Origin of the sequence: Arthrobacter sp. cf158, assembly GCF_900106835.1 — a bacterium.
Classification (GTDB): Bacteria; Actinomycetota; Actinomycetes; order Actinomycetales; family Micrococcaceae; genus Arthrobacter.
In genome coordinates this window covers 1-57671 of record NZ_FNNR01000004.1, presented here as the reverse complement: position 1 = coordinate 57671, position 57671 = coordinate 1, and the positions used below count along the sequence as shown (strand labels likewise).

General features: G+C 63.3%; 51 protein-coding genes (1 of these 51 running past the window's edge). 29 read left to right on the top strand and 22 right to left on the bottom strand.

The window, feature by feature from the left end; translation table 11 throughout:
* The 3 genes from BLW08_RS09070 to BLW08_RS23815 form a co-directional block, all read left to right on the top strand.
* Positions 1-9: the final stretch of a dihydrodipicolinate synthase family protein gene (locus BLW08_RS09070; protein WP_091324596.1), read on the top strand. Its footprint begins 1206 nt before the window's first position; the window shows 9 of its 1215 coding nt (coding positions 1207-1215); its start codon lies beyond the left edge, outside the window; its stop codon occupies positions 7-9.
* Complete coding sequence (locus BLW08_RS09065) at positions 6-848, top strand: sugar phosphate isomerase/epimerase family protein (RefSeq protein ID WP_091324594.1); 843 nt, start codon at positions 6-8, stop codon at positions 846-848. The genes BLW08_RS09070 and BLW08_RS09065 overlap by 4 nt, the downstream gene beginning before the upstream one ends.
* A gap of 522 nt (positions 849-1370) precedes the next feature.
* The gene (locus tag BLW08_RS23815) at positions 1371-1541 is read left to right on the top strand and encodes a hypothetical protein (protein WP_175538635.1); all 171 of its coding nucleotides are present in this window, start codon (positions 1371-1373) and stop codon (positions 1539-1541) included.
* Positions 1542-1545: 4 nt separating this feature from the next.
* Here BLW08_RS23815 and BLW08_RS09060 read toward each other — a convergent pair whose 3' ends face one another.
* The 4 genes from BLW08_RS09060 to BLW08_RS09045 all read right to left on the bottom strand — a co-directional run bounded on the left by BLW08_RS09060 (position 1546) and on the right by BLW08_RS09045 (position 4699).
* Positions 1546-1995, bottom strand: a complete 450-nt coding sequence (locus tag BLW08_RS09060) for a group II truncated hemoglobin (RefSeq protein WP_091324593.1) — start codon at positions 1993-1995, stop codon at positions 1546-1548.
* A gap of 57 nt (positions 1996-2052) precedes the next feature.
* Positions 2053-2265, bottom strand: a complete 213-nt coding sequence (locus BLW08_RS09055) for a hypothetical protein (RefSeq protein WP_091324591.1) — start codon at positions 2263-2265, stop codon at positions 2053-2055.
* A 5-nt stretch (positions 2266-2270) separates the two neighbouring features.
* Positions 2271-3350 carry a YihY/virulence factor BrkB family protein gene (locus tag BLW08_RS09050; protein ID WP_091324589.1) on the bottom strand — a complete coding sequence of 360 codons (1080 nt, stop codon included), beginning with the start codon at positions 3348-3350 and terminating at the stop codon, positions 2271-2273.
* A 143-nt stretch (positions 3351-3493) separates the two neighbouring features.
* Positions 3494-4699, bottom strand: a complete 1206-nt coding sequence (locus tag BLW08_RS09045; protein WP_254779796.1) for an ROK family transcriptional regulator — start codon at positions 4697-4699, stop codon at positions 3494-3496.
* A 143-nt stretch (positions 4700-4842) separates the two neighbouring features.
* Here BLW08_RS09045 and xylA point away from each other — a divergent pair, with 143 nt between their 5' ends.
* The 7 genes from xylA to BLW08_RS09010 all read left to right on the top strand — a co-directional run bounded on the left by xylA (position 4843) and on the right by BLW08_RS09010 (position 13685).
* Entirely contained in the window at positions 4843-6030 is a 1188-nt protein-coding gene (gene xylA / locus BLW08_RS09040; protein ID WP_091324588.1) for a xylose isomerase, read from the top strand.
* Positions 6031-6117: 87 nt separating this feature from the next.
* A complete protein-coding gene (locus BLW08_RS09035) occupies positions 6118-7548 on the top strand; it encodes a xylulokinase (RefSeq protein ID WP_090822761.1) in 1431 nt (476 codons plus the stop codon).
* A gap of 68 nt (positions 7549-7616) precedes the next feature.
* Positions 7617-8600, top strand: a complete 984-nt coding sequence (locus BLW08_RS09030) for a LacI family DNA-binding transcriptional regulator (RefSeq protein WP_090823468.1) — start codon at positions 7617-7619, stop codon at positions 8598-8600.
* A gap of 153 nt (positions 8601-8753) precedes the next feature.
* On the top strand, positions 8754-10475 hold the full coding sequence (araB, locus tag BLW08_RS09025; protein ID WP_091324585.1) for a ribulokinase: 1722 nt from the start codon (positions 8754-8756) through the stop codon (positions 10473-10475).
* Positions 10472-11179, top strand: coding sequence for an L-ribulose-5-phosphate 4-epimerase (locus BLW08_RS09020; RefSeq protein ID WP_090822757.1), 708 nt, complete (start codon positions 10472-10474; stop codon positions 11177-11179). Before araB ends, BLW08_RS09020 begins: the two co-directional genes overlap by 4 nt.
* 62 nt (positions 11180-11241) lie before the next feature.
* A complete protein-coding gene (gene araA, locus BLW08_RS09015; RefSeq protein ID WP_091324583.1) occupies positions 11242-12777 on the top strand; it encodes an L-arabinose isomerase in 1536 nt (511 codons plus the stop codon).
* A complete protein-coding gene (locus tag BLW08_RS09010; RefSeq protein WP_091324581.1) occupies positions 12774-13685 on the top strand; it encodes an aldose 1-epimerase family protein in 912 nt (303 codons plus the stop codon). Before araA ends, BLW08_RS09010 begins: the two co-directional genes overlap by 4 nt.
* A 110-nt stretch (positions 13686-13795) precedes the next feature.
* Here BLW08_RS09010 and BLW08_RS09005 read toward each other — a convergent pair whose 3' ends face one another.
* Positions 13796-14806 (bottom strand): LacI family DNA-binding transcriptional regulator, encoded by a 1011-nt coding sequence (locus tag BLW08_RS09005; RefSeq protein WP_091324580.1) that lies wholly within the window; start codon positions 14804-14806, stop codon positions 13796-13798.
* A gap of 126 nt (positions 14807-14932) precedes the next feature.
* On the opposite strand from BLW08_RS09005, the gene BLW08_RS09000 reads away from it, so the two are divergent.
* The 6 genes from BLW08_RS09000 to BLW08_RS08975 all read left to right on the top strand — a co-directional run bounded on the left by BLW08_RS09000 (position 14933) and on the right by BLW08_RS08975 (position 21666).
* Positions 14933-15337: an L-rhamnose mutarotase gene (locus tag BLW08_RS09000; protein ID WP_091324579.1), complete on the top strand. Its 405-nt coding sequence runs from the start codon at positions 14933-14935 to the stop codon at positions 15335-15337.
* The gene (rhaI, locus tag BLW08_RS08995; protein WP_091324577.1) at positions 15334-16500 is read left to right on the top strand and encodes an L-rhamnose isomerase; all 1167 of its coding nucleotides are present in this window, start codon (positions 15334-15336) and stop codon (positions 16498-16500) included. The genes BLW08_RS09000 and rhaI overlap by 4 nt, the downstream gene beginning before the upstream one ends.
* Positions 16501-16511: 11 nt before the next feature.
* Entirely contained in the window at positions 16512-18554 is a 2043-nt protein-coding gene (locus tag BLW08_RS08990) for a bifunctional aldolase/short-chain dehydrogenase (protein ID WP_091324575.1), read from the top strand.
* Positions 18555-18562: 8 nt separating this feature from the next.
* A complete protein-coding gene (locus tag BLW08_RS08985) occupies positions 18563-20071 on the top strand; it encodes a rhamnulokinase (protein ID WP_091324574.1) in 1509 nt (502 codons plus the stop codon).
* Between the two features lie 75 nt (positions 20072-20146).
* Positions 20147-20578 (top strand): aspartate 1-decarboxylase, encoded by a 432-nt coding sequence (gene panD, locus BLW08_RS08980; RefSeq protein ID WP_175538633.1) that lies wholly within the window; start codon positions 20147-20149, stop codon positions 20576-20578.
* A 161-nt stretch (positions 20579-20739) separates the two neighbouring features.
* Complete coding sequence (locus BLW08_RS08975; protein WP_090822740.1) at positions 20740-21666, top strand: AEC family transporter; 927 nt, start codon at positions 20740-20742, stop codon at positions 21664-21666.
* 18 nt (positions 21667-21684) lie between these two features.
* On the opposite strand, the gene BLW08_RS08970 is transcribed toward BLW08_RS08975, so the two are convergent.
* Both BLW08_RS08970 and BLW08_RS08965 read right to left on the bottom strand, forming a co-directional pair.
* Positions 21685-24321: a trehalase-like domain-containing protein gene (locus BLW08_RS08970; protein ID WP_091324572.1), complete on the bottom strand. Its 2637-nt coding sequence runs from the start codon at positions 24319-24321 to the stop codon at positions 21685-21687.
* 96 nt (positions 24322-24417) lie between these two features.
* Complete coding sequence (locus BLW08_RS08965) at positions 24418-25407, bottom strand: LLM class flavin-dependent oxidoreductase (RefSeq protein WP_091324570.1); 990 nt, start codon at positions 25405-25407, stop codon at positions 24418-24420.
* Positions 25408-25692: 285 nt separating this feature from the next.
* On the opposite strand from BLW08_RS08965, the gene BLW08_RS08960 reads away from it, so the two are divergent.
* Positions 25693-26676 carry an ABC transporter substrate-binding protein gene (locus tag BLW08_RS08960; RefSeq protein WP_090822734.1) on the top strand — a complete coding sequence of 328 codons (984 nt, stop codon included), beginning with the start codon at positions 25693-25695 and terminating at the stop codon, positions 26674-26676.
* A gap of 81 nt (positions 26677-26757) precedes the next feature.
* On the opposite strand, the gene BLW08_RS08955 is transcribed toward BLW08_RS08960, so the two are convergent.
* A complete protein-coding gene (locus BLW08_RS08955; RefSeq protein WP_091325063.1) occupies positions 26758-27687 on the bottom strand; it encodes a threonine/serine dehydratase in 930 nt (309 codons plus the stop codon).
* Between the two features lie 239 nt (positions 27688-27926).
* Between BLW08_RS08955 and BLW08_RS08950 the strand changes: the two genes are divergently transcribed.
* Together BLW08_RS08950 and BLW08_RS08945 are read left to right on the top strand one after the other, a co-directional pair.
* The gene (locus BLW08_RS08950) at positions 27927-28874 is read left to right on the top strand and encodes a MauE/DoxX family redox-associated membrane protein (protein WP_368086877.1); all 948 of its coding nucleotides are present in this window, start codon (positions 27927-27929) and stop codon (positions 28872-28874) included.
* A gap of 111 nt (positions 28875-28985) precedes the next feature.
* Positions 28986-29594 carry a hypothetical protein gene (locus tag BLW08_RS08945; protein WP_091324567.1) on the top strand — a complete coding sequence of 203 codons (609 nt, stop codon included), beginning with the start codon at positions 28986-28988 and terminating at the stop codon, positions 29592-29594.
* Positions 29595-30113: 519 nt separating this feature from the next.
* On the opposite strand, the gene tatC is transcribed toward BLW08_RS08945, so the two are convergent.
* Both tatC and BLW08_RS08935 read right to left on the bottom strand, forming a co-directional pair.
* Entirely contained in the window at positions 30114-30908 is a 795-nt protein-coding gene (gene tatC / locus BLW08_RS08940; protein ID WP_175538653.1) for a twin-arginine translocase subunit TatC, read from the bottom strand.
* Between the two features lie 79 nt (positions 30909-30987).
* Complete coding sequence (locus BLW08_RS08935) at positions 30988-31242, bottom strand: twin-arginine translocase TatA/TatE family subunit (RefSeq protein WP_091324565.1); 255 nt, start codon at positions 31240-31242, stop codon at positions 30988-30990.
* 410 nt (positions 31243-31652) lie between these two features.
* Between BLW08_RS08935 and BLW08_RS08930 the strand changes: the two genes are divergently transcribed.
* From BLW08_RS08930 to BLW08_RS08920, 3 genes are all read left to right on the top strand, one after another.
* Positions 31653-32444 carry a sigma-70 family RNA polymerase sigma factor gene (locus tag BLW08_RS08930; protein WP_254779795.1) on the top strand — a complete coding sequence of 264 codons (792 nt, stop codon included), beginning with the start codon at positions 31653-31655 and terminating at the stop codon, positions 32442-32444.
* Between the two features lie 79 nt (positions 32445-32523).
* Positions 32524-32964, top strand: a complete 441-nt coding sequence (locus BLW08_RS08925) for a GNAT family N-acetyltransferase (protein ID WP_091324563.1) — start codon at positions 32524-32526, stop codon at positions 32962-32964.
* 74 nt (positions 32965-33038) lie between these two features.
* Entirely contained in the window at positions 33039-34235 is a 1197-nt protein-coding gene (locus tag BLW08_RS08920; protein ID WP_091324561.1) for an FG-GAP repeat domain-containing protein, read from the top strand.
* 189 nt (positions 34236-34424) lie between these two features.
* Here BLW08_RS08920 and BLW08_RS08915 read toward each other — a convergent pair whose 3' ends face one another.
* Genes BLW08_RS08915 through BLW08_RS08885 form a run of 7 tightly spaced genes read right to left on the bottom strand, consistent with a single transcriptional unit; the run spans position 34425 to position 41650 of the window.
* A complete protein-coding gene (locus BLW08_RS08915) occupies positions 34425-35777 on the bottom strand; it encodes an NtaA/DmoA family FMN-dependent monooxygenase (protein WP_091324559.1) in 1353 nt (450 codons plus the stop codon).
* A gap of 9 nt (positions 35778-35786) precedes the next feature.
* A complete protein-coding gene (locus BLW08_RS08910; protein ID WP_091324557.1) occupies positions 35787-36845 on the bottom strand; it encodes an LLM class flavin-dependent oxidoreductase in 1059 nt (352 codons plus the stop codon).
* Positions 36842-37669 (bottom strand): DUF1684 domain-containing protein, encoded by an 828-nt coding sequence (locus BLW08_RS08905; RefSeq protein ID WP_091324556.1) that lies wholly within the window; start codon positions 37667-37669, stop codon positions 36842-36844. The genes BLW08_RS08910 and BLW08_RS08905 overlap by 4 nt, the downstream gene beginning before the upstream one ends.
* Positions 37653-38819 carry an LLM class flavin-dependent oxidoreductase gene (locus BLW08_RS08900; RefSeq protein WP_091324554.1) on the bottom strand — a complete coding sequence of 389 codons (1167 nt, stop codon included), beginning with the start codon at positions 38817-38819 and terminating at the stop codon, positions 37653-37655. Before BLW08_RS08900 ends, BLW08_RS08905 begins: the two co-directional genes overlap by 17 nt.
* Positions 38816-39796, bottom strand: a complete 981-nt coding sequence (locus tag BLW08_RS08895) for an ABC transporter substrate-binding protein (RefSeq protein ID WP_091324553.1) — start codon at positions 39794-39796, stop codon at positions 38816-38818. The genes BLW08_RS08900 and BLW08_RS08895 overlap by 4 nt, the downstream gene beginning before the upstream one ends.
* 10 nt (positions 39797-39806) lie before the next feature.
* Positions 39807-40688, bottom strand: a complete 882-nt coding sequence (locus BLW08_RS08890; RefSeq protein ID WP_091324551.1) for an amino acid ABC transporter ATP-binding protein — start codon at positions 40686-40688, stop codon at positions 39807-39809.
* Positions 40685-41650: an amino acid ABC transporter permease gene (locus BLW08_RS08885; RefSeq protein ID WP_175538632.1), complete on the bottom strand. Its 966-nt coding sequence runs from the start codon at positions 41648-41650 to the stop codon at positions 40685-40687. The genes BLW08_RS08890 and BLW08_RS08885 overlap by 4 nt, the downstream gene beginning before the upstream one ends.
* Before the next feature lie 288 nt (positions 41651-41938).
* Between BLW08_RS08885 and BLW08_RS08880 the strand changes: the two genes are divergently transcribed.
* The 4 genes from BLW08_RS08880 to BLW08_RS08865 all read left to right on the top strand — a co-directional run bounded on the left by BLW08_RS08880 (position 41939) and on the right by BLW08_RS08865 (position 47268).
* Positions 41939-43876 carry an FAD/NAD(P)-binding protein gene (locus tag BLW08_RS08880; protein WP_091324550.1) on the top strand — a complete coding sequence of 646 codons (1938 nt, stop codon included), beginning with the start codon at positions 41939-41941 and terminating at the stop codon, positions 43874-43876.
* 1 nt (position 43877) lies between these two features.
* Positions 43878-44396: a GNAT family N-acetyltransferase gene (locus BLW08_RS08875; protein ID WP_091324547.1), complete on the top strand. Its 519-nt coding sequence runs from the start codon at positions 43878-43880 to the stop codon at positions 44394-44396.
* Between the two features lie 9 nt (positions 44397-44405).
* Entirely contained in the window at positions 44406-46124 is a 1719-nt protein-coding gene (locus BLW08_RS08870) for a helicase HerA-like domain-containing protein (RefSeq protein ID WP_175538631.1), read from the top strand.
* Positions 46125-46239: 115 nt separating this feature from the next.
* On the top strand, positions 46240-47268 hold the full coding sequence (locus tag BLW08_RS08865; protein WP_090823462.1) for a hypothetical protein: 1029 nt from the start codon (positions 46240-46242) through the stop codon (positions 47266-47268).
* Here the strand turns inward: BLW08_RS08865 and BLW08_RS08860 are convergent.
* The 5 genes from BLW08_RS08860 to BLW08_RS08840 form a co-directional block, all read right to left on the bottom strand.
* Positions 47246-48169: an endonuclease domain-containing protein gene (locus BLW08_RS08860; protein WP_254779794.1), complete on the bottom strand. Its 924-nt coding sequence runs from the start codon at positions 48167-48169 to the stop codon at positions 47246-47248. The two genes, BLW08_RS08865 and BLW08_RS08860, sit on opposite strands and share 23 nt — an antisense overlap.
* Positions 48170-48385: 216 nt before the next feature.
* Positions 48386-50359 carry an NHL domain-containing thioredoxin family protein gene (locus BLW08_RS08855; RefSeq protein ID WP_091324542.1) on the bottom strand — a complete coding sequence of 658 codons (1974 nt, stop codon included), beginning with the start codon at positions 50357-50359 and terminating at the stop codon, positions 48386-48388.
* Positions 50359-52581, bottom strand: coding sequence for a bifunctional copper resistance protein CopD/cytochrome c oxidase assembly protein (locus BLW08_RS08850; protein WP_091324540.1), 2223 nt, complete (start codon positions 52579-52581; stop codon positions 50359-50361). The genes BLW08_RS08855 and BLW08_RS08850 overlap by 1 nt, the downstream gene beginning before the upstream one ends.
* Positions 52582-52704: 123 nt before the next feature.
* Positions 52705-52992, bottom strand: a complete 288-nt coding sequence (locus BLW08_RS08845; protein WP_011776355.1) for an HU family DNA-binding protein — start codon at positions 52990-52992, stop codon at positions 52705-52707.
* A 215-nt stretch (positions 52993-53207) separates the two neighbouring features.
* Entirely contained in the window at positions 53208-53771 is a 564-nt protein-coding gene (locus tag BLW08_RS08840; RefSeq protein ID WP_091324538.1) for a GNAT family N-acetyltransferase, read from the bottom strand.
* Between the two features lie 265 nt (positions 53772-54036).
* On the opposite strand from BLW08_RS08840, the gene BLW08_RS08835 reads away from it, so the two are divergent.
* The 3 genes from BLW08_RS08835 to hxlA all read left to right on the top strand — a co-directional run.
* Positions 54037-55425, top strand: a complete 1389-nt coding sequence (locus tag BLW08_RS08835; RefSeq protein ID WP_217639222.1) for a DNA-binding protein — start codon at positions 54037-54039, stop codon at positions 55423-55425.
* Positions 55426-55550: 125 nt separating this feature from the next.
* On the top strand, positions 55551-56930 hold the full coding sequence (locus BLW08_RS08830; RefSeq protein WP_091324535.1) for a C1 family peptidase: 1380 nt from the start codon (positions 55551-55553) through the stop codon (positions 56928-56930).
* 152 nt (positions 56931-57082) lie between these two features.
* Positions 57083-57671 (top strand): 3-hexulose-6-phosphate synthase (gene hxlA, locus BLW08_RS08825; protein ID WP_091324534.1); only part of this gene is annotated, 589 nt, incomplete at its 3' end.

Here is a 57671-nt window from a genome sequence, read left to right as displayed (position 1 = left end):
GGCGCATGAGCTCCGATTTCTCGCGACTCTCCCTGAACAGCGCCACCACCAAAAAGTGGACCTTGGCTGAGGCCGTTGACGGTTGTGCCCGCGCGGGCATCCCCGCGATCGGGCCGTGGCGTGACCGTGTTGCCGAGGCTGGCTTGGACAAGGCAGCCAAGCTCATCAAGGACGCCGGGCTCCGCGTTTCCTCGTTGTGCCGCGGTGGCTTCCTCACGGCGGCCGACGCCGAAGGACAGGCCGCAGCGCTGGCCGACAACTTCGAAGCCGTCCGCGAAGCGGTTGCCTTGGACACCCAGGAGCTCTTCCTGGTGGTTGGTGGGCTTGCTCCCGGTGAGAAGGACGTCGTCGCCGCCCGCCAACGCGTGGCCGACCGGCTCGAGGAATTGGTTCCCTTCGCCTCTGAAAGCGGCGTCCGATTGGTACTGGAGCCCCTGCACCCGATGTATGCAGCGGACCGCGCGCTGATCTCTACCCTTGGCCAGGCATTGGACCTTGCCGCACCCTACGACGCAAAGGATGTCGGCGTCGCCGTCGATACCTTCCACGTCTGGTGGGATCCTGAACTGAAGGCGCAGATCGAACGCGCCGGGCATGAGAACCGCATTGCCTCCTACCAGGTATGCGACTTCAACCTGCCCATTGCCGCGGACGCGCTGTTGTCCCGCGGCATGATGGGCGACGGCGTCATCGACTTCGCCACCATCGGCACCTGGGTCAGGGACGCCGGATACAAGGGCGACGTAGAGGTTGAGATCTTCAACCAGGAAATCTGGGATGCCGATGGGGACAGCGTCCTGGAAACCATGAAGCAGCGCTACGCGGAGCTCGTCCTCCCGTTCGCCTAACAACGTGATCCTCCCGCGGATGCCCTAAGCGCCGCGGGAGGATCGCTCCAAAGCCAGCGGGCTCCTGCCAAGGTCACGGCAGGGGCCCGCTCTTGCTGTCCTGTGCCACCCATAGTCGCTGGCGACACCCGAATCCGGGCGTCGCCAGCCCCTTTGCCGGGCACAAAGGAAGCTGCGTGGCCCCTGCCGCACGGGCCACCCCAAGAAAAGGCTCGACGACGACGCTGGGTAAGTGCCGCCGTCGGGCCTTCAGCGTGACTGGCTCGTGAACGGTGCGGCCACCACCCACTTTGATTGCTGGCATCGGTGGACACGCCGAATTGTGCGCGTGTCGCGGAGCTTTGAGTTTCAAAGAAGGTGGTGACCGTACGCTGGCCTTTGTGTCAGCTGTAAGTCTTGGAAGGCGCAGGTGAGATAAATGGTACACAGCTGAAACATTGCGTCGATGGGAGGAAACAATGGCCACCTACGCTGGTTTTACCTGGACAAAGACGTCCACGAAACCCCTGAAAGGACACCACCATGATGCTCTTGAAGACCCTGAACTTTTTCCTTGACGCCGGCGGCAGCCACAGCGGCCCTTCCGGCGAATCCAACACCGAGCACTCCCCCGCTGTTTCTGTGCGGCTGACCTCCAGCGCCTGGGAGGGCTGGTGGGATGACGCCGATCAGGGTTTCCCCGCCGAAGCCTGAGCCTTTAGCCGGGTTCCAACCCGTCCCAGGACCACTTGGGAATCAGCAGCCCTGCAGGGACATCCTCTGCTGAGTGTTCGTAGCAGGCCATTGTGTTGGTAGTGGCCCAGGCAAAGTAGGCGTGCAGGACTTCCCGGAGGCGTGCCTCCCCCACCCCAACATCGGTCAGAGCCTGGTCGAAACACTCAATGGCTCGGCGGTCCATCTCCTCGTGTGGCCCATTCCCGCTGTGCATCCTCACCACGGAAGTTTCGTCACCGTAGGTGCCCGAGTACAACGGCGGGCCACCCAGGGCCTCGCTCCAGTAGGCGGCCAGCCGCTCGATGTGTTCGGGGCGCACGCCGTGACGGAACGCGTGCCCCACCACCTCGTCCGCAACCACCCGGATGTGCCAGGCCTCAGCCAACGACACAAAGAACGCGTTGCCACCCGCCGCCTCAAACACCGTCTGCATGATGAAACGATGGCACGAGGGCGGTCAGTCGGGGAAGGGCCGTCTCTTCAGGGTGGCTCAGGAAGCTCGCGCAGCGAGCTTCACCCGCGCTTTCGGCAGGCCGATCAAGGTGACCGAGCCGCCGTCGTGCGCTTGAAGTTCAAGCGTGATGCTCCGCGAGCCTTCCTGGGGCTGCACGGCGCTGACCCGGAAAACCTCACCGTTGATCTGTACGCTGTCGCCGTTTTTGATGGACTTGAGCTTGGTGTGGCCCATGACTGAAGTTTCCATTCCGGCTACTTGCCCCCTTGTGTTGTGTCGCTCTGGGTTTCGCGGATTTCCTCGCCACGACGGATATCGGCGTCTTCCTTTTCCTGTAGCTTGTCGCTCTTCTTGGTATCGCGCGGCGGGAGTTGAATGCTTTCTTCTGCTTCAATGCCGCCTTGGAGTTGGCGGCCACGTTCCATTTCTGCGTCGAACTCGGCACCAAACAGCAAGGACATGTTGAGGATCCAGAGCCACAGCAGCATGATGATGACGCCGGCCAGGGCACCGTAGGTCTTGTTGTAATTGCTGAAATTGGCTACGTAGAAGCCGAAGCCGAGCGATGCCACGGAGAAAATCACCAACGCAATCAGCGATCCCATGCTCATCCACCGGAACTTGGGCTGCTTGACGTTGGGAGTGAAGTAGTAGAGCACCGCAATGATGGCCACCACCACGATCACCAGAGCCGGCCACTTGGCAATGTTCCACACCGTCAGGAACGTTTCCGACAATCCGATGGCACCGCCGATGGCCTCCACCACCGGCCCACTCAGAACCAGCATCGCGGCTGCCAGCGCCGCCCCCACAACCGCCACAACGGTGACCGCAAGCATCGTGCCACGCAGTTTGATGAAGCCGCGCCCTTCGTCCACTTCATAGACACGGTTCATGGCGCGGCTGAACGCGGTGACGTAACCGGAGGCTGACCACAGGGCCACCACGATGCCCAGGACCAGGGCGAAACCGGCCGCATTGGACTTTGTCAGCTCCTCAATGGGCTGCCGCAGAGTGTCAACACCTGGTCCTGGAGCGAACTGCTGCACGATATCCAGCAGTGCGGACGTGGTCTTCCCTGCGTCCCCGAAGATTCCCAGCAGGGATACCAAGGCAAGGAGCGCAGGGAACAGGGCAAGGACACCGTAGTAGGTGAGGCCGGCAGCGGCGTCCGGACATTGGTCCTTGGTGAACTCCCGCAGGGTCCGCTTGGCGATGTACATCCAGGTGGGTTTGGCGAGGTCGTTGGGGCTGTCCGGCTTGCGGGGGTCCTCCGGGGAAGGAGCGGTCCTGGCCTTGGCTGCGCTGGTCTGGGCTGAGTCTTGTGTAGTCATGGGGCACTCGTCCGTGGGGTAGTTTGCGCGAGTAACTGACCCAACAATAGTAAGCATACTGATGATCCAAGGGAAGCGCCCGCCCTCCCCTGATGCAAACGCCATCGCCGGGTACCGCGCAAGGCGGCCACCGGGATTTCCGACTACGCCAGCTTGCTGGCCAACAGGAACTCGAAGGGCGACTCAATGACGGAGCGGATTACTTGTCCCGCTGCGCCCAAGAGAGTCCCGGAATGCTCCAGGCCGGACACCGTCAGGCGGCTTGGATCCAGCAACCCCGGCGCATAACGCTCCAGACTTGAAAGCAGCGAGGGCTTGAGCCAGTCCGCCAGCAAAGCGAAGTGGCCACCGAGGACCACGGCTTCAATGTCCATCAGCCGGGCAGAAGATGCGAGCGCAATGCCCAAGTACCTCCCGGCGTCGTGAACGGCTTTGGTGGCCCGGGGATCCTCCGCGGCGAGGGCGCCAAGCAGCAGGTGCGTGCGTTCGCCCAGCGAGCCTGCGGGGGTCCCGGCGGCCTCAAAAATGGCCTCCTGGCCGGCGAAGGTTTCCAGGCATCCCGACCCCCCACAGGAGCAGGCCGGACCTTCCGGGTGCACCACAATGTGGCCAAGTTCGCCCGCCGAGCCGCCGGGTCCGGTATAGAGCTCCGAAGCAATAATGACCCCGCCACCAACGCCGACCTCGCCGGACACGTAGAGGAAATCCGGCTGCCCGGCGCCATACCAAAGCTCCCCGAGAGCCGCACTGTTGGCCTCATTGGACAGCCGGACACCAAGGGGCGCGCCTTCCAGCAGCGACTGCGGGTTGAGTTGCTCGCGCTCCCAATGGAGGTTTGGGGCGGACACCACAACATTCCGCTGCTCATCCACCAGCCCCGGGACCGCCAACCCGCCACCCAGGATGGCGATGTTCTCCGCAGCGGCCGCAGCTTTGACCTCAGCCGTCAGGGCCCCCAGGCGCTCCATGACCTTGTCCGGCGCAAGCCCGCGGTTTCTCGACTCGACAGTCGAATGAAACCGGAGGTTTCCACCCAGATCCACCAGCCCCACAGCGAGGTAGTCAACGTTGATTTCCATGCCCACAACGCCACGGCGCGCACTGAGTTCAAGCCCCTGCCCGGGCCGCCCCCGCTCCCCGTCACGGTAGAGGCCAACTTCAGACACCAGCCCGGACTCCACGAGGTCTGCAACAAGACTGGAGACAGCGGCTTTGGTGAGTCCGGTTCCGGCAGCGAGCTGTGCGCGGCTGGGCTTGGCGTCCCCGGTGCGGGCAATGGAGTCCAGGACGAGCGAAAGATTTCGACGGCGGACATCACCGACGCGGCCGGGCGCGGCTGATTCGTTCACTGGCGTGGGACCTCCCTGCGGATTCGAAGAATTTATGCGGCTTCCATTGACCATGATCCATCATCCCCCATATAGTTCAGATTGAAAACTAATTGGAGGGCTTTTCTTCCAACCTCTTCCCAGTGCTTTGCAAAGGAGCAAATATGACCCCGCAGCCTACCCCGCAGGACCGCTTCACCTTTGGCCTCTGGACCGTCGGTTGGACTGGCGCCGACCCCTTCGGCGTAGCCACCCGTCCGGCGCTGGACCCTGTGGAAGCTGTGCATAAGCTCAGCGAGCTCGGCGCGTACGGCATCACGTTCCACGACAATGATCTGGTCCCCTTCGATGCCACCGCCTCAGAGCGCGACCTCATCCTGAAGAACTTCAAGGGTGCACTGGCTGAGACGGGCCTCAAGGTACCCATGGTCACCACCAACCTGTTCAGCCACCCCGTCTTCAAGGACGGCGGCTTCACGTCAAACGACCGCTCGGTCCGCCGGTTCGCCCTGAGCAAGATCCTCCGCAACATCGATCTCGCCGCAGAGCTTGGCGCTGATACGTTCGTGATGTGGGGCGGCCGTGAAGGCAGCGAATACGATGGCTCCAAGGATCTCGCCGCAGCACTGGACCGCATGAAGGAAGGCGTGGACACTGCCGCCGGCTACATCAAGGAAAAGGGCTACGGCCTGCGGATCGCCCTTGAACCCAAGCCAAACGAACCCCGCGGTGACATCTTCCTCCCCACCGTTGGCCATGGTCTTGCCTTCATCGCACAGCTGGAACACGGCGACATCGTGGGCCTCAATCCGGAGACGGGCCACGAGCAGATGGCTGGCCTGAACTTCACCCATGGCATCGCGCAGGCCCTGTGGGCAGGCAAACTCTTCCACATCGACCTCAACGGCCAGCGTGGCATTAAGTACGACCAAGACCTGGTCTTCGGCCACGGTGACCTCACCAGCGCCTTCTTCACGGTGGATCTGCTGGAGAACGGCTTCCCCAACGGCGGACCCAAGTACGACGGCCCCCGCCACTTCGACTACAAGCCGTCCCGGACTGACGGCTATGACGGAGTCTGGGAATCGGCCAAGTCCAACATGTCCATGTACCTGCTGCTCAAGGAACGTGCCCTGGCCTTCCGCGCAGACCCGGCAGTCCAGGAAGCGCTGGCTACCTCGGGCGTGTTCGAGCTGGGCGTGCCCACGCTGAACACTGGCGAGACCACGGCGGAGCTGCTGGCTGATGCCAGCGCCTTCGAAACGTTCGACGCCGATCAGGCGGCCGAGCGCTCGTTCGCCTTCGTCCGCCTCAACCAGCTGGCCATCGAGCACCTTCTCGGCGCACGCTGAATCACTCCATCACTGAATTCCCGTCGCCGGGACCTGCCAGGACCATTTCCTGGCAGGTCCGGTGGCGGTCATCCAAAGGATTAACGCATGCCTCTCGTAGCCGGGATCGACAGTTCTACCCAGTCCTGCAAAGTGATCATCCGGGACTCAGTCACCGGCGCCTTGGTTCGCCAGGGCCGGGCTTCCCACCCTGACGGCACGGAGGTACACCCGGATCACTGGTGGACGGCGCTACAGGAGGCGATGACGGACGCGGGCGGCCTGGACGACGTCGATGCCGTCTCCATTGGCGGCCAGCAGCACGGCATGGTGTGCTTGGACGAATCCGGCAACGTCGTCCGACCAGCCTTGCTGTGGAACGATACCCGCTCGGCGCCCGACGCAGAGGAGTTAATCCTTGAAGCCGGTGGCGGCGATGCCGCTGCCGGCGGCCTATATTGGGCATCCACCACGGGAACTGTTCCTGTGGCATCCTTGACCGCCACCAAGCTCCGCTGGCTGGCGCGGAACGAACCCGGCAATGCCCGGCTAACGGCCGCGGTCTGCCTCCCCCACGATTGGCTGTCATGGCGCTTGGCCGGCCATGGTCCAGGCACAGGACCGGCATCGTTGGAACTCCTCCGAACTGATCGCTCCGACGCCTCCGGCACAGGCTACTTCTCGGCTGGCACCGGCGAGTACTTGCCACAGGTCCTGGAGCGAACCCTGGGCCACGTCCCAGTGCTGCCAACCGTCGTCGGACCTTTGGAAGCGGCGGGCAAGACCCCTGCGGGCGCCTTGATCGGTCCAGGCGCGGGCGACAATGCTGCAGCGGGCCTGGGCGTCAGCGCCGCAGTGGGTGATGTAGTCATTTCCATTGGAACGTCGGGAACTGTGTTCGCGGTATCGGATGTGCCGGCGCAGGACGCCAGCGGCCTGGTGGCAGGCTTCGCCGACGCAACCGGTAACTACCTTCCGCTGGCGTGCACACTTAACGCGACACGAATTTTCGATGCCACAGCTTCCTTACTTGGCGTGAGCCTGACAGAACTCAGCGATCTGGCCTTGTCCGCCCCGGAGGGTGCCGACGGGCTAACGCTCGTCCCGTATTTTGAGGGCGAACGGACACCCAATCTGCCGGACGCCACGGGATCTCTCCACGGCATCACGGTGTCCAACTACTCACCTGCCAATCTGGCCCGGGCCGCAGTGGAGGGAGTGCTGTGCTCCCTCGCGGATGGCCTGGCGGCACTTCAAGCCCAAGGCGTCTTGGCCCAGCGCGTCATCCTGGTGGGTGGCGGCGCGCAATCGGAGGCCGTCCAACAGATTGCCGTCTCAGCATTCGGCGTGCCGGTCTTCGTGCCAAAGCCCGGAGAGTACGTGGCCGATGGCGCCGCCCGGCAGGCAGCGGGCGTGCTGACCGGGCAGCTCCCGGATTGGAAGCTTGAAGGCTTGGAGCTGACACCCCAGAGTGCTTCCGGGGTTCCCGCGTTCTTGGACCGGTACCGGCGTTACGCTGCGGGGGTCGCGAAAGGCTGATCCGCGCACCGGTGCTCTATCGTGACAGGGTGAGCATCGAACAATCTGCACATCAGCGGCCTCCTGTCATGGAGGATGTGGCCCGCGTGGCGGGCGTCTCGCATCAGACCGTTTCGCGCGTCTTGAACAACCATCCCAATGTGAGTTCCAAAACCCGCGAGCGCGTTGAACAGGCCATCACCGAGCTTGGCTACCGCCGAAACACGGCCGCACGCAGCCTGGTGACCCGACGCTCCCAAACCATTGGAGTGCTGGGCAGCGAGATGGCGCAGTACGGGCCGTCCCATACCCTCCTGGGTGTGCAGCAGGCCGCACGGGATGCCGGCTATTTCGTCAGCGTAGCCGCTTTGCGGGAGGTCACGCCGGAGACCATCAAGGACGCCATAGCGCATTTCATGGACCAAGGCGTGGACGGCATCGTGGTGACGGTCCCCCACCCCGGTACCTTCGATGTCCTTCGGGGCATCACCGCCCACGTTCCGCTGGTTGCCGTGGGATCCGTGGGCGATGAGCAACTGAGCGGTGCCACCGTGGATCAGCGTCACGGGGCCCACCTGGCAGTTCAACATCTCCTGGACCTCGGGCACACCCAGATAGGCCATCTGTCCGGGCCGGTGGATTGGATCGACGCGGCAGCACGCATCGAGGGCTGGCAGGACGCACTCACTCAGGCCGGCTTTGAGCCCGCCACGCTGATCGAGGGCGACTGGAGTGCTGAGTGCGGTTACCGCGAAGGCCTAAGAATCGCTGCGGACCGCTCTGTGACGGCCCTGTTCGTGGCCAACGACCAGATGGCCCTTGGCGTCCTCCGCGCATTCCATGAAGCAGGCGTCCACGTTCCCAACGACATCAGCGTAGTGGGCTTCGATGACCAGCCGGAGTCCGCCTACTTCATCCCCCCACTGACAACCGTGGCCCAGGATTTCGAGGAACTCGGCCAGCGCTGCATCGGGTTGTTGTTGGATCGTCTGGAAAACGGCGACACCGTCTCAGCTGCCACCGTCACGCCACGTCTGGTGGTCCGCTCCACCACGGCGCCCGCCTCAAGTTAGCACCTCCCCCAAGCAAGTAGCGTCATGAGCCCCCGATCCATGCGGACCGCTCTTGACATCAAAGTTGTGAGCGCTAACAATTGCATCAGACCTTCTTCACTTTTCCACCCCGACCCCCGGCAATGAGGCCTTGGCCAGCCGGATGGAGACCCCATGTACAGCTCTCAAGACCTCCCGCTCGATCAGCAGTTTGTCATCGGCGTGGACTACGGCACTTTGTCCGGGCGCGCCGTCGTTGTGCGTGTTTCGGATGGCGCAGAACTCGGCAGCGGGGTCTTCGAGTACCCGCACGCCGTCGTAACAGAAAACCTTCCCGGCAGCGGCCAGCGGCTCCCCGCCGATTGGGCCCTCCAGGTGCCCAACGACTACCGCGACGTCCTGCGCAATGCTGTACCGGCCGCCGTCGCTGACGCCGGTGTAAACCCGGAACATGTGGTGGGCATCGCCACCGACTTCACCGCGTGCACCATGGTTCCGACGACGGCGGAGGGCACGCCGCTGAACGAACTGGAACGCTTCGCTGACCGGCCGCACGCATTCGTGAAACTGTGGCGTCACCACGCAGCCCAGCCGCAGGCAGACCGCATCAACCAGCTCGCCGAAGAACGCGGCGAGGCTTGGCTACCGCGCTACGGTGGCCTGATTTCCTCGGAATGGGAGTTCGCCAAGGGCCTGCAACTCCTGGAGGAAGACCCTGAAGTCTACGGCGCTATGGACCGCTGGGTTGAGGCAGCCGACTGGATCGTCTGGCAACTCTGCGGCAGTTACGTCCGCAATGCCTGCACCGCCGGGTACAAAGGCATCTACCAGGACGGAAAGTACCCGTCCGAGGACTTCCTGGTTGCACTCAACCCGGACTTCAAGGACTTTGTGTCCGCAAAGCTTGAACACACCATCGGCCGCTTGGGAGATGCCGCGGGCTATCTGACCGAAGAAGCAGCAGCATGGACCGGACTTCCGGCAGGGATCGCTGTGGCCGTGGGCAACGTGGACGCCCACGTCACCGCCCCGGCCGCAAACGCGGTCCAGCCCGGACAGCTCGTCGCGATCATGGGCACGTCCACGTGCCACGTCATGAACGGCGATGTCCTGCGTGAAGTCCCGGGCATGTGCGGCGTGGTGGACGGCGGAATCGTAGACGGGCTGTGGGGCTACGAAGCAGGCCAGTCAGGAGTGGGCGACATCTTCGGCTGGTTCACCAAGAACGGTGTCCCACCCGAATACCACCAAGCCGCCAAGGATAAGGGCCTAGGCATCCACGAATACCTCACCGAACTCGCAGAGAAGCAGGCCATTGGCGAGCACGGCCTCATCGCGTTGGACTGGCACTCGGGCAACCGCTCCGTGCTGGTGGACCACGAACTCTCCGGCACCGTGGTGGGCCAAACGCTGGCCACCAAACCCGAGGACACCTACCGGGCGTTGCTTGAAGCCACAGCGTTCGGCACCCGCACCATCGTGGATGCCTTCCGCGATTCCGGCGTCCCGGTCAAGGAATTCATCGTGGCCGGCGGGCTCCTGAAGAACAAATTCCTGATGCAGGTGTACGCCGACATCACCGGCCTGCAGCTCTCCACCATCGGTTCCGAACAGGGCCCCGCGCTGGGCTCGGCCATCCATGCTGCAGTGGCTGCCGGGAAGTACAAGGACATCCGTGAAGCCGCCGCCGCCATGGCCTCGGCTCCGGGCGCTGTCTACACGCCGATCCCGGAAAACGTGGCCGCCTACGAGGTCCTCTTCCAGGAATACCGGACCTTGCACGACTACTTTGGCCGCGGCACCAATAACGTTATGCACCGCCTCAAGGCCATCCAGCGCGCAGCAATTCAGGGCTCGGCAAGCGGAGCCACCGTCCCGGAAGGAGCCTCCGCATGAGCGCCCTGCTGGAAACCATCGCCCGGGTCCGCAAAGAAGTCTGCGAACTCCACGCCGAGCTGACCCGGTACGAACTGGTGGTCTGGACAGCGGGCAACGTCTCGGGTCGCGTCCCGGGGCACGATCTCATGGTCATCAAGCCGTCCGGCGTTTCCTACGACGAGCTCACACCGGAGCTCATGGTGGTCACCGATCTTTATGGCACACCTGTGCGGGGAATGAACACCGGCAGCGCGGGAACCGTGGACTGGGGCAACCCGGACCTCTCCCCGTCCTCTGATACCGCCGCCCATGCCTACGTGTACCGGCACATGCCAGAGGTGGGCGGCGTGGTGCACACGCACTCCACCTATGCCACGGCCTGGGCCGCGCGCGGTGAGGAAATCCCCTGCGTACTGACCATGATGGGCGATGAATTCGGCGGATCCATTCCCGTGGGACCGTTCGCGCTCATAGGCGACGACTCCATCGGCCAGGGCATTGTGGAGACCCTCAAGAACTCCAACTCCCCCGCGGTGCTCATGCAAAACCATGGGCCTTTCACCATCGGCAAGGACGCCCGCAGCGCAGTCAAAGCCGCCGTGATGTGCGAGGAAGTGGCCAGGACGGTCCACATCTCCCGCCAGCTCGGCGATCCGCTGCCCATCGACCCAGCCAAGATCGAGTCGCTCTACGACCGATACCAGAACGTCTACGGCCGCTAACCCGCCTCAGCCGGCAGCCGCCAGCGCCCCAAACCCCCGGACTACACCCAGGAGCCACGAAAATGCCCAGCGCCACCACATCATCTGCGAACAACACGTCCCTCGAACAGTTCGAGGTCTGGTTCCTCACCGGCAGCCAGCACCTGTACGGTGAGGACGTCCTCAAGCAGGTCGCAGCGCAGTCGCAGGAGATTGCCAACGCCCTGAACGCCAGCAGCGACGTGCCGGTGAAGCTCGTCTGGAAGCCGGTCCTCACCGATTCTGACGCCATCCGCCGCACCGCACTCGAGGCCAACGCCGATGATTCAGTGATCGGCGTGACCGCCTGGATGCACACCTTCAGCCCCGCAAAGATGTGGATCCAGGGCCTGGACCTGCTCCGTAAGCCGTTGCTGCACCTGCACACCCAAGCCAACCGGGACCTTCCTTGGGCGGACATCGACTTCGACTTCATGAACCTCAACCAGGCGGCCCACGGTGACCGCGAGTTCGGGTACATCCAGTCGCGCCTCGGCGTGCCGCGGAAGACCGTCGTCGGGCATGTCAGTAATCCCGAGGTCGCCCGCCAAGTGGGCGCTTGGCAGCGTGCCTCGGCTGGTTGGGCCGCCGTCCGTACGCTGAAGCTCACCCGCTTCGGCGACAACATGCGCAACGTCGCCGTCACCGAGGGCGACAAGACCGAAGCCGAGCTGCGCTTCGGCGTCTCGGTGAACACGTGGTCCGTCAACGAGCTCGCCGAGGCGGTCCACGGTTCCAACGAGTCCGACGTCGATGCTTTGGTTGCCGAGTACGAGCGCCTTTACGACGTGGCTGACGAGCTGAAGGCCGGCGGTGCCCGCCACGAATCGCTGCGGTACAGCGCCAAGATCGAACTTGGCCTGCGCAGCTTCCTGGAGGCCAACGGTTCTGCGGCCTTCACCACCTCCTTCGAGGACCTCGGCGAACTGCGCCAACTCCCTGGTATGGCAGTCCAGCGCCTCATGGCTGACGGCTACGGCTTCGGCGCCGAAGGCGACTGGAAAACCGCCATCCTGGTCCGCGCGGCCAAGGTCATGGGCGGGGACCTGCCCGGCGGTGCCTCGCTGATGGAGGACTACACGTATCACTTGGAGCCAGGCAGCGAGAAAATCCTGGGTGCCCACATGTTGGAGGTCTGCCCATCGCTGACCGCCAAGAAACCGCGTGTGGAGATCCACCCGCTGGGAATCGGCGGCAAGGAAGACCCCGTCCGCATGGTGTTCGATACCGACGCCGGGCCGGGAATCGTCGTCGCACTGTCCGATATGCGCGACCGGTTCCGCTTGGTGGCGAACGTGGTGGACGTCGTCGACCTCGACCAGCCGCTGCCCAACTTGCCCGTGGCCCGCGCGCTCTGGGAACCTAAACCCAACTTCGCCACATCCGCCGCCGCGTGGCTCACTGCCGGCGCCGCGCACCACTCGGTATTGTCCACGCAGGTGGGTCTGGAGGTGTTCGAGGACTTCGCCGAAATCGCCAAGACCGAACTTCTCACCATCGACGAGGACACCACCATCAAACAGTTCAAGAGGGAACTCAACTGGAACGCCGCGTACTACAAGCTGGCCGGCGGCCTGTGAGCACTGAATTCACGCTGAGCGCGGGCGGTTACACAGCAGTTGTGACCGCCCGCGCGGCCGCGCTGCGCGTTCTGCAGTTCCAGGGCAGGGACCTGGTTGTCCCGTTCCCGGAGGGCGGTCCGATCCCGGATTACCGCGGCATCATCGCTGCACCCTGGCCCAACCGGATCGCGGACGGCAGGTACAGTTTCGACGGCGTCGATCACCAGTTGCCCGTCAACGAACCAGAGCGGCAAACGGCCCTGCACGGCCTGGCCTTCCCGCTCGATTGGACTCCAAAAGAGTCCGACGCCGGGTCACTCACGTTGACGTGCACTGTGGGTCCCACGGCGGGTTACCCGTTCGCGCTGGAGCTTTCGGCCCGGTTTGTGCTGGACGACGCCGGGCTTCACACGTCGGTCACGGCCCGGAACGCCGGCAGCATCGCGGCACCCTATGGCGTGTGCCCGCACCCGTATCTCGTGGCCGGATCCTCGCCTTTGGACGAGTGGATCCTGGAGTTCGCTGCTGACTCGTTCCTTGAGGTCACGCCCGACAGGTTGTTGCCCGTTGGTGTCGCGGGCGTGGACGGGCACGCCTACGACTTCCGTACCCCCCGGGCCATCGGCAGCACCGAGATCGACCACGCCTTCACAGGAATAGCGTTCGACGACGGGCTGGCGCGGCTTTCCGTGCGGGACCCGGCGGGCACCGGCGTCGGAGGGTCCGGCGTCGGGATGTCCTGGGACGAAAGCTGCCAGTGGCTGCAAATCCATACGGCTGACAAGCCGGCACCGGTTCCGGGCAGGATCGGCCTGGCCGTGGAGCCCATGACCTGCCCGCCGGATGCCTTCAACAGCGGCACAGACCTGATCCGCCTGGAACCCGGGGCCGAGCACACAGCATCCTGGAGCATCTACACCGTGTAGCGCGTTCCTGCCCAGTTAGCCGAGGCCGCGGGGGGCAAAAAGCCCGGCTTTCCGCGAAACTGCTCGCGGGAACCCGGGCTTTTTTGGGGACTAACTGGGCAGGAGCGCAGCTAAGCACCGGCTGTACTTTGGCGGACCACCAGCTCGGGCGTGAACACGACGGCGCGGTGCTTGGTTCCGCCGCTCTCCTGTTCTTCCGCGAGCAGCTCGATCGCGGTCCGGCCCAGCGCCTCAGTAGGCTGACGGATGGAAGACAGTGGGACCACCGCAGAAATGGCGAAATCGATGTCGTCGTAACCAATCAGCGCGATGTCCTCCGGAATCCGGACGGTCCGCAGCATGGTCAACGATTGCATGACGCCGAGCGCCAGAAGGTCGTTGGAGCAGAAAACGGCTTCGGGACGCTTTTCCGGCGAGCGCTCCACCAGCTTGTTGCCCACCTGCCGTCCGGCGAGGACGGTCTGCCCGGCGGAGTCGAGTACCTCAATGCTGGCGCCGGTAACCTCCCCCACGGCGCGCTGCGCGCCCTTGAGTCGGCTGGCCACCTGCCGGATGGACGGCGTACCAACAAAGGCCAGACGACGGCGGCCCGTGTCCAGCAGGTGCTTGGCGGCCAAGTAGCCACCTTCCTGGTCGTCCACGGAGACTGAGCTGCAGCGATCGGTGTCCGCGAGTTCGTCCACCAGAACCGTGGGCACGCCGCGTTCGCGGAGCGTATCAATGCGCCCTGAAACGTCGCCCACCGGAGAAATCAAGAGACCCTGTACCCGCTGCTCCTGGAAGAGGTCCATGTAGTGCGCTTCGCGGGAGGAGTCCTGCCCACTGTCCCCTACCAGCACCACGCTTCCCAGGGCCGCAGCGGCATCTTCCGCCGCGCGAGCCACGGAGGAGAAGAAGGGGTTTCCAACGTCCAGCACGATCAGGCCAATGGTGCGGCTTTGGCCGGCGCGGAGCTGACGGGCGGCGTCGTTGCGGACGAAGCCGAGCTCAGCGATGGATTTCAGGACGCGTTCCTTGGTCCTCTGCGAAACCCTGTCCGGATAGTTCAGCACATTGGAAACAGTTCCCACTGCTACCTGGGCGTGAGTGGCAACGTCTTTGATGCTGGCTGTCTGGGACATGCTTTCCGATCTCCGCTGGCTGACGTCAATGTGTTGGAAACGCCTTGACACCCTCCCGTTTACGAGGGTAATTTGAATCGTAACAAATGAAACGATTCAAAGACGAGTAACCCTGGAGATCCGCACATGAGGGTTTGTTTCCGCTCTTCAGTCCAGCCGGAACTGATGGCCGAGTACAAGCAGCGCCACGCCGCCGTATGGCCGGAGATGCTGTCCGCATTGAAAAACGCAGGGTGGAACAACTACTCCCTGTTCCTTGCTCCCGATGGCCAGCTGATCGGCTACCTGGAATGCGAAGACTACGCGGAAGCGCAGGCCCGCATGGCAATCACTGAGGTTAACGCCCGCTGGCAGGCCGAGATGGCATCCTTGTTCGCCAACAGTGACCTCCCTCCAGACCAGGGCTTTGAAATCGTCGAGGAAGTTTTCAACCTTGAGGATCAGCTCGCCGCAGCAGGCGTCACAGATGCCGCCTACCCCACACACATCAATAAGCACGCCGCCCACGAATACCAAAAGGAACAAGCATGAACACCACAGAATCGGCCCTGGGCCGTCTAGGGGAACTGGCCATTGAAGTGCCGTCCTGGGCCTACGGAAATTCCGGGACCCGGTTCAAGGTCTTCGGCACCCCGGGTACTCCGCGCACCGTTCAGGAAAAGATCGCCGACGCCGCCAAGGTTCACGAACTCACGGGGCTCGCTCCTACTGTGGCACTGCACATTCCCTGGGACAAGGTTGATGACTACGCCGCCCTCCGCGAATACGCCGCTGGCCTGGGCGTGGGGCTGGGCACCATCAACTCCAACACTTTCCAGGATGACGAGTACAAGTTCGGCTCCCTGACCTCGTCCAACGAGTCCGTGCGCCGCCGGGCCATCGATCACCACCTGGAGTGCATCGAGATCATGCACGCCACCGGGTCCAAGGACCTGAAGATCTGGCTTGCTGATGGCACCAACTACCCCGGCCAGGATGACATCCGCGGCCGCCAGGACCGCCTGGCAGAGTCGCTCCAGGAAATCTACGCGGGCCTCGGTGACCAGCAGCGCCTGGTCTTGGAATACAAGTTCTTCGAACCCGCTTTCTATCACACCGATGTTCCGGACTGGGGAACGTCCTACGCTCAGACCCTTGCACTGGGTGAGAAGGCCTTCGTCTGCCTGGACACCGGCCACCACGCCCCGGGCACCAACATCGAGTTCATCGTGATGCAGCTCCTGCGTCTGGGCAAGCTGGGCTCGTTCGACTTCAACTCCCGCTTCTACGCCGATGATGACCTGATTGTTGGCGCAGCTGATCCGTTCCAGCTGTTCCGCATCATGCACGAGGTCATCCGCGGTGGTGGCTTCGGCAAGGACTCCGGTGTCGCGCTGATGTTGGACCAGTGCCACAACCTCGAAGAGAAGATCCCGGGCCAGATCCGCTCGGTCCTCAACGTCCAGGAAATGACCGCCCGCGCCCTGCTGGTGGACACCGCAGCACTCTCCGAAGCACAGCGTGCCGGGGATGTCCTGGCCGCCAACGGCATCTTCAACGATGCCTTCTACACCGATGTCCGCCCGGTCCTGGCTGAGTGGCGCGAATCCCGCGGCCTGCCCGCCGACCCGATGGCCGCGTACAAGGCCAGCGGATACCAGAAGAAGATCAACGAGGACCGCGCAGGCGGCCAGCAAGCCGGATGGGGCGCATAAAAGGCATGAACATGCAGAACACAACCAAGACTGTTGAAGAGCTGATTTCCCGTTCCAACCGCCTCGGCGCGGACAAGCGGAACACCAACTTCGCCGGCGGCAACACCTCCGCCAAGGGCACCGAGAAGGATCCTGTCACTGGCCAGGACGTTGAACTCCTGTGGGTCAAAGGCTCCGGCGGAGACCTCGGCACGCTGAAGGCTGAGAACCTGGCCGTCCTCCGGCTGGACCGCTTGCAGGCACTGAAGTCCGTTTACCCCGGCGTCGAGCGTGAAGACGAAATGGTGGCCGCGTTCGATTACTGCCTGCACGGAAAGGGCGGCGCTGCGCCGTCCATCGATACCGCCATGCACGGCCTGGTGGACGCTGCGCACGTTGACCACCTGCACCCTGACTCGGGGATTGCCATCGCGACGGCGGTGGACGGCGAAGCCCTGACCTCCAAGGTCTTCGGCAGCAAGGTGGTGTGGGTTCCCTGGCGCCGTCCCGGATTCCAGCTCGGCTTGGACATCGCGGCGATCAAGGAAGCCAACCCGCAGGCCATCGGCACCATCCTGGGCGGCCACGGCATCACTGCCTGGGGCGCCACCAGTGAAGAAGCAGAGGCCAACTCGCTCTGGATCATTGACCAGGCCGAGAACTACATCAAGGACAACGGCAAGGCCGAGCCCTTTGGTGCCAAGCTCGCCGGCTACAGCGCCCTCCCGGAAACTGAAAGAAAAGCCAAAGCAGCCGCCCTCGCTCCCGTGATCCGCGGCCTGGCCTCCACCGACAAGCCGCAGCTGGGGCACTTCAGTGATGAGGCCGTCGTGCTTGAATTCCTCGAGTCCGCAGAGCACCCGCGCCTCGGCGCGCTGGGCACCTCATGCCCGGACCACTTCCTGCGCACCAAGGTCAAGCCCCTGGTCTTGGACCTGCCGGCCGACGCCACCATCGAGGAGTCAACCAACCGCCTCAAGGAACTGCACGCCGCGTACCGCGAGGACTACCAGGCGTACTACGACCGCCATGCAGACGAAAACAGCCCGGCACTGCGCGGGGCCGATCCAGCAATCGTGCTGATCCCCGGCGTGGGCATGTTCTCCTTCGGCAAGGACAAGCAGACCGCCCGCGTGGCCGGCGAGTTCTACATCAACGCCATCAACGTGATGCGCGGCGCCGAGGCCATCTCCACCTACGCCCCCATCGAGGAATCCGAGAAATTCCGCATCGAGTACTGGGCCTTGGAAGAAGCCAAGCTCGCCCGCATGCCCAAGCCCAAGTCCCACGCCACCCGCATCGCGCTGGTGACCGGAGCGGCGTCGGGCATTGGCAAGGCGATCGCCACCCGTCTGGCGTCCGACGGCGCGTGCGTCGTGATTGCCGATCTGAACCTTGAGAACGCCCAGAAGGTGGCCGAGGAGCTGGGCGGTTCCGACGTCGCCATCGGCGTCCAGGCCGACGTGACCGACGAGGCCCAGATTGCTGCCGCGATCCAGGAAGCGGTGCTCGCGTTCGGTGGCCTGGACCTGGTAGTCAACAACGCCGGCTTGTCCATCTCCAAGCCGCTGCTGGAAACCACGGAGAAGGACTGGGACCTCCAGCACAACGTCATGGCCAAGGGCTCGTTCCTGGTGTCCAAGGCCGCGGCCAAGGTGATGATCGATCAGGGCCTCGGTGGAGACATCATCTACATCTCCTCCAAGAACTCCGTGTTCGCCGGCCCCAACAACATCGCCTACTCCGCCACCAAGGCTGACCAGGCGCATCAGGTCCGCTTGCTCGCCGCCGAACTGGGCGAGTACGGTGTCCGCGTCAACGGCATCAACCCCGACGGCGTGGTCCGCGGCTCCGGCATCTTCGCCGGCGGCTGGGGCGCCAAGCGCGCCGCGGTGTACGGCGTGGACGAGCAGGAACTGGGCAAGTACTACGCCCAGCGCACGCTCCTCAAGCGCGAAGTCCTTCCGGAACACGTGGCCAACGCCGCGTCCGTGCTCACCAGCAACGAGCTCTCCCACACCACCGGCCTCCACATCCCCGTGGACGCCGGCGTGGCAGCAGCCTTCCTCCGCTAGGACCGACAGTGACCAACGGAACCACCACGGACACCGCCCCGGCACACGCTGGGGCGGTGTCCGCTCCGCAGGCAAACCAGGTATTTGCCGCCATCGACATCGGCGCCTCCTCCGGCCGCGTCATGCTGGGTCGCGTCTCCCCGTCCACAGGAGTGGCCCTCGAGACGATCCACCGCTTCCCCAACGGGGTGGTAGAGCTCGACGGCGGCCTCCGCTGGGACTTCGACGCCCTGTTCGCTGAGGTACTCAAGGGTCTGGCGGCTGCCGCTGACGTGGCGGCCACGAACGGCGAGCACATCACCAGCATCGGCATCGACACCTGGGCTGTGGACTACGGCCTGGTGAACGACGCCGGCGAACTCACCTCGGTTCCGTTCAGCTACCGGGACGAGCGCAGCCGGGCCACGGTGGAGCGGGTCCATGCAGTTATTCCCCCTGAGAAGCTGTACGCCACCACCGGCTTGCAGTATTTGCAGTTCAACACCGTGTATCAGCTCGCTTCAGAACCGAATCTGGACGGTGTGCAGGCTCTTCTGATTCCGGACCTGATCGCGTTCCTGCTCACCGGTGAGCGCCGCACCGAGGCCACCAACGCCTCCACTACCGGGCTGTTCGACGCTGTTGCGGGCGAGTGGGCCACGGGGTTCCTGGACGCCCTGGGCCTGCCCAGGAACATCTTCCCTGAGCTCATCCAGCCCGGAGAAACCGTGGGCACACTGTTGCCGGCGATCCTTGAGCAGACGGGCTTGCCAGCGGACACCGCGGTAGTGGCTGTGGGCTCACATGACACAGCCTCGGCAGTGGCAGCCGTTCCCGCGCAGGAACAGCCCTTTGCCTACATCTCTTCCGGCACGTGGTCGCTGGTGGGCGTGGAACTGAACAAGCCCGTGCTCACTGAACCGAGCCGGAAGGCCAACTTCACCAACGAACGCGGCGTGGACGGCACTATCCGGTACCTCCGCAATGTCGGTGGCCTGTGGTTGCTCAGCGAATGCCAGAGGGCCTGGGCTGCGCAGGGATTCAGCCAGTCGCTGCCCGCGTTGCTCGATTCGGCTGCGGCACTGCCAACCGGCGGTCCGCAGATCAACGCTGACGACCCCGCGTTCACGGCGCCGGACAACATGCCGGACCGCATCCGCGCTGCCGTGCGCAACACCGGTGCCGTGCTCCCGGACCGGCCCGCCGCCGTCGTGCGTTGCATCATGGACAGCCTCGCCGCCGGGTATGCCCGGACTCTGGCCGAAGCAGAGCGGCTAACGGGCCGCAGCACCGGAGTGGTGCACATTGTGGGCGGAGGTTCGCAGAACCGGCTCCTCTGCCAGCTCACTGCGGACGCCACGGGCAAAACCGTGGTTGCTGGACCTGTTGAGGCGACCGCGCAGGGCAATGTCCTGGTGCAGGCACGCGCTGCGGGCGTGGTGACGGGCGGATTGGCTGAGCTGCGGGGGCTTGTGGTCGCGGGAACCAGCTTGGAAAACTACGAGCCATCCCACGAGGTCAGCGGCGTGGCATCCTGACGCCGCTGACCTCTCGGGCGAACGTCTGGTACGTCACAGCGCCGGACGAGGGTGCCGCGCTAAACTGAACGCATTATGATCCGCACAATGTTCAAGTCCAAGATCCACCGTGCAACGGTGACCCATGCCGACCTCCACTACGTCGGTTCGGTCACTGTCGACCTGGACCTCCTGGACGCGGCCGACATCCTTCCCGGTGAGCTCGTCTCCATTGTGGACGTCACCAACGGCGCCCGGCTGGAGACGTACACCATTGCCGGCGAGCGCGGTTCCGGCGTGATCGGGATCAACGGCGCGGCCGCCCACATGGTCCACGTCGGCGACACCGTCATCCTGATCACCTACGCGGAAATGACCACGGAAGAGGCCCGGGCGTACCAACCCAAGGTGGTCCACGTGGGCAAGGACAACAAGATCCTGCAGCTCGGAAACGACCCCGCGGAGGGCCACACGCCCGGACTCATGCGTCCGCCGCACGCCCTCAGCAACGCAGCGCACCTGAGCTAAGGCTCAACAACAACGCTCGACGCCGGCACTCACTGGGGTGCCGGCGTCGAGCGCGTTGTGGCGTCCACATAACGGAACTTCCGCCTGAAAACGCTTACTCGGATGCCGTCTCTGGCTAGGCTGGGAACCGTGACCCGCCGAAACCCCACCCGTCCGCTGTCATGATCGGCGTCCTGTCCGGGTTTTTTGTTGTCTGGGCCATCATCCTGGTTGGCATGTTCGTTGGGCGTCGCGGCATTCTGGGTGAGAATGCCCGCTCGGTGCTGAGTTCGCTGACGTTCTTCGTGGCGAGTCCGGCGCTCTTGTTCGAAACCCTGAGCAAGGCCAAGCTGCACGATGTTTTTGCCGCGCCTCTCTTGGTGACCGCGGTAGGCGCCGTCATCACAGGGCTGCTGTTCTTCCTGATCGTCAAGTTCTGGCTCAAACGCAGCATGCCGGAGGCGCTCATGTCATCGATGAGTTCGTCGCTGGCCAACTCGGCCAACCTCGGCATCCCCATTGCCGTGTTCGTCCTGGGCGATGCCAGCTATGTGGCGCCCCTGCTGATTTTCCAGCTGGCGTTCTTCACACCGATGTACTTGATGGCCCTCGATGCCAGCACCAGCTCCCACCGCACCACTCCCCTGCGTTTCCTGTTGATGATCGTGAAGAACCCCATGATTGTGGGCTCAGCACTGGGCCTGCTGGTGGCAGGTACTGGTTTCCAGGTGCCCACGCTCATTCTGGAGCCCATCCACCTCATTGGCGGCGCAGCGATCCCGGCCATGCTCATGGCGTTTGGCATGAGCCTCAACGGATCCAAGCCCCTGCAGAAGTCCGCCGGACGCAGGCTGGACACCTTGTTGGCGAGCGGGTTTAAGTTGATTGTCCACCCGCTGATCGCCTACCTCTTTGCACGCTTTGCCCTGGGCATGGAGGGGCACGCCCTGTTTGCCGTGGTGGTCACCTCCGCGTTGCCCACAGCCCAGAACGTGTTCGTGGCGGCCAACCGCTACCAGGCCGGAATCACCGTGGCCAAGGACACCGTGCTCATCACCACCATCGTGGCGGTACCGGCAATGATCGCCGTGGCGTTGTTGCTCGCGTAGCGCTGTCCTTTGGCCGGGCTACTCCACGTCCGCGCTGGCCAGGTAATGGTCCAGGAGCTGTGCGCAACGGATGAAGCCCAAATGCGAGTACGCCTGGGGATGGTTGCCCAGGTGCGTCTCAGTCCCGGGGTCGTACTCCTCCGGCAGCAAACCCGTAGGCCCGAACAACGCCACCAATTGGTTGAACAACTCCAGCGCATCGTCCAAACGGCCAACCGCGAGGTAGGCCTCTATCAGCCAGGTGGTGCAGATGTGGAAGCCGCCCTCCAAACCCGGCAGGCCGTCGTCGTACCTGTACCGGAACACTGTGGGCCCCACCCGCAACTCCCGCTCAACGGCCGTCACGGTATCCAGGAACCGCTGGTCCTGGACATCCAGAAGGCCCGAGATCCCGATGTGCAGGACCGCGGCGTCCAGGTCCGGACTGTCGTAGGCCACCGTGTACGACGCAGCGGACGAGTCCCAGCCTTCACGGAGAACTTCTTCCCGGATCGTGGCGGCCGTGGGCGCCCAGTCCGCGTGAGGTGAACGGCCGTGGAGCGTGGCGGTCCGCCCAGCGCGGTCCAGCGTCACCCAGCACATGACTTTGGTGTACACATGATGCCGCGGCGGCCGGCGGGCTTCCCAAATGCCGTGGTCCGGCTCGTGCCAGCGGGCAAGTACCGCGTGCGCCATCTGCTCCATGAGGAACCAGTGCTCCTCCGGCAGGAATCCGCGCCGCTCCGCCAGATCGTGAATCAGTTCTGCGATGGGCCCAAAGACATCCAGCTGGACCTGGTGGTCAGCCGCGTTGCCGATGCGCACGGGCCGCGAACCCGCATAGCCAGGCAGGCTTTCCACGATTGCTTCCGTGGACAACGGGGAACCGGTCACGGAGTACAAGGGGTGCAACCATTCCGGGCCGGGGGCGTTGTCCAGGATGCGTCCCAGCCAGCGCAGGAACCCGTCCGCTTCATCCGTGGATCCCAGCGAAACCAACGAGTTCACCGTCATGGACCCGTCACGCAGCCAGCAATACCGGTAGTCCCAGTTTCGCGTCCCCCCGATGCCTTCCGGCAAGGACGTGGTGGGCGCTGCGAGGACGGCGCCGGTGGGCTCATGGACCAACGACTTCAACACCAGGGCCGAGCGCCGCACCAGCGAGGTTTTGATGCTGGGCAACTGCAGCGCCTTGACCCACTCACGCGCTACCTGCCCGACGGCGGCACGACGGTTGGGTTCGCCCGCCGGGTCCGCGGGTGGCGGCTCAGTATCGCCGCACCGCAGGTTCAGCACGATCGGGCCGTCCTGGAGGGAGATTTCCGCGGTTGCCGTGGCGTACTTTCCGTCGCTCGTGATGAGGAACGTGACTCCCGGCGCGGAGAGGATGATCGGATCCGAGGTGCCGATGATGTGCACTTCCTCGCCGCGGGCCTCCATGCTGAACGGCGCATTGGCATAGTCCGGTCTTGGTGCGAACACCACCCGGGCCCTTCCCGTGCCGGAAAGTACGCGGACCAGGCTGGTGATGCCCTCAGGGGCAGGCTCCAGGTAATCGGTGACAGTAACGTCCGCCCAACGTGTCTCCACAATCATGGTGTTGTCCACATAGCGCTGCGCCAATACCGGCGAGGGCTTCATGGGCTCAATGCTGAAGTGCCCCGCGGGATCCCCTCCCAGGATATGGGCAAACAACGATCCCGAATCGGGCAGCGGATGGCTCATCCAACAAACCTTGGCATCCGGTGTGAGCAATGCCGTGGAGCTTCCGTTGCCGATCATCGAATGCCGCTCCAAACCGACGGCGTCCTCGCCAAAAAGCCAGGCCCGCCGCAGTTCGAACAACAAAGCCAGCACGCGCGCAAAGGCTTCCGGGTCCGGAAGGGTGTGTGCCGCCGTCGTATCCCCCGATCCCACATGCAAACCGAGGTCCGGTCCGCGCAGGGTGGCCAGTGCTTTCTCGTCACTTTCGGCGTCCCCCGCGTACAGCGCGGCGCTGACCCCGAGCCGTGCGCGTAGCTGCTCCAGCGCCTGGCCCTTGGCGGGTTCCTCAACCGTGAGGTCAAGGACGGAACCGTCAATGATGAAGTACAGCCCGCATTCAATGGCGATCTGCTGGGCCCTGAAAATGACGCGGTCCACTACCTCGGGCGTCGCGGGCCTGGTGTGCACGGCCAGGCCCACCGGCTTGCGAACAATGCTGACGCCCTTCTCGAACCCCACGGCCTCGGTCAGCGCCGTAGCCACCTGTTGGAGGAGCTGCTCCGTAGCGAGGGAGAGCGTGTAGGCATAGCCCATGTCGAACTCCACACCGTGGGACCCCACCAGGTGAACCTCGGCCGGAAGCCTGGACACTGCAGCCAAGTCCCTCAGCGACCTGCCGGAGATGATGGCCGTATGGGTGTTCGGCAAGGCTGCGAGGGCACGGAGTGCCACTGCTGCGCTGTCCAAAGGAAGGGTCTCCGTGGACACACCCTCTGCGGAGCAGAGCGTACCGCCGTAGTTGCAGGCCACCAGCAGGCCCGGGACGCGCGCCAGCACCTTGAGCTCTGAGAAGAGCTGGGGCGTAATACCGTTCTCCGCGTCCGACTGCAGGAAGGTCCGGAGCAGGCCAAGCGGGAGCGATTTCATCAGCAGTGCAGAGTCGGCGACCGACTGGTTCAGGTGCGTAGGCATGGCGAATCCTTCCGAAGCGGATAGCTACAGTTTCCGCCCGGACGGTTTCGCTTGCATACCTCCCTGATTGCAAACGAGTAAAGCTTTTCCTTGGATTTATGCGGGAACCAGGCCCGCGACGTCCGCCACGAGCTCCACGGACCGCAAGCGCTCCCCGGTGCCGACGCTCTGGTGGGCCACAATCAGCTCATCCGCGTCAGCGTGCTTGGTGAACTCATCAAGGTAGTCCCGGACGACGTCCTTGGTGCCCACGGCAGAGAATTTCATCATTTGGGCGATGTGCTGGCCCTGCGGGGAATCGAGGACCATGTCCGCTTCGTCGTCCGTGAACTCGCGGCCGCCGCCGAAGAACAGCGAGACCCGGGCGCGCTTGACTGCGAGATGGATAGCCTGTGCCTCGGCATTGCTGTCCGCTGCGGTGACGTTCACGCCGGCAATGACGTGCGGCTCCGACAACTGCGCCGAAGGCTTGAAGTCACGACGATAAATGGCCACGGCATCCTGCAGCGCGGCAGGGGCGAAGTGGGAAGCAAAGGCATACGGAAGCCCCAGTTGGGCGGCCAGCTGCGCGCCGAACAGCGAGGATCCCAGGATGTACAGCGGAACGTTGGTGCCCTTGCCCGGCGTCGCTTCAACACCTTGGATGCGCGTGGGGCCGGTGAGGTAGCCCTGGAGCTCCAGGACGTCCTGCGGGAAAGCGTCAGAGGACATATGGTCGCGGCGCAGCGCACGCATGGTGTTCTGGTCGCTGCCAGGAGCACGGCCCAGGCCGAGGTCGATCCTGCCCGGGTGCAGCGTCTCCAATGTCCCGAACTGCTCAGCGATGGTCAAGGGCGAGTGGTTGGGCAACATGACGCCACCTGCGCCGAGCCGGATGGAATTGGTGTGCGCGGCCACATGGGCGATCAAGACGCTGGTGGCCGACGAAGCGATGGCGGACATGTTGTGGTGCTCCGCGTACCAGACCCGGCGATAGCCCAACTCTTCGGCCTTCTGCGCCATGGCCACACTGCCCGCGAGGCTTTCCGCCACCGTCTGGCCCTTCCCGATGGTCGCCAGGTCCAGGATGGAAAGAGGAACAGTCACGGGGAAATGCCTTTCAGTACGTTTCGCGGCGCCCGCACGGTTGGTTGCCGGGCACTCTAGCCACAACGACGGCGGCACCCGGCTTATTTCTGTGAGTTGCGTCGCGCGGTGGTTTCTCCAGGTTCCCGGGGTGCTTTTGTGACACCGTTCGACGCCCGATTAACCGCCGTGACCCCCTGTATCCCAGCGTTTCAGGGCGCTTTGACCACCTCCCAAGGGCTACCGGATAGTTGCAGCCACAAGCACGCATCAGACGTCCCGTTTCGGGCAACCCAAGGAGAACTCATGGCACGTTTCGCAGCCAAATCCGGCGTGACCGCGGCCCTGGCCGCCACCGCCCTGCTGGGGCTCGCGGCCTGCTCGGACCCGGGCGCAACGGCGGCGACGGCGCCGTCGGTATCCAGCTCATCCGCCAGCACCACCAAGGAATTCAACCTGACCCCGCAGCAGGACCGCGTCAAGGTGACCGTTGATTCCGCAGCCGCCGCCAAGGTTCCGGACGCCATCAAGGCGGACGGCAAGCTGACCGTCGTGACCACCGGCGGCACACCACCGTTGAGCACGTTCGCCACTGACAACAAGACGCTGATTGGCAGTGAGGTGGACATTGCCTACGCCGTGGGCGAGACGCTGGGACTGCAGGTTGAGGTTCTTCCCGTCGCATGGGCGGACTGGCCCCTTGGCGTCGAATCAGGCAAGTACGAGGCCGTCCTGTCCAATGTGACTGTTACTGAAGCCCGCAAGGAAAAGTTCGACTTCGCCACCTACCGCAACGACCTCCTGGGCTTCTACGCCAAGTCAGACTCGGACATTTCCACCATCAAGGAAGCCAAGGACGTTGCTGGTAAGCGCATCATCGTTGGCTCAGGCACCAACCAGGAAGCCATCCTGGTCCGCTGGGACGAAGAGAACAAGAAGAACGGCCTGAAGCCGGTTGAGTTCCAGTATTACGACGACGACTCCGCCTCCCAGCTCGCCCTCCAGTCAGGTCGCGCTGACCTGACGTTCGGGCCGAACGCCTCCGCAGCCTACAAGGCCGCAAAGGATGGGAAGACCAAGGAAGTTGGCACGCTGGAAGGCGGCTGGCCGCTGAAGGCCGAGATCGCCTTCACCACCAAGAAGGACAACGGCCTGGCAGTGGCCGCCCAAGCTGCGCTCAACACCCTCATCAAGGATGGCAACTACGCCAAGATCCTGGACCGCTGGGGGCTTTCCTCCGAGGCCATCCCGGCGTCCGAACTGAACCCGGCAGGCCTGCCCAAGAAGTAGGAACCGCTGCGGCAGGGCACCCTGCCGACGTCGAATCCCCGCCGGACATCAATCGGCGGGGATTCTTGCGTGGTGTGGGGCTTAGAAGTGTGCGGGGTCCGTGTTGGCGCCGCAGAGAATCACCGCAACGGTCTCGCCGTCGTGCGGTTTATACGCCCCGGACAACAGCGCCGCGTACGCTGCAGCTGCCCCGTGCTCCACCACGATGCGGTGCTTCTCCCACAGGTCGCGCCGGGCCTGGACGATGTCCTCGTCGCTGACAAGGACGCTTTGCACACCCGTACGGCGGGCCACTCCGAAGCCAATCTCGCCAATCCGGCGGGCACCCAGCGAATCGGCTGCAATGCCGGAGACTGCCACGTCCACCGGCTCGCCCTTGGCCAATGCCGTGTGCAGGGTAGGGACAGTCTCCGGTTCAACACCCACCACGTGCGCCCGGCCTTCGGCGGCTGCCGCAATGCCGCCCATCAACCCGCCGCCGCCAACAGCAACAACGATCGTGTCGACGTCGGGCAGTTCATCCAGCAGTTCCAGTCCCACACCGCCGGCTCCGGCCACGATTTCCGGCTGGTCATAGGCGTGGCAGTAGACCGCGCCCTTCTCCTCGGCGAAGCGGATGGCGGCGGCATACGCCTCGGCATATTCGCTGCCGCCCTGCACTACCTTCGCGCCAATGGCGTACAGCTTGTGCACCTTGTTCGCCGGTGCGGATTCGGGAACGAACACAGTGGCTGGCACGCCCAGTTTCGCGGCTGCGTAGGCGTTGGCCAGGCCGGCGTTGCCACCGGAAGCCACCACGATCCCAACCTCCGGATCCAGTTCGCCGTTCTCCTTCGCCGCCAGCAGCCGGTTGAACGCACCGCGGGCCTTGAATGAGCCCGTGTGCTGCATGTACTCGCATTTGAACCACAGGTGATACGGTTCCTGGTTGCCGCTCTCGGCCAAGGGTGTGTGGCGAACCCAGCCTGATGTCCGTGAATATGCGGCTTCTACTTCTTCGCGTGTAACCATGAGGGCGGCACCTTTCGTCCGCTTCATCCTACGGGTGGCGGGAACGCTTCCGCCTAGTACGTTGCGCCGTCCAGGCACACACCCCTCCCGGCACTTCTCCAGGACTTTGTTCCCGTTTGCGCTCACGGCAATTTGCCGTTGCACATGAAACCCCTGATTTCACTGGATCCACCGCATCTTTAATTCGTCGGATCCCAGCATCGATAAAACCGGGTTCTGCACGTGAGTAGACTTACCCCATGTTTATCCTTCTCAGCAGTTTGGGTGCTGCCTGCACTGTATTGGTTGCGGGAATCCTAACCTGGGCCGCAGTTTCAAAAATTAGGCGGCCATGGACCATGAATGAAGCTCTCACAGGGCTGGGCCTTTCATGGATAAGCTCTGTTCCATTTGCGGCCCGGATTATTCCGTGGGGTGAATTGATGCTCGCCGCATTCCTTCTCATTCTCCCCGGATTCTACGGTTTTCTGGCTGCGTGGCTGACCGTTTTGGTCGGCATCGTATTGCTGTGGATCGTGTATCGGGCCCATGTGCGTGTGACGGATGCTTCCTGTTCCTGCTTTGGTACCAAATCCGACGTCACGCGACGCACCATCGCCAGGAACGCGATATTCCTTGTACTTGCGTTGGCAGGTGCCACCTTGAGACCAGACTTCCTGTGGTTCCCTGAGCGGGTGGTTCCCACCCTGACAGTGGCGTTGATGATGACCGTAGTTGCAGCCCTGGGGTGGACCATGGCCTCAGCGCCGGCGCCCCCTTCCGGCAGCACGTTGATGGTTCCCCGCGTACTCCGTTCGAGCCAATTGGTTTTCCGGGCGGCGAACGGCGACGACGTTGCCCTGAGTGACCATCTGGCTGGCCGCGCCGGCGTCCTCGTCTTCCTGGGAGAGGGCGAGGAGAACGATCTGGCCCTCGCGGAGGCCATCTCCTCAGCAGGGTCACTGGAGCCAAACGCAACAGTTGTTACCGTGGCACCCGGCCTGACCCCGGGGGTCACTTTCGCGGACGTCGGTTCAATGGGATCGCGGCTTGCAGGAGTGACCTACTATCCAACCGCACTGCTCGTGGGCAGAGACGGGATCGTAGCGACGGAACCCAGTGACGGTGCCGGGATAGCCGCGGTGACAAGCCTGGTCAGTGCTGTCAGTGACGCCCTGACTGCCGATAACCTCACAACAAAGGCTTAGTACTTAAGGTGCACAAGGCTCGCTTGACGTGAGGTGGACTTCCATACTTGAAAGGCCCGGACGAGGTCCTGGTTTTCCATGCAAAAGCACCCTTCAATCGAGAGGTAGCCAGTGGCCACCATTCCCAGCAGTCCCACACGCCGTCAAGTAACCAAAGGTGCAGCCTGGGCTGCACCAGCCATCATGGCAGCAGTCGCCGCACCGGCCGCCAGCGCGTCCACCCTGCCCAGTTGCCCTACGTGCTTTTCAACAGGTTCCGTAGGCGCGTTCACTTCACAAGCCATCGTCGTAGGCGGAAAAGGGACGCTCGCATTTACCAGCGCCTTTAACATCAACGCGATGGGTTGCGACCTTTCCCTTTTTGCACCCACATACACGATTCTCACAACGAGCGCGACGCTCACTATGTCCAATGGACAAACCTACACTCAGACAATCAACCTTGGTGCCGGGCAGGGCACGCTGGGTGCTATCAGCGCCGTATGGGAAAACCTCATCTTCACCGGAATTAGCTTCCCGAATGGCGGCAGCATTCTTAGTGGATATTCCGTAGTACCAAAGAGCATCTGCATCAGCTTTATTTTCATTCTTGAAGGTCTTCCATTCCTCCTCAAGGTCGAATGCCCACAGACCCTTTGCTGGAACATCAACTCCACAGCTACGGGAGTCGTGGTAGGTGGCCTCGGTACACTCAATTTCACCGGGGCTTTCAGTGCCTGATCAAAAGAATTGGAGCTATTAGCGCGGTTACCAGCGAACACGGCAACTGGAATTCCGGTGATCCCGCTTTTTAATGAAATACGAGTATGAGTCTGAACGTCGCATCAGACTCATACTCGCAATCGCTCTGCCGCTCTCCTCGGCTGCTCATCTGTAAAGCGGTCCGCCCCAGAGATTGACAGGCCACTTGATTCGCTGAAGATACGTTCAGGGATCCCATGTAGTCCCCCCTGGTGTCCTGACGCCGATGGGCTGGCACAGTCTTCCGGTCCACGCAGACGCCGCTCGCCCTCGAGATGGTCCCGCGCTGACGTCGCAACGAGGCCGGAACAGTCCGACACTCTGCGTCTGCCGGTTCCTCAATCCACGTCAGCTCGGGAAGCCGAACAATCCCGTAGCAATCTGCATCGCCCTCCATACGCTTTGAAGCTGAAAGCCGCACCTCGGGACGTGACCGTGCGCATCTCGGTTCCGGGCCACCGCAACCACCAGCGAGGTCGGCGTCGTTGTGTCCCACGCCTAGAGACTCTCCAGATCCGGGGCTGGGGTGGCCTGGGCGGCCGAAGCGTCAATGTCGGCAGAGCGCTTGATTGAGCGACGCGCCCTGCGCCGGTCATTGAGAAGGCAAATCCCGATTGCCACAAAGAACAAGAGCAACATCGGTGCAGCAAGATAGAACATGCTCATGGCGTCGCCCCCGGGAGCAGCCATTGCAGCAAAGAGACACACCAGGAAAAGCGTGATGCGCCAGCTCTTGATGAGTTGGACTCCCTTGATGACCCCAGCCAAATTCAGCCCGACCAAGACAACTGGCACAAGGAACGAAATACCGAAGGCCAGGAGGAGTCTCAGGACGAACGCCAAATACGTGGTGGCGCTGATGAAGTTGGATCCACCGGTGGGCGTGAACTCAGTGAGTACCCGCACGGCGTTCGGCAGTACAAGCCAGGCCAGAAGGATGCCGGCGAGGAACAAGGGCACGGCCGCTGCCACGAAAGCCAGAGCCATACGCCGCTCCTTCTTGTGTAACCCGGGCACAATGTATGCCCACAACTGATAGATCCACACGGGGCTGGCAAGGATCAAACCAAGAAAGACAGATACCTGGATCATTAGATCGAAGGAACTGGCCACACCATCGAAGTTGAGAGTGGACGCCCGTCCATCTTTCTCATTGAGGACTTTGATGGGCTCGATCAAAGCGTCCAGAAGCGGCTGATAAACAATGAACGCCAACACAGTGCCGCCAATGACACCGATGCCAGCCCTGAAGAGTCGGGTCCTCAGTTCCTTGAGGTGCTCCAGAAGAGCCATCCGGGCTTCGGGGTTGCCCTTCCGTCCGCTTCCCCTGGCTCCCTGGCCGGCCATGCCGCGATTGGTTTCTGTCACTTCTCTAGACGCGGTCTGCGGTTGAACTGTGCGACGCGGAGGGCTTCGGACCCACCACCGACTCGGGCTCAGACTCAGGCTCAGGCGGGGATCCCTCGGCTGTGGTGTCAGCGACCTCACCCTTCATCGTCCGGACGTCGGACCTGAGGATCCGCATCGATTGCCCAAGGCTGCGCGCCAAGATGGGCAGCTTCGGCGCCGCAAAGAGCAACAGTGCCAGGACGATGATGATGAGGATGTGCCAGCCTTCGAGCTTCATGTGGGAGCCCTTTCTCTATGGATACATCTACAAAGTGCGCTTGAGACCTGATTCGTGTCTCATTTTTTGGCGGGCGCCTGCTGGAGACGCTCCTCCCAAGAAAAGTGGCCGACGCGTCCCTGAAGGTGCCAGGGCCGAAAGTGGCGCCGACGTCGTCGATCCACTGGGCATGTCGCGGTTGCTGGGTCAGGGCACCAAATGAGCTACGTTCCCCATCCGGCTATGGGCAGCTTGCTCTTACGCTGTGTGTGGAGCGCGAACCCTGGATATGGCGACCGCGCGGGGGCTACAGCAGCGTGGCCCCGTAAACACGGCACATTCTCAGTCCGGTTTACCCGTGGGAAGAGCCGTGTCCGAAATCGGGGGCCGATGTGGGCTCAACACCGCGTGGCACTGGATCCGGCTGGCCCGTGGCTCTGGACGACAGCGACGCGGGCCGGGTGGAGCGTGTGCGTTCAGGCGATAAAGCCGCTTTCGAGACACTCTTCGAACGTCATCGGAGCATGGCCCGTCACGTCGCTGAAGAGCAAACAGACAACTCTGCTGACGTGGACGACGTCGTCGCGGACGCCTTTGCCTCGGTGTTCGAATCGCTGGCTGCCGGCAAGGGCCCGGACACGTGCTTCCGTGCCTACTTGCTCACAACTGTCCGGCGCATCGCCCATAAGGTCAATCGTTCCGGATCGCGGACCCGGCCAACGGATGATCCCTTTGTCTTGGACTCACCGGATGTCCATCATGATCCCGTCATGACCAGGTTCGAGTCCGCTGCTGTGGCCCAGGCATTCAAAGCCCTCCCTGAACGCTGGCGGGCAGTTCTCTGGTATGTGGACATTGAAGGCATGAAACCAGCTGCCGCCTCGAAGATGCTCGGGCTTAGTGCCAACGGTGTCTCATCGCTGGCACTGCGCGCCAGAGAGCGTCTGAGGCAGGTGTACCTCCAGCAACATGTCAGCGAGTCTGTAAGCGCTGATTGCCGCGAGTATTCAAGCCAGCTGGGTGCCTACGCACGCAAAGGACTCCGCAAGCGATCCCGGGAAAGGGTCCGGCTCCACCTTGAGAAGTGCACGCGGTGCACCGCCCGGTTGCTGGATCTCATCGATGTTCAATCGCCTATGCGGCCAGCTCGCTGGTCACAGCCAAAGCCTTCGCTGCGGCCTCGCAAGAGCTCGCCACCCTCGTCATCCACTACACCATCATGACTCAGGGCCGCTTGCTGCGGCCCTGAGGGAGTACCAGCGAACCCCAGGATTCCAGCCCAGGACCCCATAGGCTGGTGGCATGCCTGATTTCGTCCTCCGCCCCTCCGTGGCTACTGACGCTGCATGGATCGCCGAATTGCGCGCCGTGGTGATGCGCCCTGACCTGGAGCGGTTGCAGCGTTACGATCCTGTTAGAGTCCGCGAGCGCTTCCTGAACGGCTTCCAGCCCGAGCACACGTACATCATCCATTCCGACGGTGTGGACGCCGGTGTGATCGCGCTCCGTCCCGAGCCGGACAGCCAGTGGATTGAACATTTCTATGTGGCTCCGGCGCACCAAGGCAAAGGGTTGGGCGGGGCGGTGCTTCGGCACATCATGGAGGCATCAGCGGACGAACGCCCGTTCCGTCTGGACGTGCTGCAAGGAAGCCCGGCCCGCGGCCTTTATGAGCGTCACGGCTTTGAGCTGGAATCCGAGGACCCGATCGATGTCTTCATGGTGGCCCCCGGACACCCCTGACCGCGCTTCCGGAAGTACGGTAATCTCAGCACAAACCTACGCACCATGAGTGCCGGCTTCCGGGGGGAAACAAAATGGGGACATTCCGAGCGCGCGCTCTAAAGCTCGCAACTATTGCAGCTGTGGCCCTGTCGGCCAGTCTGGTGGGTCCAGGGCCAGTCTCCGCGGCGTCCCAGCCGACGCCAGTCATCGACGGCGTTCCTTATGTTGGTGCCGAAATGCGTCGTCAATACAACTATGACTATTTTGGTTGCCGGAACCCTGACGGCAGCGGCGACGCCATTACCCTGGAGTGGTTGCGCGACGGTGTGCCCCTCCCGGAGGAACGGCAAGGGGATACCCTGCGGGTCCTGGCCGAGGACCAGGGCAGCCGCATCTCGATGAGGGTCCACCCGCTCACCCCCGGCGAACCAGGGTGCCCCACCGGCACCCAGTTGAGCGCTGAAACGAAGCCCATCAAAGCCTCCAGCAGGGCCATGGGCTGGACGGGCCGGGGAAACTTCGAACCGCTGGGCCGCACGGCCGATGGCCGGCTCATCCTCTACCCCCGGACTTACACCTATATCAAGGGCGGTTGTGAGGGCGCATGCCCAACGTACCGGGGCGAATGGGACGAACCCGTACAGGTTGGGCAGGGATGGAACATCTTTGACATCGTTTTCTCCCCCGGCGATTTTGACGGCGATGGCTTCAACGATCTCCTGGCCCGGGACTCCGCAGGCCGGCTCTTCCTTTACCCGGGTGACGGTGACGGCGGGTGGCTCGCCAGGGAACAGGTAGGCCAAGGCTGGAACGTCTTTGACTCCATCGTGGGCCCTGGGGACTTCAACGGTGACGGCATGAACGACGTCCTGGCGCGGAATGCAGCCGGAGATCTTTACCTTTATCCCGGCGACGGCAACGGGGGGTGGCTCTCCCCCACCAAGATCGGCCAAGGCTGGCAGGTCATGGACAAGCTCATCACCGCAGGTGACATCAATGGCGACGGACCCGTGGAGATCTACGCCCGTGACAGCAGCGGCCGCCTCTTCCTCTACCCGGCCAATGGCACAGGCGGATGGCAACCGTCTTCCATGATCAGCAGCGGCTGGGGCGTCTTTTCCGAGATCGCCGGCTTGGGAAGTTTCAGCCACTCGAGGTACAACGACCTCGCCGCGATCAACGGCAACGGTGACCTGGTCACCTACTCCTCAGGCGCGTCCACGGCTGTCCTTTGGGGTCCCTACGGACCCGTGGGCAGTGGCTGGAACGTCTTCCGCCAACTTCTCTAGCCTCCGGGGGCTAAAGCGCCTGACCCCACACCGTCAGCTGGAGATTGATGGTGCCGCGGGCAGCGTCCGTGGTGTCCGGCGTGTCATTCTGCTGGATCATTCCGCGCCGCTGGAACGTAGAACTACGGAATTCCGGGGTCCCAGCCAAGCGGCGCAGGAATGATCCAGCAAAATTAATCAGCCGAGTCATCAGACCTGTACCGGGTCTTCGGACCGCACCGGCGTCTCGAGCCCCAGGTTTTCCCGCAGGGTAGTCCCACGGTATTCCGTCGGGTAGACGCCGCGTTCCTGGAGTTCGGGCACCAGGTGGTTCACGATGTCGTCCAGACCTGTGGGGATGAGCCACGGTGAAATGTTGAACCCGTCCACGGCCCCAACCCGTGCATATTCGGCGAGGTGGTCCGCCACCGCGGTGTAGGAGCCGGTGAAGGTGGCATCGATGCGCGCAGTCTTCGAGGTGACAAACTGGCGGATGGAGAAGCCCTTGTCCTTTGCCTCAGCCCGCCACTGATCGGCAAGTTGCCTTGCCTTGGCACCATGGAAGCCGCTGCCACGGGTCTCCGAGGTTTCCTCCACCACGGGGTCGATCTCCGGCAAGGGACCATCCGGGTCATAGGAAGAAAGCTCCCGGCCCCAGAACTGCTCCAGGTACGCGATGGCCTGCTGCGGTCCGATCTGCAGGCTACGGACCCAAGCCTTCTTTTCCTGGGCTTCCTGGTCAGTGGCTGCCAGGATGAACTCGCTGGCCGGCATGATCTGGACGGCATTGGCTCCGCGGCCCGCAGCCACGGACCGTGCCACGATGTCGCGGCGGAACTCCACGGCGTTATCGAATTTGGGGTGGGCGGAGAAGATCACGTCTGCCTGCCGGGCTGCGAAGTCGCGGCCTTCCGGGGAGTCGCCGGCCTGGAAGAGCACAGGACGGTACTGGGCGCTTCGCGGCAAACGCGGAGTGACGTCCACGGTGTAGTGCTGGCCTTCGTGCACCACACGGCGGGCCGGGCCGGACGGAGTCTCCCAGGAGTCCCAGATGCGCTTGGCGGTTTCCACGAACGCCTCGGCGTGCTTGTAGCGGTCAGCGTGGTCCAGATAGCCACCACGGCGGAAGTTGGCTCCCGTCCAGGCGTTATCCGTGGTCACCACGTTCCACGCAGCGCGTCCACCAGAAATCAGGTCCAGGGAAGACAAGCGGTGCGCGAGGTCTGCGGGATCGTTGTAGGTGGTGTTCTGCGTGGCCACCAGGCCGATGTTGGTGGTCACGGCGGCGAGTGCGGCAAGCATGGTCTGAGCGTCGGGCCTACCCACAACGTCCAAGGCATGCGGGCGTCCGAGGTGTTCACGGAGGCGCAGCCCTTCGCCCAGGAAGAAGGCCGCGAACTTTCCGCGCTCGGCAGTCTGGACGATGTGCCGGAACGACTCGAAGTCCGTCTGTGAGCCTGATTCCTGGGCTTTCCAGATGGTCCCGGAGTTCACTCCTTGGAAGAAGATGCCGAACTGGATCTGGCCGCTCGGCTGGAAAATAGCACGGTTGTGCTGTGTCATGGGGTCCCCTTAATTTCCGGCAGCAGCACTGGCCGCGGCAGTCGTCGAATAGCGGCTTTCCGGGCGCTCCAGCCCGAGCACGTCGCGGAACGTGCCGTCCTGGATCGGCGCACGCAGCGAACCGCGGCGCCTCAGCTCCGGGAGGACAAGCCGTGACAGTTCGTCGAGCTCAATTTCCACAACGGCTGGGTGGAGACGGACGCCGTCGGCCTCTTGAAGGAGTGAGGCCAGAAGGTCGGTGAGACCGGCCGCCGAGCCAACATATCCCGCACGGTCGCCTTGGAAGGCCACTGAACGTGAGGCCGCAGCCTGCCCACGCGCGTCCAGGACGACGTCGAGCTCCGCAACAATCGCCACGGAGGCACCGAGTCGCGCGCGCACGTCACGAACCTCCCCGGCAAGCAGCTCCGGAGTCGGCGCGCTGACCAGGACGGCGTCCACGGCATCGGCAGGAACCAGGCCCTCGCCCACCAGCGACGCCGGGGCCAACACCGGCAGCTGGCCCTGGAGCGGCCGCGGAATGATGGACGGGCCTTTCACCGAATAGCCGGCCCCGGAAAAGTCCGCCGGGGTTTCAAAGTCTGCGTAGTGCAGCTTGTCGACGTCGATGTAGCGGCCGGTGGCGACATCGCGGATCACGGCGTCGTCCTCCCAGGAATCCCACAGCCGGCGTCCAACCTCGATGGACGCGGCAGCCTCCTGCGCCAGCGCGTCACCTTCAACGAAGGAACGTCCGACGGCGGCGGCAGCCTCGGGTGCCACCGCTGCGGTAGCGATCCACCCGGCACGCCCGCCGGACACGTAGTCCAGACTCGCCAGCTGCGTGGAGATGTGGAAGGGCTCCGTATATACGGTGTCCACCTCCGGCACGACGGCGATGGTCCGGGTTAGGGGGCCTGCGAAGGCGGCGCGCTGCAGGGCGTTGGCCCGGCCCGCTTCCGGCGCGTCCTTGAAGGTTGCCACGTGGAAACCAGCGGACTCGGCGGAGAGGACAGCGCGGGCAAGGTCCTCATACCCGGCGCCATCGAGTTCAATGGCCAGGAACCCGGCCTTGGCTACAGTGCTCACTTCTGGTCCTGACGTTCGTAGGGGGTCTTTTCGCCGGCCTCGATGGCCACCGGAAGCCGGTTTTCGGCGGGCGGCAGCGGGCAGGTCGCGAGGTCGGTGTACGCGCAGGGCAGGTTCACTGCCCGGTTGAAGTCGAGTTGCACGGAGCCATCTTCGGCGGGCACCACGGACAGCGAACGGTTGGCCGCGTAGGTGGTCTTGCCCGAGGTCTGGTCGGTGAACAGCACGGAGAGCGAGCCCGGCGCGTGCCCGTTGAACGCGGTCAGCACCAGCTCCTCGCCTGCGAGCTTGAACCGGATCTCGCCCGGGGCTTCGTAAACGTGCTGGATGCCTTCAACGGCGGCACCCACCGTGGTGGGGCGCGGCGCCTCGAAGGGGACGAACGTCCCTCCAACGGCAAAGGCAGCGTTGGGCGTGTAGGCCGGCGTACCTTGATACTCCTGCAAGAGGGCATTCGATGGGTTCCGCGGCCGCACGATGTATTCGCCGCCGCGCTTGGCAACTTCGATCACAGTGTCGCCGGACACCAGGTTGATCCCGCCGCGTTCCGCGATCGGCCCCAGCACAACCGGCACTCCGACGCTCAGTTCCACTCCGTCCTGCTGCAGGCTTTCGCCGGGCTCCAGGACAACACGTACGACGTCGTCCTCCGCGCTCCAGGTGCCCGGCGCGCCTTCCAGCCGGGTTGCTTCGCTGCTGAGCCAGTGCAGGTGGGTGACGGCGAGGAAGCCATGCGGGTGGGCACGGTGGCGCTCATGCGCGGCATGCCACTCCCGCCATTCTTCGTCAAAGGATTCGAGTGCTGTTTCAGTGTGCGTAGACATGTGCGGTGTCGCTCCTGTTCAAGGCGTGGTCTGCGGTGACTGCTGCTGCTGCGTCCGGCTCGGTGGCACCGGCGGATTCGGGGCGGCCCGCAAAAGGATCCCCGGCTTCCCACAGCGTGGTGGGCGCCGAGGCCCGTACGGCCGGGATGACCTCCAGCGCGAAGCGTTCCAGGATCTCGAGCTGCTGCTCGAAGGGCAGAGTGGTGGGCAAGGAGATCGACTGGAGATCGTGGTTGTACAGCGAGTGGTAGCTGAGGATCTTGTCGATCACCTGCTCAGGGCTGCCTACCAGGGCCGGGCCCTCGGCTACGGCGTGCTGGATGTCCCGGAATGGCGAGTTGTTGCCGGGGACGTTGCGGTTGGCCGTCAGACCTTCATAGACCGGACCGTACTGGCGGATGGCTTCCTGAGTGGTGTCCGCGATGAACACCCCACCGGCCCCGCTGCCCGAGCCCAGGTACTGGTGACGCGGATCATGCCCATGACGCTCGTATTCTTCGCGGTAGTGGTCGATCAGGACCTTGTAGTTTTCACGCGGCTGGATGGCGTTGGCCGTGAACAGCGGATCACCCCACTTGGCGGCGAGCGCAGCGGACGTCAGGGTTGTAGCCGAGCCGTGCCAAATCCGCGGCGACCCCGCGAAGGGGCGCGGCGTCGTCGTGGTCGGTTCGGTGAGCGCGGGCCGGAAGCGACCGGACCAAGTGACGCTTTCCTTGCGCCACAACGTCCGCAGCAGTGCGTACTTTTCCGCGAGCAGATCCCATTGGTCATCCAGGGACAGGCCAAAAAGCGGGTACTGCAGGACTTCGTTGCCCTTGCCGATCACCAGTTCCAAGCGGCCACGGCTCAGTTGGTCGATGGTGGCGTAATCCTCGGCCACCCGCACCGGGTCCAGGACGGAGAGCACGGTGACGCCGGTCTGCAGGCGGATGCGGTGGGTGACGGCGGCAATCGCGGCAAGGACCGTCGTGGGCGATGACGAGACGAACTCGCCTGCGTGACGCTCGCCCACGGAGAAACTGTCCAAGCCGAGTTCCTCGGACCTCTTTGCTGTCTCCACTACCTGGTTCAGCCGGTCAGCGGTGGAGACGATCTCCCCCGTGACCGGGTTCTTCAGGTGCGGGATGATATCCAGGACCTGGAACTTCATTTGCCTGCTCCGAAGGTGGCCTCGGTGACGGTCTTGGACTCCGGGATGGCTTCCTCGGAAAGACCCCAGCGTTCCAGGACCTTGCCGTAGGAGCCGTCCTTGATGGTGGAGTTCAAGGCATCGGTGATGGCCGGGGCCAGTCCGTTGCCCTTGAGGGTGGTGGCGGCCACCAGGGTCTCGGCCGGCCAGCCGGCGTTAACCTTGCCCACTACCTTCAGGTCATCGCGGGTGTTCTCCCGGTACGTGACCGATGGGTACGGTGCCAGGTTCAGGTCAGTGCGGCCTGAGGAGAGAGCCAGAATGGTATCGGCGTCCGAGGAGTAGTACTGCAGCGTGGCCGGTGCTTTGCCCTTGTCCTCAAGCTCCTTGTTCCAGGCCAGCAGGATCTTCTCCTGGTTGGTGCCGGAACCTACGGAGATCTTCAGACCGGAAATGTCGTCCGAGCCCTTGATGTCGTAACTGGCGCTCTTCTTCGCTTCGAAACCCATGTACGCAGCACGGTAGGTGGAGAAATCGAACAGCTTCACACGCGCTGCGTTGATGCCCACGTTGGAGAACACTGCCTCAAAGTCGCCGGACTGGGTCTTCAGCGGCCAGTTCTCCCAGGACGTTACCTGCAGGTCCAGTTCCAATCCGAGCTTGTCGGCCACGAGCTGGGCGATGTCCACCTCAACGCCAATTGGTGTCTTGTCATCCGTGGCGTGGAAGGACAGCGGAATGGAACCTGCAGTGGTGGCGACGGTGAGCTTGCCGTCCTTGGCAATGGCCGCAGGAACGGCCCCCGCTGCGGCAGCGTCTTTCTCCCCACGGATCCGGTTCTGGTCAACAGAGGTGTTGTAGACGACGCCGTTCTTGGCGGCCTCAGACTCCGGCTTGGCGGCCGACGCCCCGGGATCGGAGCACCCGGCCAACGCAGGAAGCACGACGGCGGGGAGTACAGCGAGTGCCAGGAACCTGGTTTTGGTCTTGCGAAGCATGGAGGGTGTCCTAGATGTTGAAAGCTGGTTCGATGACTTTGGAGAAGAAGCTGCGGGTGCGTTCCTCGCGTGGGTTGGCGAAGATGTCCTGCGGTGTGCCGGCCTCGACAATCTGGCCTTGGTCCATAAAGACCACGGTGTCCGCGACGTCCCGGGCAAAGCCCATCTCGTGGGTCACAATGATCAGCGTTGTGCCGGACTTTGCGAGTTCCCGGATGACGTCCAGTACCTCGTTGACGAGTTCCGGGTCAAGTGCGGACGTGGGCTCGTCGAAGAGCAGAATTTTGGGATCAAGCGCCAGTGCACGGGCAATCGCAACGCGCTGCTGCTGACCGCCGGAGAGCTGGCGTGGGTAGGCGTCGGCACGGTCCTTCAGGCCCACACGGTCCAGGAGCTCCAGTCCACGCTTCCGGGCTTCGGCTTTGGATCGCTTCTGCGCCACGATCGGCGCCTCGATGACATTCTCCAGGGCGGTGAGGTGCGGGAAGAGGTTGAAGCTCTGGAACACCATGCCGATGTGGGTACGCTGCTTGAGGATGTCTTTCTCGCGCAGTTCGTGGAGCTTGTTTCCGCGGACCTCGTAGCCCACCAGTTCGCCATCGATGGTGATATAACCACCGTCCACCTTTTCCAGGTGGTTAATGGTGCGCAGCAGGGTGGACTTACCAGAGCCGGAAGGGCCCACGATCACAGCCACTCCGCCTGGCTGGACGGACAAGGACACACCCTTGAGGACCTCCGTGACGCCGAAGGACTTCCGGACGTTGCTGATGTCCACCTGTCCACGGGTGGCAGGGGCCACTGGAGTCGAGGTAACCGAGGCGGCGGTCTGGTTTTCAGCGTCAGCCTGTGCCGTCGTCGTGGATTCTTTGCGTGCAGCGATGATGCTCATCGGGCGTCCTTCGTGGGAGAGGCAGCAACATGGGTGGCGAAGAACTTGCGGGCCTTCTGCAAGGGCGTGAGCGGCAGCGTGCGCAGGGCACCCTTGGAGAAGTGGCGTTCTATGTAGTACTGGAAGACGCTCAGCACGGAGGTGATCACCACGTACCAGAGCGTGGCAACGAGCAGCAGCGGCAGTACCTGCTGGGTCCGGTTGTAGATGACCTGGACCGTATAGAAGAGCTCGGAGTAGGCCAGGACGTAAACAATCGACGTTCCCTTGACCAGGCCAATGATCTCGTTGAAGGCGTTGGGCAGGATGGCGCGCATGGCTTGCGGCAGCACAATCCTGGTGGAGCGCTTCCACGCCGGGATGCCCAAGGCGGAGGCCGCTTCAAGCTGGCCTTGGTCCACGGAGAGAATGCCACCACGGATGATCTCCGCAGAGTAGGCCGCCTGGTTCAGGGTGAGGCCCAGGACTGCTGCGGCGAACTGGCTGATGAGCGTGGTGGTCTGTGCTTCGAAGAAGCGGACGTCCGTAAAGGGGATTCCCAGGCTGATCTTCTCGTACAGGTAGCCCAGGTTGTACCAAAGCAGGAGCTGGACCAGCAGCGGAGTGGAGCGGAAGATCCAGGAGAACGTCCAGGACACCGAGACCAGCAGCGGTGAAGCGGACAGCCGCATGAGCGCGAGGATGAAACCGAGCACGAATCCCAGCACACCGGAAATGGCAGTGAGTTTAAGGGTCTCGATGAGCCCGTTGACCACCGACTGTGCTGTGAACCATTCGGCCACCACACCCCACTCCCAGCGCGGGTTGGTCACCAGGGACCATGCGATGGCAGCGACGCCGGCAGCAACCAGTACGGTCCCCACCCATCGCCACGGGTGGCGGGCCGGGACCAGCTTGTACTCGGAGTAGTCCGGGGTGGGCGGTGCAGTGTCCGCCGTGGCAGGCGGTGCGATTGCACTCATGCGCCACCTCATTTCAGTTCGGTTGTTGTCTATCGGATGGCTGCCAATCTATGGGCGTGCCAAACCCGCCAGCAAGGCAGCAATTTGCACTTCTTCACCCGGCTTAGCAGGACTTCTCAGGGCTACGCACGGCGTCACAATTGCGTTCATCAAGCGTCAAATGAGTCGTGGTTTTGCGGGTCTTGACGTTCCGTGACGCGTGGTGAACGGCGGTTACCCGCTCCTCGACCCGCCCGCCCGGACGTCCCTAGATTGGACTGCACCAACCACTGTTTTTCAGGAGATCCCATGCCGTCACGAGTACCCGCCCTCGCCTTCATCGGCGGCGGCCCGCGCACGGCCGGCGTCCTCGAACGGCTGGCCGCGAACCGCGCTGACCTGTTTGACGGTCCGCTGCACATCCACGTCATCGAGCCGCACCAGCCAGGGTCCGGGAGGATCTGGCGCTATGACCAGGACCCCGGCCTGCTGCTCAACTCAACGGCCGCTGACGTCACCATGTTCACCGACGACTCCGTGGCCTGCGATGGCCCCACGGTGGACGGCCCGGGTCTTTCAACATGGGCAGCGGGCGTGCTGGATGGCACCATCAGGGACGTTCCTGCGCTGGAACCGCACCTGCTCGCACAACTGCGCTCCCTGACTCCGGCGTCCTTTCCCACCCGGCAACTCCAAAGCAAGTACCTCGAGTGGTTTTTCGGCCGGGCTGTTGCCGCGCTCGGCCCCCAGGTCACGGTGACGGTGCACCGTGACACGGCCATCGGCGTCACAGCCGCTGCCGCTTGCGGGCACGACGCCGGTACGCACCGCGTTCGGTTGGCCTCCGGCGCCGAGGTGGTTGCCGACGTCGTGGTGTACGCCCTGGGCCACACCGACTCGCAGCCGGACCCGGAATCCGTACGTCTCAGTGACTTCGCCGCCAAACACGGTGGGTTCCATGCGCCGCCGTCGTACACCACGGACGTGGACTACTCGGGCGTGAAAGCCGGCCAGGACGTGATCGTCGCCGGCATGGGCCTGGCATTCGTGGACCTGTTGGTGTTGCTGTTCGAGGGTCGCGGTGGCCGCTTCGAGGAACGGCCCGACGGCGAACTGGACTATGTCCCCTCCGGCGCCGAACCCACGGTCTGGGCAGGGTCACGACGCGGTGTGCCGTACCACTCCAAGATCTCCTCCACTTTGCGCGGCGAGCCGGTTGCCCGCCCGCGGTACTTTACCGCCGAGGCTGTGGAGGCGTTGCTGGCCGAGCACCAGGAACTCGATTTCCGTACCCAGCTCTGGCCGCTCATCGCCAAGGACGCAGGCTACGCGTACTACCGTGAGCTGTTCACGGGTTACCCGGAACGCGTCCTGGGAACGTGGACCAGCTTCGAGGCCCACTTCGACGCCGTTGATTGGTACAGCTCCGCCCGGGAAGACCTGGTCAACTTCGCCGTGCCCAATCCCGCACTGCGCCTGGACCTGGAGAAACTGGACCACCCGTTGAGCGGCTGCGCCTTTGCGGACCACCACACCGTCCAGCGCTCAGTGGCCGCCTACATCCAGAACGACCTCACCCTCCGCACCAGCCCGGACCACTCCCAGACCCTGGCCCTCTTCACTGCGCTGTTATTCGTTTATATGGACTTGGGCCGGCTGGTTCCCCAGGAACGGCTCAACGCCCGCTCCCAGCAGACCATCCACGGCTGGTGGCACGGTTTCTTCAGCTTTGTGGACTCCGGTCCGCCGTCTCACCGCCTCCGCGAGATGCTCGCGCTGCACCGGGCAGGTCTCCTGAAGTTCCTGGGTCCTGGCATGTGGGTGCGTGCCGATGATTCCGTAGGCCGGTTCGTGGCCGGTTCGTTCCAGTCGCCCGTGGTGGTTGACGCGTCCGCCTACATCGAGGCCCGGCTGCCTTCAGCTTCGGTTGAACGCTCCGCAAACCCCGCCCTGGCTGACCTGCACGACGCCGGATGGGGCACCGAACAGAGGCTGCTCACCTCCGAAGGCGCGCACTCCACCGGGAAACTCCTGGTCTCCGGGAATCACCAGGTATTGTCCCCTGTTGGTACTCCACAGAACGGATTGTTTGCGGTGGGCCCGTGGACGTCCGGTTGGGGTGCGGGGGCCTTTGCCCGGCCCAACACCAATGCAGCACCGTTCCGGGAGAACGACGCCCTGGCGCGCCGGATCCTGGAAACCCTGACCACTACCCGCGAACTTACCGGCGCCCTGCGAAAGGCCTGACATGACAACAACGCCAACCCTGCCGACGTCGGGCCTTACCGTCCTCAGCCTGCCCATGCGCGATCCCCGCGTTCGTCCGCTCCTGGACGAGCTCGCGGTCGAATACAACACCCGCTACGGGGACCTGTTCAGCAGCGAAGGGGCCGCGGAGGAACTGAACCGCTACCCCGCCGAAGAATTCGCTGCCCCGCATGGAGCGTTGATCATCATTCAGGAAAACGGCGAATCCGTGGCCGGCGGGGCCTTCCGCCGTTACGCCGAGCACACAGCAGAGCTCAAGCGGATCTGGACACACTCAGCCCATCGGCGTCGTGGACTGGCACGCCTGGTCCTGACGGAACTTGAAAACGAAGCGCGCCGCCGCGGCTACCGGAAGCTCTACCTGACCACCGGTCCGCGCCAGCCGGAGGCCAAGAACCTGTATTTGGCCACAGGGTACAAAGCGCTGTTCGACCTCGCCGCGGACCCCGAGGAAATCAAGCATTTGGCGTTCAGCAAGGATCTTGCCGTGCACAGCTAAGCTATGCGCATGGCTAACAAAACCACTGCCGAAAAGCTCGCTACCATCCAGCAGGGGTACACCCTGGAAGGTGCCACCATTGAACTCGGCGCCGCGATCGTAGACGGCGGGATCCACAAGGAAGCGCAGGTCCGGCTTCCGCTCGCCATGATGAACCGGCACGGGCTGGTGGCCGGAGCCACGGGTACCGGCAAGACGGTCACGCTGCACATGATTGCCGAGCAGCTTTCGACGGCGGGTGTTCCGGTTTTCCTCGCGGACATCAAGGGTGATCTGTCAGGGCTGGCCACCCCGGCCACCGGCAGTGAGAAACTCACGGCGCGCACGTCGGCGCTGGGGCAGGACTGGTCTGCGAAGAATTTTCCGGTTGAGTTCCTCTCGCTCGGTGGGGATGGCAACGGCATCCCGGTCCGCGCCACCATTACCTCGTTTGGGCCCATCCTGCTGTCCCGCATCATGGACCTCAACGACACCCAGGAATCCAGCCTCCAGCTGATCTTCCATTTCGCGGACCAGAACAACCTTGAGCTTATTGATCTTAAGGATTTGAGGGCTGTCATCCAGTTCCTCACCTCGGACGAAGGCAAGGCCGAACTCGCCAACCTCGGCGGGTTGTCCAAGGCCACGGCCGGCGTGATCCTCCGTGAACTGGTGACCCTTGAGGCCCAAGGGATGGAGAAGTTCTTCGGGGAACCCGAGTTCGATACCGCCGAGCTCCTCCGTACAGCCCCGGATGGCCGCGGTGTGATCAGCTGCCTTGAACTCCCCACGCTGCAGACCAAGCCCCTGTTGTTCTCCACGTTCCTGATGTGGCTGTTGGCGGACCTGTTCGAGGACCTCCCGGAAGCCGGCGACCTGGACAAGCCCAAGCTGGTCTTCTTCCTGGACGAGGCACACCTGCTCTTCAACGGCGCTTCCAAGGCCTTCCTCGGAGCCATCACCACAACGGTCCGGCTCATCCGTTCCAAGGGCGTGGGTATTTTCTTTGTCACCCAGACTCCCAAGGACGTTCCCGCCGACGTCCTCGGCCAGCTGGCCAACCGTGTGCAGCATGCCCTGCGCGCCTTCACCCCCGAGGACGCCAAAGCACTTAAGGCAACGGTGTCCACCTTCCCGGTGAGCGATTACGACCTCGAAGAGACGCTCACCACTGCCGGGATCGGTGAAGCCGTCATCACGGTCATGAATGAGAAAGGTGCTCCCACTCCCGTGGCCCTCACCCGGCTCCGGGCGCCCGAATCCGTCATGGGCCCCAGCACCGATGACCTGATCCGGAGCACCGTGGCCGCGTCCTCCCTGCTGGCCAAATACGGCACGGCAGTGGACAACGTCTCCGCCTACGAGAAACTGAATGGCCAGGCCGCTGCCCCCACGGGCGAAGCCGCGCCGGGGATGCCGCCGGCGCCCGCCTCTTCGCCGGGATCTTCCTCCGGCTCCTCGTCAGGCTCTTCCCAGGCAGACATCGATGCCGAAGCCCGCCGGATCGAGGAAGAAATCCTCGGAAGGCCCAGCTCGCGGCCCGCATCGATCCCGGAGTCTTACCCGGCTCCTCCGGCCCCGGCTCCTGCCCCGGCCCCGCAGCAGGACGGCATGTTCGGTGACATCGCCGGTGCCCTCGGTGGAGCGCTGGGCGGCGGACTCAAGAGCATGGTCCGATCCATGGGAACGCAGCTTGGGCGCGACCTCATGCGCGGAGTCTTCGGCACATCATCACGGCGCCGCCGTTAGTCCTGTTTCTCTGCAGAAACCACGACGCCGGGTGGTGGCACCGCGTGCTGCCACCCGCCGTCGGGCCTTCTCCAAACGGTGGATATAAGTCAGTCCGGGGTCTTCCTGCACAGTGATTGCTGCCGCGGCAGGTAACGTAAAGGGCGTGCAGTTGAGTCAAGCGTTCGTCAAGACCGCAGCCGGATGGCTGCTCGGTCTGATGCTTGCTGCCGCCGGGGCGATCGTCTGCATCAACTTGGTGAGCTCCTCGGTGGCCAGTCCCCAGCAGCCCGTCAAGGAGTATTTGGAAGCCCTGCAGAAGGGTGAAGGCGAGGAAGCGTTGGGGCTCCTCCGCGCCAAAGTACCCAGTTCCAACGCGGCCATGCTCGATGGAACAGCCCTCCAAACCGCCGCCTCCAAAATGTCCGACGTCAAGGTGGGAAACCCCGAAGCACGCGGCAGCAACCGGATGGCCGTGCCGGTGGACTACACGCTGGACGGCAGTAAGCTCCACACCGAGTTCCTGATGGAGCGCACCGGGACCCAATGGCTGTTCTTCGCGAAATGGGCGTTCGTGCCCACCACGCTGCCCACCATCGAGGTCACTGTGGTCAACGCCAGCGAGGCCACGCTCAACGGTGTGCCCGTGAACATGCCCAACGGCCGTAACACCTTCGCCGTGTTCTTCCCCGGCAAGTATGAAGCGAGCCTCAACGGCACCTACTTCGAGGCCCCCGCGACGTCTGCCTTGGTGACCACGCGCGACGCCGGCCAGGCGCCCCTCAACCTGCAGACGCGCTCCACGAAATCCATGAACGAGGCCGTCGCTGGAAAGGTCCGGGAATTCCTGGACACGTGTGCCGCCCAAGCCACCGAGCAGCAGCGACTCCAGCCGGATTGCCCGTTCTACCATGTCAGCAACGCCCGGGTTGTGGACGGAACCATCAAATGGGAAATCACGGAGTACCCCAAAATCACCATCGAGCCCTTCAGCGGCAAATGGGTAGTGGCACCCCTGAACGGCAAGGCCCGCCTGACCGCCCGCGAGATCAACCTCTTCAGCGGCCTGGGCAACGACCTCAGCGTGGAGCATGACTTCAGCTTCACTACTCAGCTGGACGTTGGCGAAGACACGGTCACCGTCACTCCCCTGCTGACCTTCTGACTTTTTCTTCCCCGCCCCGTGGCCCAACCGTGTCACGCCCCGCAACTTTCTGGCCCGATTCCCACCCGAGTTCCTTGGATTCCTGGGGATGGACCTCTCTAGAGCCGGCAAAACCTTGCTCAGCGTGACGGTGTCTTGAGCGGTTTCCCCGGGCCAGCACCGCCAAGACCTCCTGAACCATCTCCTCAGGGTTGTGGACTACGTCGGCGTAGTAGTAGCGGAGCACTGTGTAGCCCTTCACAGCTGAGACATTCCCTCGGCGATGGTCCCTTTTAACCTGAGCCCAGTCAGAGTGGTGACGACCATCAAGCTCCACTAGCAACCAGCCCTCCAGAATTAGATCCACGTAGCCCACACCCTCCAGATAGAACTGTGTTTGCACGCTGATCCCCGCCAGCCGGAAGTGCGTTCTGGCCAACGTCTCCAACAGCGATTCCGCTCCGCGGTCCACCCACCCGAGGACAGCCCGGGCTTTGCCGTTCCTTTTGCCCTCCAGACGCCTCAGCAGGAAGTCCACTGTCATGTCACCCCTGCCCACGGCGCATTCCACCATCACCAAGGCCTCCGTCCACGGCCGGCAGCGCAAAGCATGTATCAGCACATCGGCCAGGGACGCGACCGGGCGGTATGGGTGGGCAGGCAACAGCAACCCTCGGTGCTGAATTGCTGCGACTCCGGCATCGCCACGGGCCTGGTACACATGCACGGAATCGCTGCTCGCCAGTACCCAGAGGTTGTAGAAACCGGCAGCACTAATGCACGTGAGCAGCTGACGGTTAGTAACCAACCCGACGTGGGCGGCATCAGCCGAGGCTAAGGCATACACTCCCCGCGCGGGCTGGAGCACTCCTCCACGGCTGGCACGTCTCAACGCTGCGTCGGTGACGCCGAGCCTGGTCATGGCCGGCCGTCTAGCCGCGCCCCCTAGACGTCGCAAGGCTTCCTCGGCTTCCATCCCCTCAGCCTGCCGTTCCAGGCAAAGAGCCAGCACTGCCCACGTGGGCTATGTGGATAATCCGCGGCTCAGGAACGGCCAACGTGGAACTGCTGCCGCGGCATGAAAAGGCCCGGGCCACCCCTGAGGAGGGCAAACCCGGGCCTTTCCAGTCGCTAAGGCTTAGTCCATGCCGCGGAGGTCCAGTACCAGCTCCGATTCGCCGTCGGCCTGCAGGACTACGGGAATGCCCCAGTCCTGCTGGTACAGGTGGCAGGCTGCGTGATCCGGAATTTCGCCGTCCTCGGTTTCGGGACCATCGCAGGCGGCCGCGCGGGCCGTGATGTGAAGGATGCCCTCGGGAACATCTGCGGACAGCTCAAGGGTGCGCAGCAAGCCCACCGAGGTTCCGCCTCCCGAGACCAGCAGTTCCGGCGGTGTGGAGGAGATCTTCAGCTGTGTGGGGTCGCCCCAACGGTCGTCCAGTTTTTGGCCGGTGGGGGCTTTGAACCGGACTGCGAGCTGCAGGTTTCCCGGGGTCACCGGGCTCTTGGGACGGTGTGTCTGGGAGGCACCTTCGTCCACCTGCTGGGCTTCCTTGGGGATGGGAACCAGAACCAGCTGGTGCTTGTTCGACTCCACCACTACCAGCAGGGGCTCGCTGCCTTCCACCTGGACCACCACCACGTCACTTGGCTCAGCGAGGCCCCTCGCCAACGTGGACACGGACTTGGTGGCGGGGTCATACCTGCGAACGGCACCGTTGTACGTATCGGCGATTGCCACCGAGCCGTCGGGAAGCACTGTGACGCCCAAGGGGTGCTGGAGACGCGCTTCAGTGGCATCGCCGTCGCGGAAGCCGAAGTCGAACAGGCCCTTGCCTACAGCGGTTTCCACGGTCACCCCGGAATCGCTGACCACCAGGCGGCGCAGGGATGAAGTCTCCGAGTCAGCAACCCAGATGTTGTGGTCGGCGTCGATGGCCAGGCCGGACGACTGCGCGAACCAGGATTCCTCGGCCTTGCCATCCAACAGGCCCTCAAGTCCGGAACCAGCCAGGATGGAAACCTGGTTGCTCAAGGGATCAAAGGCGAAGATCTGGTGGGTTCCTGCCATGGCGATAACAACGCGCTGCAGCTTCTCGCTCCACACCACGTCCCACGGCGAGGACAGGGAGACCCCTGTGCCCAGACCCAGCGCCCCAACATCGATGGCGTCGGCAGCGAAGTCGGCCTGGCCGCCGTCGTGATGTTCAGACCACGTGCCGGCGCCGGTGTCCGTCACCCGGGCGGGACCGGCGTCGAGCAGGCGCTGTACACCGTTGCCCGCTACCGTTTGCACGTAGCCGGAGCTCAGCGTCACACCGCGCAAGCGGTGGTTGACGGTGTCTGCCACCACGGCGTCGTAGCCCAGCTTCCAAGCAAGCTCGGAGGGGAGCAGAGCGACGCCCTGCGGCTCGTTGAACTGCGCGATTTCCGCCTGTCCGTCCAGGTACCCCTTGGTGCCCGAGCCAATGACTCGCTCCACGGTCTCCAGATCGGGCCGGAGTTCCACCAGCCGGTGGTGTCCCGAGTCCACTACGAGGTAGTTGCCGTTGGCCAGCTGAGTGGCCTTTCCGGGGAAACGCAAAGTGCCCGACGTCGGTACCGGAGCCACGTACGGGCCGTTGCCGCGGTGGAGGGTTCCCTTGGCTTCGTGCTCGGCCACGAGTTCCTCGAGCAGAACGGCCAGGCCATCTGCGTGGCCCTCGCCCGAAAGGTGCGCCACGATGTAGCCCTCGGGGTCAATGACCACCAGGGTTGGCCATGCGCGGGCTGTGTAGGCCTTCCACGTTGCCAGTTCGGGATCATCCAGAACGGGGTGGTGGATTTCGTAGCGTTCAACGGCAGATGCCAGTGCGACGGGATCCGCTTCATGTTCAAACTTGGGCGAGTGCACCCCAACGGTCACCAGGACGTCCGAGTACTTTTCCTCGAGCGGGCGCAGTTCATCCAGGACGTGCAGGCAGTTGATGCAGCAGAAGGTCCAGAAGTCCAGCAGCACGATCTTTCCCCGGAGGGATTCCAGGTCCAGTGACTTGCCGCCCGTGTTGAGCCAGCCGCGGCCCTCCAGTTCGGAGGCCCGGACCCGGAGTTGGGTGCGTACGGTTTCGCTCATCAGCGTCCTTCCAGCTTGGTGTTTGGTTCAGTCTGCCCGGCAGGGCCTGTGGTGGGGCGTTCGGCCGGGGCCGTCCTGGATGGTTGGGCAGTGCGGCTTGCCAGCTTGGCATCGCGGTCAGCGAGCCGGGCAAACATATCGTTGTAAGCACTGAGATCGGCGTCGTTATTCCTGTCCGCTGCACGATCCACCCTGCGGGTCTCCCGTTCGTCCGAGCGGGACCACATCACTGCCACTCCGATTGCCACCAGCAATGTAGGCACTTCGCCGATGCCCCACGCCACGGCGCCGCCAAGTTGCTGGTCTCCAATGGCCGACGGACCCCATGCCCGGCCCAGGTTGCCGAAGTAATCTGCAGCCAGCAGCCCGGTGCCACCCATGATGGCCACGCCGAAGAAGGCATGGAAGCCCATGGTGGCCAGCAGGAGGAGCAGGCGCATTGGGTACGGAGCGCGGCGTGGCAGGGGGTCGCTTCCGATCATGCTCAGCACGAAGATGTAACCGGTCAACAGGAAGTGCACGTTCATGAGCTCATGGCCCACGTGCTCACGCATCGCCAGGCCGAAGAGGTCCGAGTAGTAGAACAGGACGATGGACCCTGCGAAGTTTGCCGCAGCGAACAACGGGTGCGTCACGATCTGCGAGAACTTTGAGTGCACAAACAGCAGCAACCATTCGCGCAGTCCCCGTGAGCCGTGGGCGCCTTCGCCCCTGGCCGGGAGGGCACGCAGGGCAAGGGTTACCGGTGCGCCGAGGACCAGGAAGATCGGAGCCACCATGGTGAGTGCCATGTGGTCCACCATGTGCGCAGAGAACAAAACACGGCCGTAGACAGCCGGCGGTCCCGAGGTGATGTAGGTGAGCACCACCAGGCCGATCATCCAGTTCACTGACCGGAACCAGGACCATTTGTCGCCACGCTTGCGGACCTTGACGATGCCCATGATGTAGGTGACCGCACCGAACAGCGCGACCCCCACCCAGAGCCAGTCAAAACGCCACTCGGTCAGCCAGCGTTCCGGAGTGAGTTCAGGAGGGAGCTCGTAGCCGGAGAGAATGAACGACGGCGACGCATCAGGTGCATAGGTGGTGGGCTGCGGCGGTGCCGAGCGTCCCAGCGCTACGGCGAGTCCCGACGTCGCGCCCATCACCAGCAGCTCCACCAAAATCAGCTGCCACAACACGCGGCGGGCAGACATGGAACCGTTCTTGCCGAGCTGCGGAATGACCCACTGGCGGTGCATGAAGCCGATTCCACCCAGCACCAGCGTGGCGAGTGCCTTGGCGACGATGAGTTGGCCGTATGACGAGCCGAACAAGTCTGCGGGGTTGGTGACGCGGATGGCCGCGTTGATGACGCCCGAGGCGAACACCAGGACGAAAGCGAAGCCTGCCAGCGAGGAGAAGCGCTGGAGGGTTTGGCCGGTGATGTCCGGAGTTCCGTTGCTCCGGGAACCCGTGAGAATTCCCGAGAGGACCGCAAGCATGATGATGCCGCCAACCCACGTGGACACGCCCACCAGGTGGAGACCCAGGGAGTTGATGGCGCCTTCGTGGTCACTGGAGCTTGAAGAGTGACCGATCAGGGCGGTGGGAATGAGCCCGATCAAGGCCAGCAAGAGAGTGAACGCCAGGCCGGTCAGGGAACGGACACCGAAGAGTGCGGTGGTGACCACGGCGGCGATGATGGTGACCGCGAGCCAGGCCTTGCCCGTTTCGATGTCCGTCATGAAATACACCAGCGAGCGGGTGAACTCCGCGTCTCCGGAAAGTGCTTGGCCCGCTACGTCGGCGTAGGTGAGGACCAATACAGCGACCGCGGACAATGTCCATGCCGCCCCCGCTGCAGCGGCAACTGCCAGTGCTCGGGCGAAAGCGGGATGCTCCGGTGCGTCGAGGTCCTTCTCACGGGAGCGGGAGCCGCCGAGGTTTTTGGGCAGGATGCCCACGGCAAAGATCAGGCCGCCAACCACTGTGGCTACGGAAACATTGTGGATGGCCTTCGCGAAGGGGAGGCCCCACCGGACCAACGCGCCCGGGTCCGAGACCTGGCGGGCGGCGGAGGCTCCTGAGAAGATGAGTGCCCCTGCCAGAACCAGGAACAGCGCAGCTAGTCCTGCCAGTTGCCATGGCAGGGAAATCCCCGCGGCTGTAGTGCCTCCCCGCGCTCCCGGCTTGGGAGCAGACGAAGGGGCGGTTGCGGAACTTCTTGCTGATGGCACTTATCCATTGTCCGCTACCGGTCGCCGGGCTGCGAATCGGGAGGGTGCTATGTGCATTACCCAAAGCAGAAGGGACGGCAACCAACAGGTTGCCGTCCCTTCAAGGCGTTCGCCGAAGAGTAATTACTTCTTCTTGGCGACAGCAGCCTTCAGCTTGGAGCCAGCGGTCAGCTTGACGCTGTGGCCGGCTGCGATCTGGATGGTTTCGCCGGTCTGCGGGTTGCGGCCGGTGCGAGCTGCACGGTCGGTGCGCTCAACTGCGAGCCAGCCCGGGATGGTGATCTTTTCGCCGGCGGCGACAGAAGTCTCGAAAACTTCGAACAGTGCATCGAGCACGGAGTTGACTGCTGCCTGGCTGGTGCCAGCCTTGCCTGCTACCTCTGCAACGAGTTCACTACGGTTCTTAGCCATTTACGTCCTCCTGGACTCATACGTTTTTGAGCTTTCAAGCGGAATGCGAGCAAGCCACTGTTCGAAAACTTACCAGCTTGGGCTCTCATGGCCAGCAAATTCCGCGTGTTTCCGCGCCTTTTTGACCAAAATCACCGGATTTTCAAGGTTTTTTGGGGCGCTTTACGCCCTTGGCGTACCCTCTGGTGGTGACCGCGGCCTGTTGCCGGGCGGGGTTAGAACAGAATGCGCTGGAACAGGATGTGATCCTGCCACTCCCCTGCGATCTGAAGGTAGGACGGTGCCATACCGATGCGCTCAAACCCGCACCGCTTCAGGACAGCCTGCGAGGCTGCGTTGTGGACCAGAGTCGCAGCCTGGATGCGATGGAGGCCCAGTGCCTCTGCAGCCATCATCACGACGGCGGACGCGGCACCTGTCGCTGCGCCCTTGCCGGTGCATGCCTCATCAATCCAGTAACCCAGGTTGGCGTTCAGGAACGGGCCACGGACGATCCCGGTGAGCGTGATCATCCCAATGATTCCGTTCGTGCCGGTGATCACCCAGGGCACTTCGCTGCCCGCTGCATAGAGGTCCAGTTTGCCCCGGATGACGTCCGCCTGCCCTTCCGTGGTGAAAAAGGCGTCATCACGCACAGGTTCCCAAGGCGCAAGGTGGTCACGGTTGCGGAGGTACGCAGCAGCCAGCTCAGTGGCATCTGAAAGCTCCAAAGGGTGCAACTGCAGCTGACCGGTATCTCCAATCGCCGGGATGACATCCAGGCTATGCGTGAGGTTCATCCACAGACTCTATCTGTCGGTCGGCCGCCTCCATGAGCCAAAGGTCGAGTCCCTGATTCCCTTGCCAAACGTGTTGCCTCGCAATAGAGTCCGTAACGACTCCCGCGAGAATGCGCTCCGTTGGATGCTTGGCGATCAACGCCCACCCGAACCTGCTGTTTGTCGATCGTGGGCAACACCTGGGATCGTCAAGCCCGTTTCGTCGCATCTGCAGTTCCTGCCGCGGCAGGCCCCGATGCGACGAGTAACGCTAAGGCGGTTCGCAGTGCGCATTGAACAACAGCTCCAGACCACGCCCCGCACACCTGTATATGTTGCATGGGAGCGATTCGTCCACGGTGAAGACGACCTTGACGGGGTTCGTCCCGAGGTGGCGATTTCCTGGCAACGATCCCGGGACGTCTACCGCATCGACCCCTTCCTTTCGGAAGCACCGAACGCGGTTTCCCCCACTATGTCGTCGCTGGACCAGGACGTGGTGTTCGCGGAACTCGGTTTCTGCGCAGCGGCCATGGCACATGAGGTGGCCAGCGCAGGTGGGGTGGTGACCATCGCGGATGCCAACGGCAGAATTGTTGCCGCTTGGGGGGACAAAAACACGCGTTCGGTTGCCACCGAGGGAGGACTCGCCCCCTGGTACAGCTGGTCCGAGAGCGCGGTGGGAACAAACAGTATGGGAACAGCTCTCGAAACCCGGCGTGCCGTGATGATCAAGCAGTCCGAGCATTGGTTGCAGGCATTCCACAGCTGGTCTTGCGGAGCGATCGCCGTGCGCGAGGTGGTAAATGGCGAGCCTCTCGCTGTCCTGAACATTTCCTGCTGGGGCGGAGATCTCCCTCTTTCTGCAAGGAAGTGGCTGGAGAGTTCCGCCACCCATACACAGAAAAGTTTGCGCCGGCGTGCCCATGACGGGGGAAACGAACTGCTGGCTGCATATTCCCATGCCCGGGGACGATCGAATGAGCCGATGGTTGCCGTCGACACGGCGGGAGCGGTGGTCATTGCCGACGACATAGCGAGCGTGATCCTGGGCGTTCCCGGCAACACCCCAGCGATCGATCCCGTGGTGAGGTGGACCCCACAGCTGCCTCCTTTCATCCATGCGGCCCGCTATGCCACAAAGCGGGCAAATGTGGACCCGGGTTGGACCGGTTCCACGCAGATCTTCACACCGCTCGTCGATGAACCATCATCGATAGGAATCCGCCCGGTCTTCCTGCAGAAGAACTTGATCGGGCACCTGATCTCGTTCGGCGCCTTCGCAGGTGAACACTTTCCACAAGCAGAGACAGGTGGCGTCCTGTTGGGACACTCCCGCCGAGTTGTCGCCCTCCGCGAGGAGAACCGCATGATGATGCTGGCAACGTCAGAGGTCACCATGGCCGAAATGGAAGGGAATGAAGTCTGGCTACTCACGGATGAAGGACGCCTTCGGGCAGCCTTGTCCGGCCTGGACAAGCTCGAGCATGATCTTTCAGACACAGGCACGTTCCTGCGTGTGCATCGACAGTATCTGGTCAATCTCAGCCGCATTCGGGAAGTTGAGCGGAAAGAGAAGGGCGAGCTTGTCTTGATTATGGACGATGCGGCGAAAACCGTGGTTCCGGTATCCCGTCGAAACAACCGCGCCGTCCGACGCGCGCTGAATATCTGAGGTGCCGCGGACCATATGAGCTGCCGAACGGCAACGTTCTGCACTTCAACGGCGCTCCCTGGTGAACCGACCGGGCCGCGACATACGGTTGCCCGCAAGCTGTGCCAAGGGAAAAGGATCAAAAGATGACCGTGGGATATGTGGATGCCGGTGCGTCGTCCGACGAATACATGCGCAAATCCAAAGCGCTGACCGCAGACCAGGTATCGGCCCTGCGAGACTCGTTCGCCGCGGATCCTGACCTGAAGCACAAACAGAATGCCATTGTCCGTGTCAGCGTTGATGAGCTCGCGATTGACCATCAGGTGGCCACAGCATTATCCAACAGCATGTCGAACCGTCTGGATGACTGGCGGGTTACTCATCAGAAAAAGACTGGCCGCTGTTGGCTCTTCGCGGCACTCAACCTGCTGCGGTCCGAAGCCCGCGTGAAGCTGGGGGTCAAGAACTTCGAGTTCTCGCAGAATTTCCCCATGTATTTCGACAAGCTGGAACGCGCCAACTACTTCCTCGAGTCCATCATGCAGACGGCAGACCGCGACGAAGGCGATCGGTTGGTCCAACACCTGCTTCACACGGTCCTCGGAGACGGGGGTCAGTGGAATATGGCCGTGAACATCTTCCAGAAGTATGGAGCGGTGCCCAAGTCGGCCATGCCGGAAACGGAGTCCTCGTCCAACACAGGGCGCATGAACTCGATCCTTCGTTCCGTACTGCGCCGGGGTGCCTGGGAGTTGCGCGGATCAATTCAGCAGGATGACGCTGCCGGCCTGGCCCGGGCGAAGAGCCGAATCCTTGCTGATGTCCACCGAATCCTGACGCTGCACCTGGGCACACCGCCCTCAGCCATCGATTGGGACTACACGGATGATGAAAGGACTTTCCATCGGGTGGGCACACTGACGCCACATGAATTCCTGTCCAAGTACACCACCAGTGACCTTGATAATTACGTTTGCTTGGTGGATGACCCCAGGGCGGAGCACGCCAAGGGAAGCACCCTGACTGTTGAGCACCTGGGGAACGTGATCGAAGCCCACCCCGTTTTGTACCTCAACGTTGACATCGGGGTGGCCAAGCAGTTGGCCCGGGACACTATCCTGGACGGCGAGCCGGTCTGGTTCGGGTGCGACGTGGGACCGCACATGGTCCGCAAGGACGGAATCTGGGATGCCCGGTTGTTCGACTACGCGGGCCTATATGGTGCTGAGCTGGCCATGGGCAAGGAAGCCCGGGTTCGCTATGGCGAGTCGGCGATGACCCACGCGATGCTCCTTACGGGAGTTGACATTCACGACGGCGGAACGCGCCGCTGGAGGGTTGAGAACAGTTGGGGCGAAGAGGCCGGAGAGAACGGCTTCTTCACCATGGCCGACAACTGGTTCGACGAATACGTCTTCGAGGTGGTGGTCGACAAATCGCGATTGCCCGCGGAACTGCAAGTGGCGCTCGGAAAGCAACCAACGGTGCTGCCGGCCTGGGACCCGATGGGGGCATTGGCATAGTCCAACGACCCCCTGGGCATGGTCAGCGGCAAGCCCGGCGACCAACCCTAAAAGGTAGGTTTTACCATCCTTAATCAGCGTATTCCCCACCCTCCATTGACCGGACCATTAGGCATATAGCTGTAGTTCACTATCGAATGAATGGAACCGTTATGAAGCTTCAAGTTGCTATGGATGTTTTGACCACCGAGGCGGCCCTGACGCTGGCCGGTCAGGTTGCCGAGTATGTTGACATCATTGAACTGGGCACGCCGCTGATCAAGGCCGAGGGATTGTCCGCTGTCACGGCGATCAAGGAAGCCCACCCGGACAAGATTGTCTTCGCGGACATGAAGACCATGGATGCCGGGGAGCTGGAAGCCGATATCGCTTTCAAGGCCGGCGCTGATCTGGTGACTGTGCTCGGCACGGCCGATGATTCCACGATCGCGGGGGCCGTGAAGGCCGCCAAGGCCCATAACAAGGGCATCGTGGTGGACTTGATTGGTGTGGCGGATAAGGTCACCCGTGCCAAGGAAGCCCGGGCGTTGGGTGCGAAGTTCGTTGAGATGCACGCTGGTTTGGACGAACAAGCCAAACCCGGTTTTGATCTGAGCGGATTGCTTCGTGCCGGGGCGGAGGCCCGTGTGCCGTTCTCCGTGGCCGGAGGAGTGAAGGTGGCCACCATCGGGGATGTACAGCAGGCCGGTGCCGAAGTGGCAGTGGCCGGCGGCGCTATCTATGGCGCAGCAGACCCCGCAC

Bases quoted from the DNA above. Each gene is read 5' to 3' on its own strand.
- BLW08_RS09065 (WP_091324594.1), top strand. From the start codon at position 6: ATGAGCTCCGATTTCTCGCGACTCTCCCTGAACAGCGCCACCACCAAA.
- BLW08_RS23815 (WP_175538635.1), top strand. From the start codon at position 1,371: ATGATGCTCTTGAAGACCCTGAACTTTTTCCTTGACGCCGGCGGCAGC.
- BLW08_RS09060 (WP_091324593.1), bottom strand. From the start codon at position 1,995: ATGCAGACGGTGTTTGAGGCGGCGGGTGGCAACGCGTTCTTTGTGTCG.
- BLW08_RS09055 (WP_091324591.1), bottom strand. From the start codon at position 2,265: ATGGAAACTTCAGTCATGGGCCACACCAAGCTCAAGTCCATCAAAAAC.
- BLW08_RS09050 (WP_091324589.1), bottom strand. From the start codon at position 3,350: ATGACTACACAAGACTCAGCCCAGACCAGCGCAGCCAAGGCCAGGACC.
- xylA (WP_091324588.1), top strand. From the start codon at position 4,843: ATGACCCCGCAGCCTACCCCGCAGGACCGCTTCACCTTTGGCCTCTGG.
- BLW08_RS09035 (WP_090822761.1), top strand. From the start codon at position 6,118: ATGCCTCTCGTAGCCGGGATCGACAGTTCTACCCAGTCCTGCAAAGTG.
- BLW08_RS09030 (WP_090823468.1), top strand. From the start codon at position 7,617: ATGGAGGATGTGGCCCGCGTGGCGGGCGTCTCGCATCAGACCGTTTCG.
- araB (WP_091324585.1), top strand. From the start codon at position 8,754: ATGTACAGCTCTCAAGACCTCCCGCTCGATCAGCAGTTTGTCATCGGC.
- BLW08_RS09020 (WP_090822757.1), top strand. From the start codon at position 10,472: ATGAGCGCCCTGCTGGAAACCATCGCCCGGGTCCGCAAAGAAGTCTGC.
- araA (WP_091324583.1), top strand. From the start codon at position 11,242: ATGCCCAGCGCCACCACATCATCTGCGAACAACACGTCCCTCGAACAG.
- BLW08_RS09005 (WP_091324580.1), bottom strand. From the start codon at position 14,806: ATGTCCCAGACAGCCAGCATCAAAGACGTTGCCACTCACGCCCAGGTA.
- BLW08_RS09000 (WP_091324579.1), top strand. From the start codon at position 14,933: ATGAGGGTTTGTTTCCGCTCTTCAGTCCAGCCGGAACTGATGGCCGAG.
- rhaI (WP_091324577.1), top strand. From the start codon at position 15,334: ATGAACACCACAGAATCGGCCCTGGGCCGTCTAGGGGAACTGGCCATT.
- BLW08_RS08990 (WP_091324575.1), top strand. From the start codon at position 16,512: ATGCAGAACACAACCAAGACTGTTGAAGAGCTGATTTCCCGTTCCAAC.
- panD (WP_175538633.1), top strand. From the start codon at position 20,147: ATGATCCGCACAATGTTCAAGTCCAAGATCCACCGTGCAACGGTGACC.
- BLW08_RS08975 (WP_090822740.1), top strand. From the start codon at position 20,740: ATGATCGGCGTCCTGTCCGGGTTTTTTGTTGTCTGGGCCATCATCCTG.
- BLW08_RS08970 (WP_091324572.1), bottom strand. From the start codon at position 24,321: ATGCCTACGCACCTGAACCAGTCGGTCGCCGACTCTGCACTGCTGATG.
- BLW08_RS08960 (WP_090822734.1), top strand. From the start codon at position 25,693: ATGGCACGTTTCGCAGCCAAATCCGGCGTGACCGCGGCCCTGGCCGCC.
- BLW08_RS08955 (WP_091325063.1), bottom strand. From the start codon at position 27,687: ATGGTTACACGCGAAGAAGTAGAAGCCGCATATTCACGGACATCAGGC.
- BLW08_RS08950 (WP_368086877.1), top strand. From the start codon at position 27,927: ATGTTTATCCTTCTCAGCAGTTTGGGTGCTGCCTGCACTGTATTGGTT.
- tatC (WP_175538653.1), bottom strand. From the start codon at position 30,908: ATGGCTCTTCTGGAGCACCTCAAGGAACTGAGGACCCGACTCTTCAGG.
- BLW08_RS08935 (WP_091324565.1), bottom strand. From the start codon at position 31,242: ATGAAGCTCGAAGGCTGGCACATCCTCATCATCATCGTCCTGGCACTG.
- BLW08_RS08925 (WP_091324563.1), top strand. From the start codon at position 32,524: ATGCCTGATTTCGTCCTCCGCCCCTCCGTGGCTACTGACGCTGCATGG.
- BLW08_RS08920 (WP_091324561.1), top strand. From the start codon at position 33,039: ATGGGGACATTCCGAGCGCGCGCTCTAAAGCTCGCAACTATTGCAGCT.
- BLW08_RS08915 (WP_091324559.1), bottom strand. From the start codon at position 35,777: ATGACACAGCACAACCGTGCTATTTTCCAGCCGAGCGGCCAGATCCAG.
- BLW08_RS08905 (WP_091324556.1), bottom strand. From the start codon at position 37,669: ATGTCTACGCACACTGAAACAGCACTCGAATCCTTTGACGAAGAATGG.
- BLW08_RS08900 (WP_091324554.1), bottom strand. From the start codon at position 38,819: ATGAAGTTCCAGGTCCTGGATATCATCCCGCACCTGAAGAACCCGGTC.
- BLW08_RS08895 (WP_091324553.1), bottom strand. From the start codon at position 39,796: ATGCTTCGCAAGACCAAAACCAGGTTCCTGGCACTCGCTGTACTCCCC.
- BLW08_RS08890 (WP_091324551.1), bottom strand. From the start codon at position 40,688: ATGAGCATCATCGCTGCACGCAAAGAATCCACGACGACGGCACAGGCT.
- BLW08_RS08885 (WP_175538632.1), bottom strand. From the start codon at position 41,650: ATGAGTGCAATCGCACCGCCTGCCACGGCGGACACTGCACCGCCCACC.
- BLW08_RS08880 (WP_091324550.1), top strand. From the start codon at position 41,939: ATGCCGTCACGAGTACCCGCCCTCGCCTTCATCGGCGGCGGCCCGCGC.
- BLW08_RS08875 (WP_091324547.1), top strand. From the start codon at position 43,878: ATGACAACAACGCCAACCCTGCCGACGTCGGGCCTTACCGTCCTCAGC.
- BLW08_RS08870 (WP_175538631.1), top strand. From the start codon at position 44,406: ATGGCTAACAAAACCACTGCCGAAAAGCTCGCTACCATCCAGCAGGGG.
- BLW08_RS08860 (WP_254779794.1), bottom strand. From the start codon at position 48,169: ATGACCAGGCTCGGCGTCACCGACGCAGCGTTGAGACGTGCCAGCCGT.
- BLW08_RS08855 (WP_091324542.1), bottom strand. From the start codon at position 50,359: ATGAGCGAAACCGTACGCACCCAACTCCGGGTCCGGGCCTCCGAACTG.
- BLW08_RS08845 (WP_011776355.1), bottom strand. From the start codon at position 52,992: ATGGCTAAGAACCGTAGTGAACTCGTTGCAGAGGTAGCAGGCAAGGCT.
- BLW08_RS08840 (WP_091324538.1), bottom strand. From the start codon at position 53,771: ATGAACCTCACGCATAGCCTGGATGTCATCCCGGCGATTGGAGATACC.
- BLW08_RS08830 (WP_091324535.1), top strand. From the start codon at position 55,551: ATGACCGTGGGATATGTGGATGCCGGTGCGTCGTCCGACGAATACATG.